Source organism: Streptomyces sp. NPDC079167, from assembly GCF_040686735.1.
In the GTDB taxonomy this organism is placed as follows: Bacteria; Actinomycetota; Actinomycetes; order Streptomycetales; family Streptomycetaceae; genus Streptomyces.
Map to the genome: position 1 here is coordinate 55623 of NZ_JBFBLO010000001.1, position 56793 is coordinate 112415.

At 71.6% G+C, this 56793-nt stretch carries 51 protein-coding genes (1 of these 51 cut by a window edge); 31 read left to right on the plus strand and 20 right to left on the minus strand.

Going from position 1 to position 56793, the window contains the following annotated elements:
* Together ctaD and coxB are read right to left on the minus strand one after the other, a co-directional pair.
* On the minus strand, positions 1-1097 hold the 5' portion of the coding sequence (gene ctaD / locus AB0P41_RS00280; RefSeq protein WP_362930553.1) for a cytochrome c oxidase subunit I. It extends 640 nt beyond the left edge of the window; the window shows 1097 of its 1737 coding nt (coding positions 1-1097); its start codon is at positions 1095-1097; the stop codon falls past the left edge of the window.
* A complete protein-coding gene (coxB, locus tag AB0P41_RS00285; RefSeq protein ID WP_356707335.1) occupies positions 1094-2062 on the minus strand; it encodes a cytochrome c oxidase subunit II in 969 nt (322 codons plus the stop codon). Before coxB ends, ctaD begins: the two co-directional genes overlap by 4 nt.
* 272 nt (positions 2063-2334) lie before the next feature.
* Between coxB and AB0P41_RS00290 the strand changes: the two genes are divergently transcribed.
* Positions 2335-3717 carry an aminotransferase class V-fold PLP-dependent enzyme gene (locus AB0P41_RS00290; protein ID WP_365929156.1) on the plus strand — a complete coding sequence of 461 codons (1383 nt, stop codon included), beginning with the start codon at positions 2335-2337 and terminating at the stop codon, positions 3715-3717.
* A gap of 44 nt (positions 3718-3761) precedes the next feature.
* On the opposite strand, the gene AB0P41_RS00295 is transcribed toward AB0P41_RS00290, so the two are convergent.
* Positions 3762-4736, minus strand: a complete 975-nt coding sequence (locus tag AB0P41_RS00295) for a carbohydrate kinase family protein (protein WP_356707337.1) — start codon at positions 4734-4736, stop codon at positions 3762-3764.
* Positions 4737-4894: 158 nt separating this feature from the next.
* On the opposite strand from AB0P41_RS00295, the gene AB0P41_RS00300 reads away from it, so the two are divergent.
* A complete protein-coding gene (locus AB0P41_RS00300) occupies positions 4895-5107 on the plus strand; it encodes a hypothetical protein (protein WP_356707338.1) in 213 nt (70 codons plus the stop codon).
* Between the two features lie 120 nt (positions 5108-5227).
* Positions 5228-6670, plus strand: coding sequence for a hypothetical protein (locus tag AB0P41_RS00305; RefSeq protein ID WP_365929159.1), 1443 nt, complete (start codon positions 5228-5230; stop codon positions 6668-6670).
* A gap of 76 nt (positions 6671-6746) precedes the next feature.
* Here AB0P41_RS00305 and AB0P41_RS00310 read toward each other — a convergent pair whose 3' ends face one another.
* On the minus strand, positions 6747-7103 hold the full coding sequence (locus AB0P41_RS00310) for an iron-sulfur cluster assembly accessory protein (protein WP_056784314.1): 357 nt from the start codon (positions 7101-7103) through the stop codon (positions 6747-6749).
* 221 nt (positions 7104-7324) lie between these two features.
* Here AB0P41_RS00310 and nadA point away from each other — a divergent pair, with 221 nt between their 5' ends.
* A complete protein-coding gene (gene nadA, locus AB0P41_RS00315) occupies positions 7325-8512 on the plus strand; it encodes a quinolinate synthase NadA (protein ID WP_356707340.1) in 1188 nt (395 codons plus the stop codon).
* 87 nt (positions 8513-8599) lie between these two features.
* Here nadA and AB0P41_RS00320 read toward each other — a convergent pair whose 3' ends face one another.
* The 5 genes from AB0P41_RS00320 to AB0P41_RS00340 form a co-directional block, all read right to left on the minus strand.
* Positions 8600-11755, minus strand: coding sequence for an efflux RND transporter permease subunit (locus AB0P41_RS00320; RefSeq protein ID WP_356707341.1), 3156 nt, complete (start codon positions 11753-11755; stop codon positions 8600-8602).
* A 185-nt stretch (positions 11756-11940) separates the two neighbouring features.
* Positions 11941-12627: a response regulator transcription factor gene (locus AB0P41_RS00325; protein WP_356707342.1), complete on the minus strand. Its 687-nt coding sequence runs from the start codon at positions 12625-12627 to the stop codon at positions 11941-11943.
* The gene (locus tag AB0P41_RS00330; protein WP_365929161.1) at positions 12624-13889 is read right to left on the minus strand and encodes a sensor histidine kinase; all 1266 of its coding nucleotides are present in this window, start codon (positions 13887-13889) and stop codon (positions 12624-12626) included. Before AB0P41_RS00330 ends, AB0P41_RS00325 begins: the two co-directional genes overlap by 4 nt.
* Before the next feature lie 131 nt (positions 13890-14020).
* A complete protein-coding gene (locus AB0P41_RS00335; protein WP_356707344.1) occupies positions 14021-14299 on the minus strand; it encodes a hypothetical protein in 279 nt (92 codons plus the stop codon).
* Positions 14300-14309: 10 nt separating this feature from the next.
* The gene (locus tag AB0P41_RS00340) at positions 14310-15092 is read right to left on the minus strand and encodes a PspA/IM30 family protein (RefSeq protein ID WP_262346702.1); all 783 of its coding nucleotides are present in this window, start codon (positions 15090-15092) and stop codon (positions 14310-14312) included.
* 296 nt (positions 15093-15388) lie between these two features.
* On the opposite strand from AB0P41_RS00340, the gene AB0P41_RS00345 reads away from it, so the two are divergent.
* The 3 genes from AB0P41_RS00345 to AB0P41_RS00355 all read left to right on the plus strand — a co-directional run bounded on the left by AB0P41_RS00345 (position 15389) and on the right by AB0P41_RS00355 (position 17966).
* Positions 15389-15988, plus strand: coding sequence for a DUF3043 domain-containing protein (locus AB0P41_RS00345; RefSeq protein ID WP_356707345.1), 600 nt, complete (start codon positions 15389-15391; stop codon positions 15986-15988).
* Positions 15989-16047: 59 nt separating this feature from the next.
* Positions 16048-16782 (plus strand): methyltransferase domain-containing protein, encoded by a 735-nt coding sequence (locus AB0P41_RS00350; RefSeq protein WP_356707689.1) that lies wholly within the window; start codon positions 16048-16050, stop codon positions 16780-16782.
* Between the two features lie 110 nt (positions 16783-16892).
* Positions 16893-17966 carry a trypsin-like peptidase domain-containing protein gene (locus tag AB0P41_RS00355; RefSeq protein WP_365929163.1) on the plus strand — a complete coding sequence of 358 codons (1074 nt, stop codon included), beginning with the start codon at positions 16893-16895 and terminating at the stop codon, positions 17964-17966.
* Between the two features lie 71 nt (positions 17967-18037).
* On the opposite strand, the gene AB0P41_RS00360 is transcribed toward AB0P41_RS00355, so the two are convergent.
* Positions 18038-18241, minus strand: a complete 204-nt coding sequence (locus tag AB0P41_RS00360) for a hypothetical protein (RefSeq protein WP_099176312.1) — start codon at positions 18239-18241, stop codon at positions 18038-18040.
* Between the two features lie 86 nt (positions 18242-18327).
* On the opposite strand from AB0P41_RS00360, the gene AB0P41_RS00365 reads away from it, so the two are divergent.
* Positions 18328-19530, plus strand: a complete 1203-nt coding sequence (locus tag AB0P41_RS00365; protein ID WP_356707347.1) for a bifunctional adenosylcobinamide kinase/adenosylcobinamide-phosphate guanylyltransferase — start codon at positions 18328-18330, stop codon at positions 19528-19530.
* Positions 19531-19643: 113 nt separating this feature from the next.
* The gene (cobT, locus tag AB0P41_RS00370; protein WP_365929164.1) at positions 19644-20810 is read left to right on the plus strand and encodes a nicotinate-nucleotide--dimethylbenzimidazole phosphoribosyltransferase; all 1167 of its coding nucleotides are present in this window, start codon (positions 19644-19646) and stop codon (positions 20808-20810) included.
* 36 nt (positions 20811-20846) lie between these two features.
* On the opposite strand, the gene AB0P41_RS00375 is transcribed toward cobT, so the two are convergent.
* Positions 20847-21620, minus strand: coding sequence for a hypothetical protein (locus AB0P41_RS00375; protein WP_356707349.1), 774 nt, complete (start codon positions 21618-21620; stop codon positions 20847-20849).
* Positions 21621-21710: 90 nt separating this feature from the next.
* On the opposite strand from AB0P41_RS00375, the gene AB0P41_RS00380 reads away from it, so the two are divergent.
* From AB0P41_RS00380 to AB0P41_RS00420, 9 genes are all read left to right on the plus strand, one after another.
* Complete coding sequence (locus AB0P41_RS00380; protein WP_365929166.1) at positions 21711-22499, plus strand: adenosylcobinamide-GDP ribazoletransferase; 789 nt, start codon at positions 21711-21713, stop codon at positions 22497-22499.
* A gap of 192 nt (positions 22500-22691) precedes the next feature.
* The gene (locus tag AB0P41_RS00385) at positions 22692-24230 is read left to right on the plus strand and encodes a leucyl aminopeptidase (RefSeq protein ID WP_356707351.1); all 1539 of its coding nucleotides are present in this window, start codon (positions 22692-22694) and stop codon (positions 24228-24230) included.
* Between the two features lie 344 nt (positions 24231-24574).
* Positions 24575-25963, plus strand: coding sequence for a dihydrolipoyl dehydrogenase (gene lpdA / locus AB0P41_RS00390; RefSeq protein ID WP_356707352.1), 1389 nt, complete (start codon positions 24575-24577; stop codon positions 25961-25963).
* A gap of 55 nt (positions 25964-26018) precedes the next feature.
* Positions 26019-27836 (plus strand): 2-oxoglutarate dehydrogenase, E2 component, dihydrolipoamide succinyltransferase, encoded by a 1818-nt coding sequence (sucB, locus tag AB0P41_RS00395; protein WP_356707353.1) that lies wholly within the window; start codon positions 26019-26021, stop codon positions 27834-27836.
* Positions 27837-27985: 149 nt separating this feature from the next.
* Positions 27986-28609 carry a GntR family transcriptional regulator gene (locus AB0P41_RS00400; RefSeq protein WP_356707354.1) on the plus strand — a complete coding sequence of 208 codons (624 nt, stop codon included), beginning with the start codon at positions 27986-27988 and terminating at the stop codon, positions 28607-28609.
* A gap of 271 nt (positions 28610-28880) precedes the next feature.
* Positions 28881-31550: a pyruvate dehydrogenase (acetyl-transferring), homodimeric type gene (aceE, locus tag AB0P41_RS00405; protein ID WP_356707355.1), complete on the plus strand. Its 2670-nt coding sequence runs from the start codon at positions 28881-28883 to the stop codon at positions 31548-31550.
* A gap of 375 nt (positions 31551-31925) precedes the next feature.
* The gene (locus AB0P41_RS00410) at positions 31926-33584 is read left to right on the plus strand and encodes a glycosyltransferase family A protein (RefSeq protein ID WP_365929168.1); all 1659 of its coding nucleotides are present in this window, start codon (positions 31926-31928) and stop codon (positions 33582-33584) included.
* 74 nt (positions 33585-33658) lie between these two features.
* Entirely contained in the window at positions 33659-34624 is a 966-nt protein-coding gene (locus tag AB0P41_RS00415; protein ID WP_365929170.1) for a YafY family protein, read from the plus strand.
* Positions 34625-34707: 83 nt separating this feature from the next.
* Entirely contained in the window at positions 34708-35229 is a 522-nt protein-coding gene (locus AB0P41_RS00420; protein ID WP_356707690.1) for a DUF4240 domain-containing protein, read from the plus strand.
* 22 nt (positions 35230-35251) lie between these two features.
* Here AB0P41_RS00420 and AB0P41_RS00425 read toward each other — a convergent pair whose 3' ends face one another.
* On the minus strand, positions 35252-35779 hold the full coding sequence (locus tag AB0P41_RS00425) for a GNAT family N-acetyltransferase (protein ID WP_365929172.1): 528 nt from the start codon (positions 35777-35779) through the stop codon (positions 35252-35254).
* Between the two features lie 76 nt (positions 35780-35855).
* Here AB0P41_RS00425 and AB0P41_RS00430 point away from each other — a divergent pair, with 76 nt between their 5' ends.
* Both AB0P41_RS00430 and AB0P41_RS00435 read left to right on the plus strand, forming a co-directional pair.
* Entirely contained in the window at positions 35856-36755 is a 900-nt protein-coding gene (locus tag AB0P41_RS00430; RefSeq protein ID WP_356707359.1) for a TIGR01777 family oxidoreductase, read from the plus strand.
* Between the two features lie 184 nt (positions 36756-36939).
* A complete protein-coding gene (locus AB0P41_RS00435) occupies positions 36940-38238 on the plus strand; it encodes an NAD(P)/FAD-dependent oxidoreductase (RefSeq protein ID WP_365929173.1) in 1299 nt (432 codons plus the stop codon).
* Between the two features lie 8 nt (positions 38239-38246).
* Here AB0P41_RS00435 and AB0P41_RS00440 read toward each other — a convergent pair whose 3' ends face one another.
* Positions 38247-39869, minus strand: a complete 1623-nt coding sequence (locus AB0P41_RS00440; protein ID WP_365929175.1) for a regulator — start codon at positions 39867-39869, stop codon at positions 38247-38249.
* Positions 39870-40180: 311 nt separating this feature from the next.
* On the opposite strand from AB0P41_RS00440, the gene lipB reads away from it, so the two are divergent.
* The 4 genes from lipB (at position 40181) to AB0P41_RS00460 (ending at position 43278) form a co-directional block, all read left to right on the plus strand.
* Entirely contained in the window at positions 40181-40990 is an 810-nt protein-coding gene (lipB, locus tag AB0P41_RS00445; RefSeq protein ID WP_356707362.1) for a lipoyl(octanoyl) transferase LipB, read from the plus strand.
* Between the two features lie 111 nt (positions 40991-41101).
* Positions 41102-42070 carry a lipoyl synthase gene (lipA, locus tag AB0P41_RS00450; protein ID WP_365929177.1) on the plus strand — a complete coding sequence of 323 codons (969 nt, stop codon included), beginning with the start codon at positions 41102-41104 and terminating at the stop codon, positions 42068-42070.
* A 269-nt stretch (positions 42071-42339) separates the two neighbouring features.
* A complete protein-coding gene (locus AB0P41_RS00455; protein WP_356707364.1) occupies positions 42340-42540 on the plus strand; it encodes a hypothetical protein in 201 nt (66 codons plus the stop codon).
* A gap of 30 nt (positions 42541-42570) precedes the next feature.
* Positions 42571-43278 (plus strand): DUF4191 domain-containing protein, encoded by a 708-nt coding sequence (locus AB0P41_RS00460; RefSeq protein ID WP_356707365.1) that lies wholly within the window; start codon positions 42571-42573, stop codon positions 43276-43278.
* Between the two features lie 66 nt (positions 43279-43344).
* Here the strand turns inward: AB0P41_RS00460 and AB0P41_RS00465 are convergent, their stop codons facing one another.
* Entirely contained in the window at positions 43345-43812 is a 468-nt protein-coding gene (locus AB0P41_RS00465; RefSeq protein ID WP_356707366.1) for an RDD family protein, read from the minus strand.
* Positions 43813-44034: 222 nt separating this feature from the next.
* On the opposite strand from AB0P41_RS00465, the gene glnA reads away from it, so the two are divergent.
* Entirely contained in the window at positions 44035-45444 is a 1410-nt protein-coding gene (gene glnA / locus AB0P41_RS00470; protein WP_356707367.1) for a type I glutamate--ammonia ligase, read from the plus strand.
* Between the two features lie 114 nt (positions 45445-45558).
* Here glnA and AB0P41_RS00475 read toward each other — a convergent pair whose 3' ends face one another.
* From AB0P41_RS00475 to AB0P41_RS00490, 4 genes are all read right to left on the minus strand, one after another.
* The gene (locus AB0P41_RS00475) at positions 45559-47307 is read right to left on the minus strand and encodes a choline/carnitine O-acyltransferase (RefSeq protein WP_365929180.1); all 1749 of its coding nucleotides are present in this window, start codon (positions 47305-47307) and stop codon (positions 45559-45561) included.
* 100 nt (positions 47308-47407) lie between these two features.
* The gene (locus AB0P41_RS00480; protein ID WP_356707369.1) at positions 47408-48214 is read right to left on the minus strand and encodes a class I SAM-dependent methyltransferase; all 807 of its coding nucleotides are present in this window, start codon (positions 48212-48214) and stop codon (positions 47408-47410) included.
* Positions 48215-48265: 51 nt separating this feature from the next.
* Positions 48266-49129, minus strand: a complete 864-nt coding sequence (locus AB0P41_RS00485) for an arpA protein (RefSeq protein ID WP_356707370.1) — start codon at positions 49127-49129, stop codon at positions 48266-48268.
* Between the two features lie 225 nt (positions 49130-49354).
* Entirely contained in the window at positions 49355-49624 is a 270-nt protein-coding gene (locus tag AB0P41_RS00490; protein ID WP_356707371.1) for a hypothetical protein, read from the minus strand.
* Positions 49625-49742: 118 nt separating this feature from the next.
* Here AB0P41_RS00490 and AB0P41_RS00495 point away from each other — a divergent pair, with 118 nt between their 5' ends.
* Positions 49743-50102: an arsenate reductase family protein gene (locus tag AB0P41_RS00495; protein WP_356707372.1), complete on the plus strand. Its 360-nt coding sequence runs from the start codon at positions 49743-49745 to the stop codon at positions 50100-50102.
* On the opposite strand, the gene AB0P41_RS00500 is transcribed toward AB0P41_RS00495, so the two are convergent.
* Entirely contained in the window at positions 50032-50958 is a 927-nt protein-coding gene (locus AB0P41_RS00500) for an alpha/beta hydrolase (protein WP_365929182.1), read from the minus strand. The two genes, AB0P41_RS00495 and AB0P41_RS00500, sit on opposite strands and share 71 nt — an antisense overlap.
* A gap of 52 nt (positions 50959-51010) precedes the next feature.
* Here AB0P41_RS00500 and AB0P41_RS00505 point away from each other — a divergent pair, with 52 nt between their 5' ends.
* The gene (locus AB0P41_RS00505) at positions 51011-51463 is read left to right on the plus strand and encodes a MarR family transcriptional regulator (RefSeq protein ID WP_365929184.1); all 453 of its coding nucleotides are present in this window, start codon (positions 51011-51013) and stop codon (positions 51461-51463) included.
* Positions 51464-51547: 84 nt separating this feature from the next.
* On the opposite strand, the gene AB0P41_RS00510 is transcribed toward AB0P41_RS00505, so the two are convergent.
* Positions 51548-52471, minus strand: a complete 924-nt coding sequence (locus tag AB0P41_RS00510; RefSeq protein ID WP_356707375.1) for a Gfo/Idh/MocA family oxidoreductase — start codon at positions 52469-52471, stop codon at positions 51548-51550.
* A gap of 205 nt (positions 52472-52676) precedes the next feature.
* Here AB0P41_RS00510 and glnII point away from each other — a divergent pair, with 205 nt between their 5' ends.
* From glnII to AB0P41_RS00530, 4 genes are all read left to right on the plus strand, one after another.
* The gene (glnII, locus tag AB0P41_RS00515; protein ID WP_356707376.1) at positions 52677-53711 is read left to right on the plus strand and encodes a glutamine synthetase; all 1035 of its coding nucleotides are present in this window, start codon (positions 52677-52679) and stop codon (positions 53709-53711) included.
* Positions 53712-54068: 357 nt separating this feature from the next.
* Positions 54069-54692, plus strand: a complete 624-nt coding sequence (locus AB0P41_RS00520; protein WP_365929186.1) for a winged helix-turn-helix domain-containing protein — start codon at positions 54069-54071, stop codon at positions 54690-54692.
* Between the two features lie 182 nt (positions 54693-54874).
* On the plus strand, positions 54875-56140 hold the full coding sequence (locus AB0P41_RS00525) for a sensor domain-containing protein (protein ID WP_356707378.1): 1266 nt from the start codon (positions 54875-54877) through the stop codon (positions 56138-56140).
* The gene (locus AB0P41_RS00530; RefSeq protein WP_356707379.1) at positions 56125-56772 is read left to right on the plus strand and encodes a response regulator transcription factor; all 648 of its coding nucleotides are present in this window, start codon (positions 56125-56127) and stop codon (positions 56770-56772) included. The genes AB0P41_RS00525 and AB0P41_RS00530 overlap by 16 nt, the downstream gene beginning before the upstream one ends.
* Positions 56773-56793 lie beyond the last annotated feature (21 nt).

Genomic DNA, 56793 nt, shown 5'->3' on the forward strand with positions numbered 1-56793 from the left:
GACCAGAGCATCGGTGTCTCGAAGGACAACGACCCCTTCCACATCGTGCCGATCCAGTTGAAGAACTTCACACCGGTCGGCACCGCGATGAGGAATGTCATGAAGGAGAAGAACGGCAAGAGCACGCCGCCCGTCACATACATGTGGTGCGCCCACACCGTCACCGAAAGACCGGCGATGGCGATCGTCGCGCTGATCAGACCGACATAGCCGAACATCGGCTTGCGGCTGAACACCGGAATGATTTCGGAAATGATTCCGAAGAATGGCAGCGCGATGATGTACACCTCTGGATGGCCGAAGAACCAGAAGAGGTGTTGCCAGAGCAATGCGCCGCCGTTGGCCGCATCGAAGATATGTGCGCCGAATTTACGGTCGACCTCCAGCGCGAAGAGCGCGGCGGCCAGGACCGGGAAGGCCAGCAGGACCAGGACACCGGTCAGCAGGACGTTCCAGGTGAAGATCGGCATGCGGAACATCGTCATGCCGGGGGCGCGCATGCAGATGATCGTGGTGATGAAGTTGACCGAACCGAGGATCGTGCCGAAGCCGGAGAAGGCCAGACCCATGATCCACATGTCGGCACCGACGCCCGGCGAGCGGACCGCGTCCGACAGCGGGGAGTAGGCGAACCAGCCGAAGTCGGCGGCACCCTGCGGGGTGAGGAAGCCGGCCACGGCGATCAGCGAGCCGAAGAGGTACAGCCAGTACGCGAACATGTTCAGCCGCGGGAACGCCACGTCGGGCGCGCCGATCTGCAGCGGCATGATCCAGTTCGCGAACCCAGCGAACAGCGGCGTCGCGAACATCAGCAGCATGATCGTGCCGTGCATCGTGAACGCCTGGTTGAACTGCTCGTTCGACATGATCTGCGTACCCGGACGGGCCAGCTCGGCGCGCATGAAGAGCGCCAGGAGGCCACCGATGCAGAAGAACGCGAACGATGTGACCAGGTACATCGTGCCGATCGTCTTGTGGTCAGTGGTGGTCAGCCACTTGACGACGACACTCCCCGGCTGCTTGCGCCGCACCGGCAGCTCGTCCTCGAACGAGTCGTCTGCTGCCGCGGCACCCTGGGATTCATTGAGGATGCTCACAGTTTGTTCGTCTCCGCATTCCTGGCCGGGTCCGTCTGCTCGATGCCTGACGGCACGTAGCCCGTCTGACCCTTCTCCGCCAGCTCCTTGAGGTGCTGCTGGTAACGCTCCGGAGAAACGATCTTGACGTTGAAGAGCATCCGGGAGTGGTCGACGCCGCAGAGCTCGGCGCACTTACCCATGTAGGTGCCCTCCTTCTTCGGCGTGACCTCGAAGGAGTTCGTGTGGCCCGGAATGACGTCCTGCTTCATGAGGAACGGCACCACCCAGAAGGAGTGGATGACGTCACGCGAAGTCAGGATGAAACGGACCTTCTCGCCCTTCGGCAGCCACAGGGTCGGACCCGGGTTGCCGTTCTGCGGGTTACGCGTGCCAGGGACACCCACGTCGTAGACGCCGTTGGCGTTCGCGGGGAAGTCCTTCTGGAACTTGTCGGGGATGGCGGCGAGCTCCTTGGAGACCTTGCCGCCGGTGGAGGGCTCGCCCTCCACGTTCTCGATGTAGTTGAAGCCCCAGCTCCACTGGTAGCCGACCACGTTGATCGTGTGGGCCGGCTTCGGGCTGAGCTCGAGGAGCTTCGATTCATCGCGCGCGGTGAAGTAGAAGAACACCGAGACGATGATGAGGGGGACCACTGTGTACAGCGCCTCGATAGGCATGTTGTACCTGGTCTGCTGAGGTACCTCCACCTTGGTCCTGCTTCGCCGGTGGAAGATGACGCTCCACAGGATCAGCCCCCAGACAAGGACGCCCGTGGCGAGCGCTGCCGCCCACGAGCCCTGCCAGAGGGAGAGGATCCGAGGGGCCTCTTCCGTTACCGGGGTGGGCATACCGAGGCGGGGGAAATCCTCCCAGTTGTATGAACAACCGGAGGCCGTCGCCAGGACCAGGCCCGCAGTCAGCACCTGCGGCAGCTTCCGCCGCATCGGGCGCCGCGACGAGCGGTCGGAGCCGTTGGGACTCACGTAGCGCCTTCCCGAGAGTCTCGCCCGCACGGTCGGCGCGGCCGTCTCACTTGGTCGGTCGCCGGCCCTGACGCGGGCAGGGGTTTGGATGTTTATGCGGACCAAACCCTACTGGACGCTATTTGGGGTCGCGCGGGGAGGGTGCCCAACGCGCCGCACGACACCCCGAAGGGATGGAATGCGAGCCTCCGGCCGCCATCTGACGCTCCCTCTCCCTGCCGCGGAGGTGGCCGGTCACCTGGTCACGCACCTGCGCGGGCTAGCGTGAGGGTGTGCCCTACTTCGACGCGGCTTCCTCCGCCCCCCTGCACCCGGTCGCCCGCCAGGCGCTGCACGCCTCGCTGGACGAGGGATGGGCCGATCCCGCCCGTCTCTACCGCGAGGGGCGACGGGCCGCGATGCTGCTGGACGCGGCCAGGGAGACGGCGGCGGAGGCGGTCGGCTGCCGTCCGGACGAGCTCGTCTTCACCTCCTCCGGCACCCGGGCGGTGCACTCGGCGGTCGCCGGAGCGCTTTCCGGGCGTCGGCGTGTCGGCCGCCATCTGGTGCTCTCCGCCGTCGAACACTCCTCGGTACTCCACTCGGCCGCGGCCCTCGAGGCAGCGGGGGGATCCTTCACCGAGGTTCCGGTGGACCGGAGCGGCTCGGTGGATCCGTCGGCGTACGCCCGGGCCCTCCGCCCGGACACCGCGCTGGCCTGTCTGCAGTCCGCCAACCACGAGGTGGGGACCGAACAGCCGGTGGCCGAGACCGCCGAGCTCTGTGCCGACGCGGGCGTGCCGTTGCTGGTGGACGCCGCGCAGTCGCTCGGCTGGGGGCCGGTGCCCGGCCGCTGGTCGCTGCTGGCCGCGAGCGCCCACAAGTGGGGCGGGCCGGCCGGGGTCGGACTGCTGGCCGTGCGCAAGGGGGTCAGGTTCGCGCCCCGAGGACCGGTCGACGAACGGGAGTCGGGCCGGGCCGCCGGCTTCGAGAACATCCCCGCGATCGTGGCGGCAGCGGCCTCGCTGCGGGCGGTGCGCGCGGAGGCCGAGGCGGAGGGCGCGCGGCTGCGCGCCCTCGTGGACCGGATCCGGGCCTCGGTGGCGGACCTGGTGCCCGATGTGGAGGTGGTCGGCGATCCGGTGCGGCGGCTGCCGCATCTGGTCACCTTCTCCTGTCTCTATGTCGACGGGGAGACACTGCTCCATGAGCTGGACCGGGCCGGTTTCTCCGTTTCATCCGGATCGTCCTGCACGAGCAGCACCCTGACGCCCAGCCATGTCCTCAAGGCGATGGGGGTGCTCACCGAGGGGAACGTCCGGGTGTCGCTGCCGCCCGGGACGACGGAGGAAGAGGTCGGCGGCTTCCTCGGCGTACTGCCCGGGGTGGTGGCCGAGGTGCGGGAGAGGCTCGGAGCGCCCGTCCCGGCGGCCCCCTCCCCTGCGCCGCGGGCCTCGCTCGTGGTCGACGCGCTGGGCCGGCGCTGCCCCGTTCCGGTGATCGAACTCGCAAAGGTGATCGGAGAGGTACCCGTGGGCGGCACGGTGACGGTGCTCTCGGACGACGAGGCCGCCCGCCTGGACATCCCGGCCTGGTGCGCGATGCGTGAACAGGAGTACGTGGGCGAGGCGCCGGCGGACCACGGCTCGGCCTATGTGGTCCGCCGGCTCCTGTGAGCCTCGTACCGCTCTCGTCGGGCCTGCGGTCCTGACGAAAGACCCTAGGAGAGGTGCTTGCGGACCTCGGAGGCCGCCTCGTCCCCGTACGCCTTGGTGAAGCGGTCCATGAAGTTGGTGCGGCGCAGGGTGTACTCCTGGGTGCCGACCGTCTCGATGACCAGGGTCGCGAGCATGCAGCCGACCTGGGCGGCGCGCTCCAGGCCGACGCCCCAGGCGAGACCGGAGAGGAAACCGGCCCGGAAGGCGTCGCCCACGCCGGTCGGGTCCGCCTTGCGCTCCTCCTCGGCGCAGCCGACCTCGACGGGGTCCTGGCCGGCCTGCTCGATGCGGACGCCACGGGCGCCGAGGGTGGTGACGCGGTGGCCGACCTTGGACAGGATCTCCTCGTCGCTCCAGCCGGTCTTGGACTCGATGAGCCCCTTCTCGTACTCGTTGGAGAAGAGGTACGTCGCGCCGTCGAGGAGGATGCGGATCTCCTCGCCGTCCATCCGGGCGATCTGCTGCGAGAAGTCCGCGGCGAACGGAATGCCCCGCGAGCGGCACTCCTCCGTGTGGCGGAGCATCGCCTCGGGGTCGTCGGCGCCGATCGAGACGAGGTCGAGGCCGCCGACGCGGTCGGCGACGCTCTTGAGCTCGATCAGCCGGGCCTCGCTCATGGCCCCCGTGTAGAAGGAGCCGATCTGGTTGTGGTCGGCGTCCGTGGTGCAGACGAAGCGCGCGGTGTGCAGCACCTCGGAGACACGGACGGAACCGGTGTCGACGCCGTGCCGGTCGAGCCAGGCGCGGTAGTCGTCGAAGTCCGACCCCACGGCGCCGACGAGGATGGGCTGCGTGCCGAGAACGCCCATGCCGAAGGCGATGTTGGCGCCGACCCCGCCGCGTCGCACGTCGAGATTGTCGACGAGGAAGGAGAGCGAGACCGTGTGCAGCTGATCCGCGACCAGTTGGTCGGCGAATCGGCCGGGGAAGGTCATGAGGTGGTCTGTGGCGATGGAGCCGGTGACTGCGATGCGCACGGAGGCTGCTCCTGCGGAAGGCGGAGGGAACGCGTGAACGCGCCCTCCGGGACGGCGTGACAGTTCACGCTACCCGGTGACGCCTCCGTGCCCGAAGGGGCAGAACTACCCGATAGTAGGTCTTTCTACGTGGGTACTCCTGTGCGTACGGTGCGGATATGTCGAACACCATGGTTCCGCGTGAGTCCGTTCCGCGTGAGTCCGAGATGAGCCTGGCCGAGCTGCGCGGTGACTGCGCGCGGATGGCGCCTCACTGGGTCGCGCCCACGAGGGCAGCCAAGGAGCCGGTGGAGCCGTCCCGCATCCACGGGGTCACGGTGCCTCCCTCCTCCGCCCGCCTGGTCGACTCCATGTCCGACTACGGGGACTGACCGGAGGCTCCCCCGCGCACGCGGTGGAACCGCGCGCTCCCGTGGCCCGTCCCACCGGTGTCCCCGCCCCGGGGACGGATGATGGGCCCATAACGGCCAGGCAGCCGAAGGAGCGATCCGGTGAGCACCGAGCAACCCGAGAATGACGTGACCGGCCCCCGGCGGCGGTCGCCGCTCGTCGTGACCTCGGTGGCGGCAGCCGTGCTGCTGGCCGGGGGCGGCGGTGCGTACTGGGCCTCCCACACCCCGGGCGAGACCGGGCCGGGCCTGCGCCCCGATCCCGGGACCGGCGCAGCCCCTCTGCTGTCGCTCGACGCCCCGTCGGACAGCGGGGGCACGTCGGCACCCGCGGGCATCGCGCCGGGTGAGCCGGACCCCCACGGCGGCGGAACCGTCTACCGCGCCTCGGGCGAGCTGCCCGGAGGACCGGACGCGGCGGCCGTCCACCGCGCGACGGGCACGGTGACCCCGGCCGAGGTGGCACGCCTCGCGAAGGCGCTCGGGGTCGGCGGAACACCCCGTACGGAGGGCGCGGCCTGGAAGGTGGGCAGTGACGGGGACGGCTCCGGACCCCTTCTGCGGGTGGCCAAGCAGGCTCCGGGCACCTGGACCTTCGCACGGTACGGCCAGGGTGGCGCGGACGCGTGCGAGTCGCCCGCGGTCTGCTCGAAGGACCCCGCACCGGACAGCGGCACCGGCTCCCCGGTGGGCGAGAAGGCCGCCAAGGCCGCGGCGGTACCGGTCCTGAAGGCGGTGGGGCAGGACGACGCCTCGCTCGACGCGGCCCAGCTGATGGGTTCCGTACGCGTGGTGAACGCCGACCCCGTGGTGGACGGACTGCCGACCTACGGGTGGTCGACCGGGATCCAGGTGGGTGCCGGGGGCGAGATCGTCGGCGGCAGCGGGCATCTGAAGTCCCTGGGGAAGGGCGACAGCTATCCGGTGACCGGAGCGGACGACGCACTCAGGCTGCTGAACGCGGAGAGCCGGCGGGGAGCGAAGTCGTCCGGCACCGGCGGCTGCGCCACACCGGTGCCGCTGGAGGGCGATACGGGATCACCGAAGGCCGACTGCGCCGAAGCCCCGCCGGCCGCCACCGCGACGGTCGAGAAGGCCGAGTTCGGGCTCGCGGCGCGGTACTCGGACGGCGAGCCGGTCCTCGTGCCCTCGTGGATCTTCTCCGTACGGCCCGAAGGGGGCGGCCCCACCAGCACGGTGGTCCAGGTCGCGGTGGATCCGGACCGCCTGGCGCCGGAGAGCACCGGGCCGGCCCCGGAGCCCACGAAGGACCCGCAGGGCGAGGGAGCGCCTCTCATCGCCTACAGCGCGGACGGCCGGACGCTGGAGGTGACGTTCTGGGGCGGCGTGTGCAGCACCTACACGGCCCGTGCCACGGAGGACGCGACGACGGTGCGGGTCAAGGTCTCCGAGTCGAAGCCGGACCCCGGAAAGGCCTGCATCATGATCGCCAAGGAGCTGACCCGGACGGTGACGCTGGACGCGCCGCTGGACGGCCGGAAGGTGGTCGACGCGGGGTCGGGCGAGGCGGTACCGCGCGGCTGAGAACTCCGCACCGGCACACGACGGCGGCGGCGCTCCCGGGTCCGGGAGCGCCGCCGCCGTCGTACGACTCGGAGGTTCAGCTGAAGGAGTCACCGCAGGCGCAGGAGCCCGTGGCGTTCGGGTTGTCGATCGTGAAGCCCTGCTTCTCGATGGTGTCCACGAAGTCGACGGAGGCGCCGCCCAGGTACGGGGCGCTCATCCGGTCCGTGACGACCTTGACGCCGCCGAAGTCCTTCACGACGTCGCCGTCGAGCGAGCGCTCGTCGAAGAAGAGCTGGTAGCGCAGGCCCGAGCAGCCGCCGGGCTGTACGGCGACGCGCAGCGCGAGGTCGTCACGGCCTTCCTGCTCCAGCAGGGTCCTGACCTTGTCTGCGGCGGCGTCGGACAGGAGGATGCCGTCGCTCACGGTGGTGGTCTCGTCCGATACGGACATCTGCTTCTCTCCCGGGGTTGTACGGACTGCTTGCCGACGGTCCAACCATCGGGGCCGCGGATTCATTCCGGGCCAGGCGCGTGTCTGTTCCCTTCATGCTCGCACACCGCGCGTGCGAGGGGATGCGTCACATCGACGCTATGGACATCGTCAAGCTGACGCAAAGCGGTTATGATAGATAGCGTCAATTAGACGAAAAGGCTTTTCGCAGAGAAGAAAGGGTGCGTGTCGTGACCACCGCCCAGCCCCTGGATGTCCAGCCGACACCCCTCGCCCTTCTGCTGCTCGGCCGCGAGGCCGACCCGCGGAGCGAGCGCGGGGTCGAATGCCCCGGCGACCTGCCCTCCCCGTCCGACCCGGACCTGGTGGAGCGGGCTCGCGCCGCCAAGGAGAAGCTCGGGGACAAGGTCTTCGTGCTCGGGCACCACTACCAGCGCGACGAGGTCATCCAGTTCGCGGACGTCACCGGCGACTCCTTCAAGCTCGCCCGCGACGCGGCGGCACGGCCCGAGGCGGAGTACATCGTCTTCTGCGGTGTGCACTTCATGGCCGAGTCCGCGGACATCCTGACGGGCGACGACCAGAAGGTCGTCCTGCCTGACCTGGCCGCCGGCTGCTCGATGGCCGACATGGCCACCGCGGAGCAGGTCGCCGAGTGCTGGGACGTGCTGACGGAGGCGGGAGTCGCCGAGCAGGTCGTGCCCGTCTCGTACATGAACTCCTCCGCCGACATCAAGGCCTTCACCGGCAAGCACGGCGGCACCATCTGCACCTCGTCCAACGCGAAGCGGGCGCTGGAATGGGCCTTCGAGCAGGGCGAGAAGGTCCTCTTCCTGCCGGACCAGCACCTCGGCCGCAACACGGCCGTGCGGGACATGGGGATGACCCTGGAGGACTGCGTCCTCTACAACCCGCACAAGCCGAACGGCGGCCTGACCGCCGAGCAGCTGCGCGACGCGAAGATGATCCTGTGGCGCGGGCACTGCTCGGTGCACGGGCGCTTCTCGGTGGAGTCCGTCGAGGACGTACGGGCGCGGATCCCGGGCGTCAACGTGCTGGTGCACCCGGAGTGCAAGCACGAGGTCGTGGCGGCCGCGGACCACGTGGGCTCGACGGAGTACATCATCAAGGCCCTGGAGGCGGCCCCGGCCGGCTCGAAGTGGGCCATCGGCACGGAGCTGAACCTGGTCCGCCGACTGGCGAACCGTTTCGCCGACGAGGACAAGGAGATCGTCTTCCTCGACAAGACGGTGTGCTTCTGCTCCACCATGAACCGGATCGACCTGCCGCACCTGGTGTGGACCCTGGAGTCCCTGGCCGAGGGGAACCTGGTCAACCGGATCCAGGTCGACGCGGAGACGGAGAAGTTCGCCAAGCTGGCGCTGGAGCGGATGCTGGCGCTGCCGTAGCCCCCGGCGGCTCCCTCGGCGCAGAGGAAGGCCCCCGACGCCGTACGACGGCATCGGGGGCCTTCCGCGCTGTTACCGCAGGCTGTCTCAGGCCTTCGCGGGCTCCGGCTCCGCGGAGGCGGCTTCCTCCGGGGCGCCGGACGACGCCTCGCCGGACTTCGCCTCGCGCTTGGCCGCCTTCTTCTTCGCGCGGCGCTCCTTGCGGAGCTCGACCATCGCGTAGAGCGTCGGCACCAGGAGCAGGGTCAGCAGCGTGGAGGTGATCAGACCGCCGATCACCACGACCGCCAGCGGCTGGGAGATGAAGCCGCCCTCACCCGTGACGCCGAGCGCCATCGGGAGGAGGGCGAAGATCGTCGCCAGTGCCGTCATCAGGATCGGGCGCAGACGGTGGCGACCGCCCTCGACGACGGCTTCGACGACGCCCATGCCCTGCGCCCTGTACTGGTTGATCAGGTCGATCAGCACGATCGCGTTGGTCACCACGATGCCGATGAGCATCAGCATCCCGATCATCGCCGCGATGCCCATCGGGGTGCCGGTGACGACGAGGAGGCCGATGGCGCCCGTCGCCGCGAACGGGATGGAGACCAGCAGGATCAGCGGCTGGACGAGCGAGCGGAAGGTGGCCACCAGCAGCATGAAGATGATCGCGATGGCCGCCAGCATGGCCAGCATCAGCTTCGTGGTGGCGTCGTCCTGTTCCTGGGTGACACCGGCGATGGTGGCGGTGGCGCCCTCCGGGAGGTCCAGGGCGTCGAGCTTCTTCTGGAGCTCCATGCTGACCGCGCCGGTGTCGTCGGCGGTGGGCTTGGCGGTGATCGTCGCCGCGCGCTGACCGTCGATCCGGGTCATCGAGACCGGGCCGGGGACCAGCTTCACGTCGGCGATGTCGCCGAGCTTCACGGGGCCGAGCGGCAGCGCCTTCAGCTCGGCCATGGTGGTGGCCGGCTTCGCCGCCTTCACCAGGACGTCACGCTCGGTGTCGTCCATGATCGCCGTGCCGGACGGGGTGCCGCGCACCGCACCGGCGACCGCCGCGCCGAGAGTGGTCTGGTTGAACCCGGCGTCGGCCGCCTTGTCGTTGGCCTTGACCGAGATGCGCGGGACGCTCTGTGCCAGGTCGCTCTGGACGTCGGTGACGTCCTTGAGGCCGGCGACCTCGCCCCGTACCGCTTCGGATGCCTTCTTCAGGACGTCCGCGTCGGCCGCCTTGACGATGACGCTGAGGTCCTGCGAGCCGAAGCCGCCGTCGGCGACGATCGTCGTGTCGCCGATGCCGTCGAGCTTGCCGAGTGCCTCGTCGATCCGTTCCTGCGCGGCCTCGTAGTCCCCCGCGTCCTTGAGGGTGAGCTGGTAGGAGGCCTGGTTGGCGCCCGTACCGCCGCCGAAGGCGGCCATGAAGCCCGAGGAGCCCACGGTGACCTGGTAGTCCTCGACGCCCTTGTCGGCGGCGAGGACCTTCTCGACCTTCTGCGCGGCCTCGTCCGCCGCGGCCAGGCTGGTGCCGGGGGTCAGCTCCTGCTTGATGGAGAGGACCTCCTGCTCTCCCTGCTCGAAGAGGGTCGTCTTCAACAGGGGCGCCATGCCGAAGGTGCCGAACAGGACCACCAGGGCGATCACGATGCTGGTGGCACGGCGCCGGGTCGCGAAGCGCAGCACCGGGACGTAGATCCGCTGGAGCCGGCTGGCGGCTTCCTTCTCCTCTGCCTCGCGGCGCGCCTCGTCCGGGTTCACGGCGGTGCCCTTGGGAGCCCGCAGGAACCAGTACGAGAGGACCGGGACCACGGTCAGCGAGACCAGCAGGGAGGCCAGCAGCGCGGCCGTGACGGTGAGGGAGAAGGAGCCGAAGAGCTGGCCGACCATGCCGCCGACCAGACCGATGGGCAGGAAGACCGCGACGGTGGTGAGCGTGGACGAGGTGACCGCGCCGGCCACCTCCTTGACCGCGGTGATGATCGCCGACCGGCGCTCCTCGCCGTAGCCGAGGTGCCGCTTGATGTTCTCCAGGACCACGATCGAGTCGTCGACGACGCGCCCGATCGCGATCGTGAGCGCGCCGAGCGTGAGCATGTTCAGCGAGAGGCCGCGGGTCCAGAGCACGATCAGCGCCAGGACCACGGAGAGCGGGATGGAGACCGCGGTGACCAGCGTCGAACGGATCGACGCGAGGAACACCAGGATCACGACGACCGCGAAGAGCAGGCCGAGCGCGCCTTCGGTGGTGAGACCGGAGATCGCCTTGGAGACGGCGGGCCCCTGGTCGGAGACGACGGTCAGCTCGGCGTCGGCGCCGAGGTCCTTGCGCAGGTCCGGGAGCTTGTCCTGAACCGCGTCCGAGATGGCGACGGCGCTGCCGTCCTTGTCCATCGTCGCCATGACGGCGAGGCTCGGCTTGCCGTTCGTACGGGTGATGGAGACCGCGGTGGCGGGCTCCTGCTTCACCGTGGCGACGTCGCCGACGCGGACCGGCTTTCCGGCCTTGCCCGTCGCCGGGTCCGCCGCGGAGACCTTCAGGTCCTCGATCTGCCGCAGCGAGGTGAAGGAGCCGCCCACCTGGATGGTGCGGCTCTTGCCCGACTCGGAGAAGGAGCCGGCCGGGACGGTGGCTCCGCCGGCCTGGAGCGCCTGGGCCAGCGAGGCGGCGTTCATACCCGCCGCGGCGAGCTTCCTGTCGTCGGGGACGACGGAGACCTGGAGTTCCTGGACACCGTCGACCGTGACCTGGCCGACGCCCTCGACGCCCTCGAGCGCCGGGACGACCGTGCGCTCCAGCTTGTCGGCGAGCGCCTGCTGGTCCTCGTCGGAGGTGACGGCGAGGACGACGGTCGGGATGTCGTCCGTGGAGCCCGCGATGACCTGCGGGTCCACCTCGTCGGGCAGTTGGACGCGGGCGCGGTTCACGGCCTGCTGGATGTCGGCGACGAGCTGCTTCGTGCCTTCGTCACCGAAGTCGAAGCTCGCCATGATGACGGCGTTGCCCTCGCCGGCGGTCGAGGTGATGCCCTCGACTCCGTCGACGGCCTTGATGGCGTCCTCGAGGGGTTCGACGACCTGCTTTTCGACCACGTCGGGGGACGCACCCTGGTAGGGCGCCAGCACCGACACCATCGGGAGTTCGATGGTGGGCAGCAGCTGCTGCTTGAGCTGCGGGATCGCTATCGCTCCGAAAACGAGCGCGACGATCGAGATCAGCCCGATCAGGGCCCGTTGCGCGAGGCTGAATCTGGACAGCCAGGACATGGGTGGGTCTCTCTTCTGTGGCGTACGCGGCAGGTGGGGGGCCGTTCGGCGCTCACTCCGGTGAGCAGCAGGGGACACAGCCCGCCCATCCATACGATCGCCGTTCCCCTGGCCGAAATCGTCCGCCCTCGGGTTGCTTTCTCGTCCCGCGCATACCGCAGCTGGAGTATCCGCCTCTCCACCCGTCACTCCACCCGGGGACGGACCAGACCCGATTCGTAGGCAATGACGACCAATTGCGCACGGTCCCGCGCACCCAGTTTCGCCATGGCCCGGTTCACATGGGTCTTCACGGTGAGGGGGCTGACGACGAGCCGGTCGGCGATCTGGTCGTTGGAGTGACCGCCCGCGACCTGGACGAGCACCTCGCGCTCGCGCCCGGTGAGCGCGGCGAGGCGCTCGGTGTACCGAGTGCCGTCCGGGTCCTCCGTGCCGCCGCCCTGGGCCAGGAAGCTGGCGATGAGGCCCTTGGTCGCGACCGGGGAGAGCAGTGCCTCCCCGGCCGCGGCGACCCGGATGGCGTTGAGCAGCTCGTCCGGTTCCGCACCCTTGCCCAGGAAGCCGGACGCGCCGGCCCGCAGGGACTGCACCACGTACTCGTCCACCTCGAAGGTGGTGAGCATGACGATCCGTACGCCCGCCAGGTCCGGGTCCGCGCTGATCATCCGGGTGGCGGCGAGACCGTCGGTGCCCGGCATCCGGATGTCCATCAGCACGACGTCGGCGAGGGTCGAGCGGGCCAGTTCCACGGCCTCCGCACCGTCGGCGGCCTCGCCCACGACCCGCATGTCGGGCTCGGAGTCGACCAGCACCCGGAAGGCGCTGCGCAGCAGCGCCTGGTCATCGGCGAGCAGCACCTTGATGGGCGTCATGCGCGTCCCCCCGTCGTCCCAGCCGTGTCCGGCCCTTCCGGAGCGCGCGTCCGGGACGTGACGGGCAGGATCGCATGGACCCTGAACCCGCCTCCGTAACGGGGCCCCGCCGTGAGGGTGCCCCCCAGGGCGGTGACGCGCTCGCGCATGCCGATCAGACCGTGTCTGCCGCCGTCGTCCGGCGCGGGGCGCGGGTCCGCTCCCGTGCCGTTGTCCAGCACGGTGATCTCGGCGGTCCCCCCGACCCTGACGACGCTCACCTCGGCCTTCGCGTCGGCGCCCGCGTGTTTGCGTACGTTGGTCAGCGCCTCCTGGACGATCCGGTAGGCCGCGAGGTCGACCGCCGCAGGCAGCGGGCTCTCCGGGTCGGTGCGGGCGACCTCGACGGGAAGCCCGGCGTTGCGGAAGGTGGCGACCAGGGTGTCGAGGACGGCGAGCCCCGGGGCGGGTTCGGTGGGCGCCTCCGGGTCGCCGGACTGGCGCAGCAGCCCGACGGTGGTCCGCAGTTCGTTGAGGGCGGAGCGGCTCGCTTCCCTCACGTGGGCGAGCGCCTCCTTCGCCTGGTCGGGGCGCTTGTCCATGACGTGGGCCGCGACGCCGGCCTGGACGTTGACCAGGGCGATGTGGTGGGCGACGACGTCGTGGAGGTCCCTGGCGATCCGCAGCCGCTCCTCGGCGACCCTGCGGCCGGCCTCCTCCTCGCGGGTGCGCTCAGCGCGTTCGGCCCGTTCCCTGATCGCGTCGATGAACGCGCGTCTGCTGCGCACGGCGTCGCCCGCGGCGCCGGCGAGGCCCGTCCAGGCGAGGACACCGAGGTTCTCCTGGCTGTACCAGGGCGTCGTGCCGACCACCATCGCGGAGGCGGTCAGCGCCCCCATGGTCAGCAGGCCGACCCGCCAGGTGGTGGGGCGGTCGGTGCCGGCCGCGACGGAGAAGAGCGCGACGACCGCGCTCATCACGACGGGTGCGGGCGGGTCCATGAAGACGAACTCGACGACGGAGAGCAGCGCGGTCACCGCCAGCACCGGTACGGGCCGGCGCCGGCGCAGTACGAGCGCCGCGGCGGCGAGCACCATCAGCAGGACGCTGGGCGCTCCGGGCGTCCTGGCTCCGAAGACGGGCCCGTGGCCCGGGTCCGGCTCGGCGAACGACGCGCAGACCATGCAGGTGAGCACGGCCAGGGCGAGGCCACCGTCGAAGGCGAGGGGATGGCCGCGCAGCCAGCGGCGGGCGCGCGCGAGCCCGGGTCCGAGGGTGGTCACATCGGGCTACGGTACGGCGTGCCGCCGGCGGTCCGGTCCGGACGGCGGCACGGGACGGTGCGCACGGCGCGATGCCCCGCACCGGCCGGGCCGGTGCGGGGCATCGTGGGAGTGCGGAGCGGGCGGGCCGGTCAGCCGGGGATCAGCCCGTCGTCGCGGAGCATGGAGCGCACCTCTTCGAGGGTGGCGTCGGGTGCCGGCAGGATCAGTTCGGACGGCTCCAGGGAGTCGTCCGGGAGCGGCGAGCCGAGCTCGCGCACCTTGTCCAGAAGAGCGTGGAGCGTGGTGCGGAAGCCCGGTCCGTCACCGCTCTCCATCTCCGCGAGGAGTATGTCGTCGAGCTTGTTCAGCTCGGCGACATGACTTTCGGCCAGTACGACCTGGCCCTCCCCCATGATCCGTACGATCATGACGCCGCCCTCACTGCTTGTCGAACTTGTGCGGGGACTGCTGCGCCTGCGGTGCCGCGTCCTCGGCGCCGCCCTCGATGGCCTGCTGCTGTCCGGCGGAACCGCCGGCCAGCTCGGCCTTCATGCGCTGCAGCTCCAGTTCTACATCCGTACCACCGGAGATCCGGTCCAGCTCGGCGGCGATGTCGTCCTTCGCCGTGCCGGACGGGTCGTCGAGGGCGCCGGAGGCCAGCAGCTCGTCGATGGCACCGGCACGCGCCTGGAGCTGCTGGGTCTTGTCCTCGGCCCGCTGGATCGCCAGGCCGACGTCGCCCATCTCCTCGGAGATGCCGGAGAAGGCCTCTCCGATCCGCGTCTGGGCCTGCGCGGCGGTGTAGGTGGCCTTGATGGTCTCCTTCTTCGTCCGGAAGGCGTCGACCTTGGCCTGCAGACGCTGGGCCGCGAGGGTGAGCTTCTCCTCCTCGCCCTGCAGCGTCTGGTGCTGCGTCTCCAGGTCGGTGACCTGCTGCTGGAGGGCGGCGCGCCTGGACAGCGCCTCGCGGGCCAGGTCCTCACGGCCGAGCGCGAGGGCCTTGCGGCCCTGGTCCTCCAGCTTGGACGACTGTCCCTGCAGCTGGTTCAGCTGCAGCTCCAGCCGCTTGCGCGAGGTCGCCACATCGGCGACACCGCGGCGCACCTTCTGAAGCAGTTCGAGCTGCTTCTGGTACGAGTAATCGAGGGTCTCGCGCGGATCCTCGGCCCGGTCAAGGGCCTTGTTTGCCTTCGCGCGGAAGATCATTCCCATACGCTTCATGACACCGCTCATGGGCTTCGCGCGCCCCCTTCTGACGGACTGAGCTCCAGCACTCCAACAGAACCCACAGTACGGGCCCTGTCTCCATTACCGCACTGTTCGAGCACGGATGTGCTCCTCCGCAAGGACGACTGCCGCCGGTGATCACTCCCGCGCAGGGAGTAGAAGACCATCAGGGAGGGCGTCGGCAACGTCCGTTCTGCCCCTGTCGGGACACTTTTCGGGACGCGGGCCGTTGCCGGATCGTTCCCGGCCGGTCCCCGGTAGTACCGGACGACCCCGTACCCTTGGGTTTTGTGTTCCGTAGCCGTTCCAAGGAAGAGAAGGCCCCCACCGGCAAGGTGACGGCGGACCTCTCCAAGCAGCCCCGCGACCCCCAGGCTCCCAAGGGTCGCCCCACCCCCAAGCGCAGCGATGCCCAGACGCAGCGCCGACGTGCCTCCAGCGGTGCGCCGACCGACCGCAAGGAGGCCGCCAAGCGCCAGCGCGAAGCACGCCGGGCCGACATGGCCCGTCAGCGGGAGGCTCTCGCGTCCGGTGACGAGCGCTATCTGCCGGTGCGCGACAAGGGGCCCGTGCGGCGCTTCGTCCGTGACTTCGTGGACTCGCGCTTCTGCATCGCGGAGTATTTCCTTCCGCTCGCGGTGATCATCCTGATCCTCAGCGTGATCCAGGTGCAGAACATCCAGAACATCTCGCTGCTGCTCTGGCTCGGCGTGATCGTGCTGATCGTCGTCGACTCCGTCGGCCTCGGGTTCCGGCTCAAGAAGCAGCTGGCCCAGCGCTTCCCGGACACCCCGAAGCGCGGCGCGGTGGCCTACGGCCTGATGCGTACGCTCCAGATGCGCCGGCTGCGTCTGCCCAAGCCTCAGGTCAAGCGGGGAGAGCGGCCCTGAGCACGGAGACCTCCGGCTTCACGGGGGTGTCCTCCCAGTGGCTGGGCGGGCTCGGCGGGCTGCGCAACACGGTCCGCCAGGAGCTCGTCGCCCGGCAGCTCGACGAGCAGATAGCCGCGCGCTATCCCGTGGGGCAGCGGCTGCGGGTGCTCGACGTCGGCATGGGCCAGGGCACGCAGGCGCTGCGCCTGGCCCGGGCCGGCCACTCCGTGACGGGCCTCGAGTCCGACGGTGAGATGCTGCGGTCGGCCCGTGAGTCCCTGGCGGCCGAGCCCGAGGGCATCCGGGAGCGGGTGCGGCTCATCGAGGGTGACGGCCGCGACACCGGGGTGCACTTCCTGCCCGGCAGCTTCGACGTGGTGCTCTGCCACGGGGTGCTGATGTATGTCCCCGAGCCGGATCCGCTGCTGGCCGGCCTGGCCAGGATGCTGGCGCCCGGGGGGCTGCTGTCCCTGCTCGTACGGAACGCCGACGCGCTCGCGATGCGCCCGGGAGCGGCCGGCGACTTCGGCGCGGCCCTCGCCGCGTTCGACACGGACACGTACACGAACAGGCTCGGTCTCGACGTCCGGGCCGACCGGCTCGAGGTCCTGCGGGCCACCCTCGCCGGGATCGCCGCCCCGCTGCACACCTGGTACGGCGTGCGGGTCTTCACGGACAACGTGAGCAACGAGGCGGAACTCCCCGGCCCCGAGGAGCTGGCGCGGGTGTTCGCGGCCGAGGACCGCGCGGGACGGACCGATCCGTACCGCGGGGTGGCGGCGCTGCTGCACCTCTGCGGCGTACGCGGCTGACACGGCCCGACCGGCCTGATACGCCTGATACGCCTGATACGCCGCCGCCGTACGCCTGATCGGCCCACCAGCGCAGGCCGTGGACCACGGACCCTGGCGATACTCCGGGCATGGACGCAACCCCTACCCGCAGCCGGGTACGCCGCTCCCCCCTGCCCCTGGCCGCCGGTGCCTGCGCCATCGCCCTGGCGGTCGGCTGCGCCGGTCCTGGCCCCGCCCCGTCCGCCGCTCCGGCCCAGCAGGCGGTGGTGTCCCGGACCACGGGCGATCTGGAGGAGCAGTACCAGACCGTCATCAAGGACGTACTGCCCTCCGTCGTGCAGATCGGCGCCGGGGACGCGCTCGGCTCGGGCATCGTCTACGACGACAAGGGCCACATCGTCACGAACGCCCATGTCGTGGGCCGCGAGAAGACGTTCGACGTCAGCGTCGCCACCGGCGAGAAGGTGCTCAAGGCGTCCCTGGTCTCCTCCTACCCGGAGCAGGACCTGGCCGTCATCAAGCTGGACAGCGTCCCCGGCGGACTGCGGGCCGCCCGGTTCGGCACCACGGACGAGGTCGAGGTGGGGCAGATCGTCCTGGCGATGGGCTCACCGCTCGGCCTCTCCAGCAGCGTCACCCAGGGCATCGTCTCGGCGGTGGGCCGGACGGTCAGCGAGGGCCGCTCGGGCGGTGGCACCGGGGCGACGCTCGCCGACATGGTGCAGACCTCGGCGGCCATCAACCCGGGCAACAGCGGCGGCGCCCTGGTGAACCTCGACAGCGAGATCATCGGCATCCCGACCCTCGCGGCGACGGACAGCGAGCAGGGCGGCAGCGCGGCGCCGGGGATCGGGTTCGCCATCCCCGTCTCGATGGTGCGGACGGTCGCGGACCAGATCATCCGGTCGGGGAAGGTCACCGACTCGGGGCGGGCCGCTCTGGACATCATGGGCCGCACCGTCGTCGACGACGACTACCGGCCCGCCGGTGTCGCGATCGTCAGCGTCGAGGAGGACGGCGCGGCGGCGGAGGCCGGCCTGCGCGTCGGGGACGTCATCGTCCGGATCGGCGACACCCCGGTCACGACGATCACCTCCCTCTCGGAGGCCCTGGCGGGCGAGAAGCCGGGCCGGAAGATCCGGGTGACCTACACGCGGGGGGACTCGAGGAAGACGGCCGAGGTCACCCTCGGCGAGATCTGAGGGCCGGCCGGGTGAGGGGCCGGGGGACGAGGTCCCGCCCGGGCCCCGGGGCCCGGGCGGTCGCGGGGGCCTCAGTCGGCCTGGAGGCTCATCGGGCCGTAGATCTTCGTCGCGTCCTCGAAGAGCGTCACCTGGTCCGCGCCGCCTTCGAGGAGCTCCTTCCAGAACTCACCGATCCAGGACTCCGCGTCCCCCTGGGTCGTGAACTCCTCCGGCTGCAGCGCCGGCTCCGTCTCCGTACCGTCGGACTTCTCGAACCGCCACGTCCACGCCATGTCCGCCTCCTGGGTCACGTTGCTCCCCGAAGACTAGTGGGTGTCCCGGGCGCGCAGGTGGTTCATGGACACGGGAGGATCGACACGTGGAACTGACACTGCTCGGCACCGGAGCCCCCGACGGGCTGCCGCGGCCCGACTGCCCCTGCGCCGTCTGCGCGTCCTCCCGCGGCGCCGGGGCGCGTGCCGCGACCGCGCTGCTCGTGGACGACGCGCTGCTGCTGGACCTCACCCCGGGCGCCGTGTTCGCCGCCGCCCGCGCGGGACACTCGCTCGCCGGCGTACGGCAGGTGCTGCTGACCCACCCTCATGACGGGCCCGCCGTGGAGCTGCCCGCCTCTCTCCCGCCCGCGGGGCGCGTCCCGGACGGCCAGGAGCTGACGCTGATCAGCGGGCACCGGATCCGGGCCCTGGCGATGGACGCCCCGGGCACCGGTTACGAGGTGGCGGCGCCGGAGGGCGAGCGCCTGCTCTATCTGCCGCCCGGGGCCTCCCCCGCCGGTCTCGCCGATCCGGTGGCGGAGCCGTACGACATGGTCGTGTGCGATGTGACCGGGCGGCCTGACGCGGTGGCCAGGCTGCGGGCCGTGGGGGCCGTGGGGCCCACCACCGAGGTGATCGCCGTCCATCTGGACCACGACGCGCCGCCCGGCCCCGCGCTGGACCGCAGACTCGCGGCGGGCGGGGCGCGGGCCGTGCCGGACGGGACGACGCTGCCGGTGGGCGCCTACCACGCCGTGCCCGAGGTGCCCCGGCGGACGCTGGTCACGGGCGGGGCCCGGTCGGGGAAGTCGGTGGAGGCCGAACAGCGGCTGGAGACCTTCCCCGAGGTGGTGTACGTCGCGACGGGCGGACGGCGCGCGGGGGACACGGAGTGGGAGGCGCGGATCGGTCTGCACCGTGAGCGCAGGCCGGCCGCGTGGCGCACCGAGGAGACCTGCGAGCTCGCCGGTCTGCTGGAGGAGGACGGCCCGCCGCTGCTGATCGACTGTCTGTCGCTGTGGCTGACGGACGCGATGGACCGGGTCGGCGCGTGGGACGACCACCGGTGGGCGGGCGGCGGGGAGGAGAAGCTGCGCGGACGGGTCGCCGAGCTGGTCCGCGCGGTGCGCGGGACCCGTCGTACGGTCGTCGCCGTGACCAACGAGACCGGCTCGGGTGTCGTCCCGGCGACGGCGTCCGGGCGGCGCTTCCGGGACGAACTGGGCCGTCTGAACGCCGCGTTCGCGACCGAGTGCGAGCAGGTTCTGCTGGTGGTCGCGGGACAGGCGCTGGTGCTCCGGGGCTGAGCCGCCGGCGGGTGCGGGGCCGTGGTGCGGGCAGGGGCTCCGGGTACTGTTCCGGGCAGGAGCCCCCCGGCGGGTTCCGTCCCACCTAGCGCCGACCCGCGAGGCAGACCCCCGTGAATCTGGACGACTTCTCCGACCTGATCGAACGCCCCGACGGGGGCGTACGGCGTGATGCCGAGGAACGCCGGGAGCGGCTCGCCGTTCCCGTCGGTGCGCTCGGCCGCCTCGACGAGCTGGGTGAATGGCTGTCGGCCGCCCAGCAGTCGGTGCCCGTCAAGCCGGTCGGGCAGCCGCGTGTCGTGCTGTTCGCCGGTGATCACGGGGTGGCGGAGCTGGAGGTCTCCGGGCGGGCCGCGGGAACCGCGTACGACCTCGTCCGCGCGGTACTGGACGGCGCGAGCCCCGTCGCCGTCCTGGCCCGGTGCTTCTCCGTCCCCGTACGGATCGTGGACGCCGGCCTGGACTGCGATCCGGAGCTGCTGCCCGAAGCCGTCGTACGCCACCGGGTGCGGCGCGGCAGCGGCCGGATCGACGTCGAGGACGCGCTGACGGCCGAGGAGGCGGAGCAGGCCGTACGCCTCGGGATGCGGATCGCCGACGAGGAGGCGGACTCCGGCACGGATCTGGTGGTGCTGGGCGATCTGAGCGTCGGCGGTACGACGGCCGCCTCGACGCTGATCGCCGCCCTGTGCGGTACGGACGCCTCGGTGGTGACCGGGCGCGGCGGCGCGGGTATCGACGACCTGGCGTGGATGCGTAAGTGCGCCGCGATCAGGGACGCGCTGCGGCGGGCCCGGCCGGTCCTCGGTGACCAGCTGGAGCTGCTGGCGGCCGTGGGCGGTGCGGACCTGGCGGCCATGACGGGGTTCCTGCTGCAGAGCGCGGTGCGCCGGATGCCCGTGGTGCTGGACGGGGTGGTCTCGGCGGCCTGCGCCCTGGTGGCCCAGCGGGCGGCCTTCCGGGCGCCGGACTGGTGGCTGGCGGGGCAGCTCAGCGGGGAGCCGGCCCAGCTGAAGGCGCTGGACCGGATGGCGCTGACCCCGTTGCTGGACCACGGGGTGACGGTGGGCGAGGGAAGCGGGGCGCTGCTGGCGCTGCCGCTCGTCCAGGCCGCGGCGGCACTGGCGGCGGAGCTGCCGGAGCGCGCCCCGGAGCCCTCCGCGGAGCCCGCGGAGTCCCCGGAGTCCCCGGAGTCCTCTGCGGCCGCCTCGGAGCCCGCGTCGCTGGAGAAGGAAGCAGCGGCCGAGGAGCCGTCGAAGGCCGCGGACACGACCGCCTGATCACCGCGCGCCCCCGGGCGGCCCGGGGGCGCGGCCTCAGGTTCCGCCGCCGGGAGGGGGGCCAGGCAGCGGGGCCCTGTCCGGCGCCCCTCCGATCAGGTCCTGGAAGCGGCGCCGGGGTCCCGCCCAGCGGACGTCGTGGTGATACGCCCTCAGCAGCGCCCTGGCGCGGGCCCGGTGGCGCCGGCGGTAGAAGCGTTTCGCCCACAGCGAGGCGGGCCGGGCCAGGCGGAGCGCCGCGACAAGCGCGATGAACGGGACGAGGGTGCCGAGGACCGCCATCCTGGCCTTGCCCTTGAACAGGGCGATCAGGACGAAGCCGAAGTTGACGACGTAGGTCAGGACGACGCCCAGCCTGTTCTGCTGCTGCTCACCGCTCAGTTCGTCCACGCCGAGCGGTGAGAAGCCGGCGAGCACGAGCAGGACGAGCGAGGCGGTGAGGACGACGACCTCCACGCTCTGGCGGCCCTCCTCGGACCAGTACACGTCGTCGAGGTGCAGGATCAGGGCGAACTCGTCGAGGACCAGGCCGGCCCCCGTGCCGAAGACCACCGCGAGGATCGCGGCTGCGACACCGTGCTGACCGCTCGCGACGGCTCCGAAGCCGCCGATCACCGTGAGCACGACGCCGGGCACCACGTGGTGGACGTGCACACCGCCGGGCGTGACGTTGCGGAACGGGCCCTTGCCGGCCCTGATCATCCGGGTGACCATCCGGGTGACGGCGAAGGTCAGCACGAACGCGCTCAGGGCGAGCAGCAGCGGGAGCTTGCCCGGCTCGACGATGTTCTGCTGGAACCAGTGACCCATGCCACCTCCGCCGTCCGGACACCCGCATGTGCGGCCTATGTGCCACTCTGTCCGATCCGGCATGCCGCCGCACCGGCTAGCCTGCGCGCGGTGACCTCCCTGAACAGCCACGGCCCGCGCTTCGCCTTCGGCACCCTGACCGCGCTCCCCGTCCGCGTCTCCCGCTGGGACCGCGGCACCGCCCGCGCCGGCATGCTGTGCGCCCCGCTCGCCGGACTCGTCGTGGGAGTGCTCGCGGCGGTCCCCGGGGCCCTGTTCCTGTGGGGCGGGTCGGGGCCCCTGGTGGCGGCGGTCGCCTCCGCCGCGCTCCCCGCCGCACTGACCCGTGGGCTGCACCTGGACGGACTCGCGGACACCGCGGACGGGCTGGGCAGCGGCAAGCCGGCCGAAGACGCGCTGCGGATCATGAAGCAGTCGGACATCGGCCCGTTCGGTGTGGTCACGCTGCTGTTCGTGCTGCTGGCGCAGGTCGCCGCGCTCCACGCGCTGTACGGCCGCGGCTGGGCGGACGGCGCGCTGGGCACCGTCACCGCCGCCGTCGCCGCACGGCTCGCGCTCACCCTGGCCTCGCGCCGCGGCGTCCCGTCCGCCCGTCCGGAGGGCCTCGGCGCGGCGGTGGCCGGCACCGTCCCGGCCCGCGCCGCGGCGGCCGTGGCCTGCGCGGTGGTCGTCTGCTGCGCGGCGGCCGGTGCCCTCCTGGGCGGATACGGAACCGGCCTGCACCACGCCCTCGCCGCCCTGGCGGGCCTGGGCGCCGCGCAGCTGATGCTGCGTCACTGCGTGCGCCGCTTCGGCGGGGTGACCGGTGACGTGTTCGGCGCGCTGGAGGAGACGGCGGCCACGGTGACGCTGCTGGCGCTGTCCCTCGGCCTCTCCTGACGGAGCCCCGAATGCGCCGCACGGCCGGGCCGGCCCCCGTACGGCCCCGCCCCCGTGAGCCTGCCGCAGGGGCGCGCGTAGGCTCGTTCCCGGCGCGTCACGGCGGGATCTGCGATGCGCTGGGCACGGTCGGCCACCCTCTCGACCGACACAGACCGGCACACAACTCAACGGAAGCGAGATTTCACCACCGTGACTGCTCTCACTCTCAGCACCTCAGGTGCGGCGACGCTGCGCGCCGACGCACTCGTCGTCGGCGTCGCCAAGGGAGCCAAGGGGCCGGTCCTCGCACCGGGCGCCGAGGCCGTGGACAAGGCGTTCGACGGAAAGCTCGCCACCGTCCTGGAGACCCTGGGCGCCTCCGGTGCCGAGGGCGAAGTGACCAAGCTCCCCGCCCCGTCAGGCGTCAAGGCCCCGGTCGTCATCGCGGTCGGGCTCGGTCCGGTCCCGGCGAAGGACGAGGGGTACGAGGCCGAGGCGCTGCGCCGGGCCGCGGGCTCCGCGGCGCGTGCGCTGAAGGGGTCGAAGAAGGCCGGGTTCGCGCTGCCCGCCGAGACCGCCGAGGACGCCGGGGCCGTCGCGGAGGGCGCCCTGCTGGGCGCGTACGCGTTCACCGCCTACCAGGGCGGCGAGAACAAGCTCGCCCCCAAGGGGGCCAGGTCCGAGGCGAAGCTGCCGCTCGCCGAGGTCGCCCTGCTCGGCGCCAAGCCGCGTGACAAGGCCTTCAAGGCCGCCGCCGAGCGCGCCGTCGCGGTCACCGAGGAGATCAACCGGGCCCGCGACCTGATCAACACCCCGCCGAACGACCTGTACCCCGAGTCCTTCGCCGCCGTGGCCACCGCCGCCGGCAAGGAGCACGGCATCAAGGTGCAGGTCCTCGACGAGAAGGCGCTCGTCAAGGGCGGCTACGGCGGCCTGCTCGGCGTCGGCCAGGGCTCCACGCACGGCCCGCGCCTGGTCAAGCTCGCCTACACCCACCCGAAGGCGGAGAAGACGCTCGCCCTGGTCGGCAAGGGCATCACCTACGACTCGGGCGGCATCTCGCTCAAGCCGGCGGGCCACAACGAGACGATGAAGTGCGACATGAGCGGCGCCGCCGCCGTGTTCGCCGCCGTCGTCGCGGCCTCCCGCCTCGGCCTCCAGGTCAACGTCACCGGCTGGCTGGCGCTCGCCGAGAACATGCCGTCCGGCAACGCCACCCGCCCGGGTGACGTGCTGCACATGTACAGCGGCAAGACCGTCGAGGTCCTCAACACCGACGCCGAGGGCCGGCTCGTCCTCGCCGACGCGCTGACCCGCGCCTCGGAGGAGAAGCCGGACGCGATCGTCGACGTGGCGACCCTGACCGGTGCGATGGTCCTGGCGCTGGGCAACCGCACCTTCGGTGTGATGGCCAACGACGACGCGTTCCGTACGTCGCTCCACGAGATCGCCGAGGAGGTCGGCGAGGCCTCCTGGCCGATGCCGCTCCCCGCCGACCTGCGCAAGGGCATGGACTCCCCGACCGCCGACATCGCCAACATGGGCGAGCGGATGGGCGGCGGCCTGGTGGCCGGCCTGTTCCTGAAGGAGTTCGTGGGCGAGGGCATCGCCTGGGCGCACCTGGACATCGCGGGCCCGGCCTTCCACGAGGGCGCGCCGTACGGCTACACGCCCAAGGGCGGCACCGGGTCCGCCGTCCGCACCCTGGTGCGGCTGGCGGAGCGCACCGCGGCCGGCGACCTCGGCTGAGTCCGGAGCCGGCACCGCGCGTGTGATCCCGCGCGCAAGGTTCGCTTCCGGCGCAGACGGCCCCGGGCATACGTCCGGGGCCGTCGGTGTTCCTCACGATGGATCCGACCGGCATATTTCCGGAAATATGTACGTATCGGCAACCATCCGGTCCGGATCTTCGTCCGGCCCGGAGCAGGGGCCCGCGTCCCGTCCGGACTCAACAAGTGCGAAGATGGGTTCTCGGCAGGACAGGGCCCCCACCACAGGGCCGAAAAACGCAAGCGGCCGAACACCAGCCGACCGGCCGGTCACACCCCAGCGACGGGGCCCGGCGTACGGCGCACATGCATGGAGGACGTGACGTGGCGAACGACGCCAGCACCGTTTTCGACCTAGTGATCCTCGGCGGTGGTAGCGGCGGTTACGCCGCGGCCCTGCGCGGAGCTCAGCTGGGCCTGGACGTCGCACTGATCGAGAAGGGCAAGGTCGGCGGCACCTGCCTGCACAACGGCTGCATCCCCACGAAGGCGCTGCTGCACGCCGGCGAGATCGCCGACCAGGCCCGCGAGGCCGAGCAGTTCGGTGTGAAGGCCACCTTCGAGGGCATCGACATGGAGGCCGTCCACAAGTACAAGGACGACGTGATCTCGGGCCTGTACAAGGGCCTGCAGGGTCTCATCGCCTCGCGCAAGGTGCACTACATCGAGGGTGAGGGCCGTCTCTCGTCGCCCACCTCGGTGGATGTCAACGGTCAGCGCGTCCAGGGCCGTCATGTGCTGCTGGCGACCGGCTCCGTGCCGAAGTCGCTGCCCGGCCTGGAGATCGACGGCAACCGCGTCATCTCCTCGGACCACGCCCTGAAGCTGGACCGGGTGCCGAAGTCCGCGATCGTCCTGGGCGGCGGCGTCATCGGCGTCGAGTTCGCCTCGGCGTGGAAGTCCTTCGGCTCCGACATCACCATCGTCGAGGGTCTGAAGCACCTGGTCCCGGTCGAGGACGAGAACAGCTCCAAGCTTCTTGAGCGCGCGTTCCGCAAGCGCGGCATCAAGTTCAACCTCGGCACCTTCTTCGACAAGGCCGAGTACACCGAGGACGGCGTCCGGGTGACCCTCGCCGACGGCAAGACCTTCGAGGCGGAGGTGCTGCTGGTCGCGATCGGCCGCGGCCCGGTCTCGCAGGGTCTGGGCTACGAGGAGGCGGGTGTCGCGATGGACCGCGGCTACGTCCTCGTCGACGAGTACATGCAGACCAACGTCCCGACGGTCTCGGCCGTCGGCGACCTGGTCCCGACCCTCCAGCTCGCGCACGTCGGCTTCGCCGAGGGCATCCTGGTGGCGGAGCGCCTGGCCGGTCTCAAGACCGTGCCGGTCGACTACGACGGCGTGCCGAAGGTGACGTACTGCCACCCCGAGGTCGCCTCCGTCGGCATCACCGAGGCCAAGGCCAAGGAGATCTACGGTGCGGACAAGGTCGTCGCCCTCAAGTACAACCTGGCGGGCAACGGCAAGAGCAAGATCCTGAAGACCGCGGGCGAGATCAAGCTCGTCCAGGTCAAGGACGGTGCCGTGGTCGGCGTCCACATGGTCGGTGACCGTATGGGCGAGCAGGTCGGCGAAGCCCAGCTGATCTACAACTGGGAGGCGCTGCCGGCCGAGGTCGCGCAGCTCATCCACGCCCACCCGACGCAGAACGAGGCGATGGGCGAGGCCCACCTGGCCCTGGCCGGCAAGCCTCTCCACTCCCACGACTGATCCAGTCCCGGGGACGACCGACCACTTCACACTTTCGTAAGGAGCAACTGAAACCATGTCGGTTTCCGTAACCCTTCCGGCGCTCGGCGAGAGCGTCACCGAGGGCACCGTCACCCGCTGGCTGAAGGCCGAGGGCGAGCACGTCGAGGCCGACGAGCCGCTGCTCGAGGTCTCGACCGACAAGGTCGACACCGAGATCCCCGCGCCCGCCTCGGGCACCCTCGCGTCCATCAAGGTCGCCGAGGACGAGACCGTCGAGGTCGGCGCCGAGCTGGCCGTCATCGACGACGGTTCGGGCGCGCCTGCCGCCGAGTCGGCTCCGGCCGCCGAGCCGGAGGCCGCTCCGGCCCCGGCCGAGGCTCCGGCGCCCGCCGCCGAGGCCCCCGCCGCGCAGGCCCCTGCCGCCGAGGCACCCGCCGCCGCTCCGGCCGGTGGCGCCTCCGGTACCGACGTCACCCTCCCGGCGCTCGGCGAGAGCGTCACCGAGGGCACCGTCACCCGCTGGCTGAAGGAGGTCGGCGAGGAGGTCGCGGAGGACGAGCCCCTGCTCGAGGTCTCCACGGACAAGGTCGACACCGAGATCCCCGCCCCGGTCGCCGGTGTGCTGCTGGAGATCGTCGTCGGCGAGGACGAGACCGCCGAGGTGGGCGCCAAGCTCGCCGTCATCGGCGCTCCGGGTGCCGCACCGGCCGCCGCTCCGGCAGAGGCCGCCCCGGCCCCCGCCGCCGCTCCGGCACCGGCTCCCGCAGCCCCCGCCGCTCCGGCAGAGGCCGCTCCGGCAGAGGCCGCTCCGGCTCCCGCAGCCGCCCCGGCTCCCGCAGCCCCGGCCGCCCCTGCTCCGGCACCGGCCCAGGCCGCGCCCGCCGCTCCGGCACCGGCTCCGGCCGCTCCGGCGCAGCCCGCCGCTCCGGCTCCGGCCGCCCCGGCCGCGCCTTCCGGTGACGACGGCGCGTACGTCACGCCGCTGGTCCGCAAGCTCGCCGCCGAGAACGGCGTCGACCTGGGCTCGGTCAAGGGCACCGGCGTCGGTGGCCGCATCCGCAAGCAGGACGTCGTCTCCGCCGCGGAGGCCGCCAAGGCCGCCGCTGCCGCTCCGGCTCCGGCCGCCGCCGCTCCGGCGGCCAAGGCCGCGCCGAAGCTCGAGGCGTCCCCGCTGCGCGGTCAGACGGTCAAGATGACCCGCATGCGCAAGGTCATCGGCGAGAACATGATGAAGGCGCTGCACTCGCAGGCCCAGCTGACCTCGGTTCTCGAGGTCGACATCACGAAGCTGATGAAGCTGCGCAACCAGGCGAAGGAGTCCTTCGCGGCCCGTGAGGGCGTCAAGCTGTCCCCGATGCCGTTCTTCGTGAAGGCGGCGGCCCAGGCGCTGAAGGCCCACCCGGTCGTCAACGCCCGGATCAACGAGGGCGAAGGCACCATCACGTACTTCGACTCGGAGAACATCGGCATCGCCGTGGACGCCGAGAAGGGTCTGATGACCCCGGTCATCAAGGGTGCGGGCGACCTGAACATCGCCGGTATCGCGAAGAAGACCGCCGAGCTGGCCGGCAAGGCCCGCGGTGGCGGCCTCACCCCGGACGACATGTCGGGCGCGACCTTCACCGTCAGCAACACCGGCTCGCGCGGCGCGCTGTTCGACACGGTCATCGTGCCGCCGAACCAGGCGGCCATCCTGGGCATCGGTGCCACGGTCAAGCGTCCGGCAGTCATCGAGACCGCCGAGGGCACCGTCATCGGCGTCCGCGACATGACCTACCTCTCGCTCTCCTACGACCACCGTCTGGTGGACGGCGCGGACGCCGCCCGTTACCTGACCACGGTCAAGGCGATCCTCGAGGCGGGCGAGTTCGAGGTCGAGCTCGGCCTCTGAGCCGTACAGCTGTAACCAGCCTCACCAGCGGCGCCCCCGTCCGGAACACTTCCGGGCGGGGGCGCCGCCGTATTGTCTAGACACCACCGGTCGTCCCCGGCCACCGCATCGGTGAGCAGCACCGGTTTGTTCGCCCGAAGGAGCCCGTCATGACCCCGCCCGTCGTCCACTCGCTGCGCGAGCAGATCCGCGAGCACATCGTGGAGGGGATAGTCAGCGGGCGCTGGAAGCCGGGTGAACGGATCGTGGAGCGTCGCATCGCCACCGAGCTGGAGGTCAGCCAGACGCCCGTGCGGGAGGCCCTGCGGGAGCTGGAGACGCTGCGGCTGATCGAGTCGGCGCCCAACAAGGGGGTCCGGGTGCGCAATCTGACCGCGGCCGACCTGGAGGAGAGCTATCCCGTACGGGCCGGTCTCGAGCAGATCGCGGCGGAGCTGGCGGCCCCTTCGCTCGGCGAGGACTGCTCGGCGCTCGCCCCGCACGTGGCGGCGCTGTACGAGGCGGACCGGCTGGCCGACGGCGAGGCGCAGGTGCGGCACACGGTGGCCTTCCACCGGGAGATGGTGCGCGCCGCGGGGAACGCCGTGCTGCTGCACACCTGGGAGGGGCTGGGCATCGAGGTGTTCACGGCCCTGTCGATCCGCTGGCTGGGCACCGTGCAGAAGTCGTACGCGGAGGAGCACGAGGCGCTCATCGAGGCGTTCCTGCGCCGGGACCCGCAGATCGCCGTGATGGTGAAGGAGCACGTCCTAGGGTGCGCGCCGCGCGCGTGAGCTCCGGCGCCGGAGGGTCGCGCACATCTGGGTCGCAGCCCGCTCGGCCGTGCAGGTCAGCGCCCGTTTCGCCCCCTTGATCCCGTCACTCCGTGCCCCGTTTCGCGGCACCGCATGCCACTTTTCTTCATATCGAGAAGTTTTGCCCTTCACCCTTTGATCGATCATCGATCGGAGACTTACAGTTCAGTCGCGGGCCCACCCGGCCCCATCGCCCTGTCCTGCCAGCCAGGGACTTCTCCACCCCCTCCCACTCCGGAAGGCGGCGATCATGACCGACCCCGTAGCAACGCTTCCGAGCGAGCTCGACCAGCTCCCGGACCGCGACCCCGAGGAGACCGCCGAATGGGCGGCCTCCCTCGACGCCGTCACCAAGGCCGCGGGCCCGCACCGCGCCGCGTACCTGATGCGGCGTTCGCTCCAGCACGCTGAGGGCGCCGGCATCGCGCTGCCCAAGCTGCTGGAGAGCGATTACGTCAACACCATCCCCACCTCCGCCGAGCCCGCGTTCGACGGCGACCTGGAGATGGAATCGAAGATCACCGCGTGGAACCGCTGGAACGCGGCCGCGATGGTCACCCGTGGCGCCCGGTACGGCGTCGGAGGCCACATCGCCACGTTCGCCTCGGCGGCCTGGCTCTACGAGACCGGCTTCAACCACTTCTTCCGCGGCAAGGAAGGTGACGGCTCCGGCGACCAGCTCTACATCCAGGGCCACGCCTCGCCCGGCATCTACGCCCGCGCCTTCCTCGACGGCCGCCTCGGTGAGCAGCAGCTCGACAACTTCCGCCAGGAGTCGGGTGGCGACGGTCTGCCGTCCTACCCCCACCCGCGGCGGCTGCCCTGGCTGTGGGAGTTCCCCACCGTCTCGATGGGCCTCGGCCCGCTCTCGGCGATCTACCAGGCGCGCTTCAACCGCTATCTGGCCAACCGCAAGATCAAGGACACGTCGAACTCGCACGTCTGGGCCTTCCTGGGCGACGGCGAGATGGACGAGCCCGAGTCGACCGCCGCCCTCGCCCTCGCGGCCCGTGAGCAGCTCGACAACCTGACCTTCGTCATCAACTGCAACCTGCAGCGTCTCGACGGTCCGGTCCGCGCCAACTTCCGCGTGGTCCAGGAGCTGGAGGGCGCCTTCCGCGGGGCCGGCTGGAACGTCATCAAGACGCTCTGGGGCAACGCCTGGGACGAGCTGTTCCAGCTCGACACCACGGGCGCGCTGATCCGCCGCCTCCGCGAGGTCCCGGACGCGCAGTTCCAGACGTACGCGACGCGCGACGTGGCCTACATCCGCGAGCACTTCTTCGGCACCGAGCCCGCACTCGCCGAGCTGGCGAAACTCCTGAGCGACGCGAAGATCGCCGAGTGTTTCTACAGCTCCCGCGGCGGCCACGAGGCCCGCAAGGTGTACGCGGCCTACCGCGCCGCCCTGGAGCACAAGGGCGCTCCGACCGTGATCCTGGCCCAGACGGTCAAGGGCTACACGCTCGGCAAGGGCTTCGAGTCCAAGAACGCCAACCACCAGATGAAGAAGCTGTCGATCGACGAGTTCAAGAGCATGCGCGAGCTGCTCGGCCTCCCGATCCCGGACAGCGCCTTCGAGGACGGGCTGGTCCCCTACGGCCACCCGGGCGCCGACTCCCCCGAGGTCCGCTACCTCCAGGAGCGCCGTGCCGCCCTCGGCGGTCCGGCCCCCGCCCGCCGGGTGCACGCCGCCGCGCTGCCCCAGCCGGAGGAGCGCGCGTTCAAGGCCCTGTACAAGGGGTCCGGCAAGCAGGAGATGGCCACCACCATGGCGTTCGTCCGCCTGGTGAAGGATTTGATGCGGGACAAGGAGACCGGTAAGCGCTGGGTCCCGATCGTCCCGGACGAGGCCCGTACCTTCGGGATGGAGTCGCTGTTCCCCTCGGCCGGCATCTACTCGCCGATGGGTCAGACGTACGACCCGGTCGACCGCGACCAGCTGATGTACTACAAGGAGGCCAAGGACGGCCAGATCCTCAACGAGGGGATCACCGAGGCCGGGGCCATGGCCGACTTCATCGCCGCCTCCACGTCGTACGCGACGCACGGCGAGACGATGATCCCGTTCTACATCTTCTACTCGATGTTCGGCTGGCAGCGGACCGGCGACCAGATGTGGCAGCTCGCCGACCAGCTCGGCAAGGGCTTCATCGTCGGCGCCACGGCGGGCCGTACGACGCTCACGGGTGAGGGCCTCCAGCACGCGGACGGCCACTCGCACCTGATCGCGTCCACGAACCCGGCGTCGCTGAACTACGACCCTGCGTTCGCGTACGAGATCGCGGTGATCGTCAAGGACGGTCTGCGCAGGATGTACGGCCCCGAGGCCGAGAACGTCTTCTACTACCTGACGGTCTACAACGAGCCGAAGCAGCAGCCCGCGATGCCGGAGGGCGTCGAGGAGGGCATCGTCAAGGGCCTGTACCGCTTCAAGGAGGGCACGCCCGCCTCGGCGGACGCGCCGCGCCTCCAGCTGCTGGGCTCCGGTACGGCGATCCACTGGGCCCTGAAGGCCCAGGAGCTGCTGGCCGCCGACTGGGGTGTCACGGCCGACGTCTGGTCCGCCACTTCGTGGGGCGAGCTGCGCCGCGACGCGCTGGAGTGCGACGAGGCCCTGCTCCGCGGCGAGGAGCGCGTGCCGTACGTGACCCAGGCGCTCTCCGGTGCGCCGGGCCCGGTCCTCGCGGTCAGCGACTGGATGCGCGCGGTTCCGGACTCCATCAGCCAGTGGGTGGAGCAGGACTGGTCCTCGCTGGGCACGGACGGCTTCGGCCTCTCCGACACCCGCGAGGGCGCCCGGCGCCACTTCGGTGTCGACGCCGAGTCCGTCGCGGTCGCCGCGCTGGCCCAGCTGGCCCGCCGTGGCGAGATCCCGGCCTCCAAGGTCAAGGAGGCCCGGGAGAAGTACGGTCTCTGAGAGGCCGGGAGCCGGAAGGCTGTCTCCCTTCACACCGCAGGGCGGGCTCACTTCGAGCCCGCCCTGCGGGCGTTCACGCACCCCGTCCGTACGGCGGTCGCACGTCCTCTTCATGAACTCCGGCGCAACGAATCAATAACTTCATGGGATGAATCCGAGCCTCCGCGCAACGCAATGCGGTGTTCGGCGGTCTAGGAGGGCGAGTCCTACGCCTCTCGGGCGACGGGTCGGTTTCCGGGGGGAACCGGACGGCACAGATCCGTTCCTTGAGCGGCGATTTATGGGCTCATACGGGTATATCTACCGAATACCGTTTCGTGCGATTGGACCGGGTATCCCCCACTACCCCCCGGCACGGCCTTGAGGGGACGCAGGATGACCACTGCCGAAAAGCTCGCACCGCACACGCTGCGGGCCACGATCGTCGTACCGATCTACAACGCCTCGCATTACATCGAGTCGTGCGCCCCGTCCCTGCTCCGGCAGAGCATCGGGCCCGACCGGTACGAGGTCCTCTACGTCAACGACGGATCGACCGACGACTCCGGGGACCGCCTGGACCGGCTGGCCGCCGCCCACCCGCACGTCCGCGTCATCCACCAGGAGAACTCGGGCTGGCCGGGCAAGCCCCGCAATGTGGGGGTGGCGAGCAGCAGGGGCGAGTTCATCCAGTTCGTGGACCAGGACGACGAGCTGGACGAGGAGGCCCTGGAGCGGCTGTGCGCCCTGGGCACGAAGAACGGGTCCGACATCGTGCTGGGCAAGGTCGTGGGGACCATGCAGCCGCCCAGCACCGTGTTCGCCCGGACCATCGACCGCTGCTCGGTGCGCGACCACTCACTGATGGATTCGCTCACCCCGCACAAGATGTTCCGGCGGTCCTTCCTCCTGGAGAACGGCATCACGTTCCCCGAGGGCAGATGCCGGCTGGAGGACCAGCTGTTCATGGCCCGCGCCTACGTCGCCACCGAGCGGGTCTCCGTGCTGGGCGACCACCCCTGCTACTACTGGATGCGCCGCGAGGACAGGGGCAACAACAGCAGTGCCCCGATCGACGTCAAGGGCTACTTCGGCAATCTCCGCCAGGTCGTCCAGGCCCTGAAGGACGGCACGGAACCGGGCCCGGAGCGCGACGCGCTGCTGCGCCGCACCTACCGCGTGGAGATCCTCCACCAGGTGAGCGAGCCCCGGGTGCTCAGCTCCACCCTGGACGTGCGGTCCCGGTTCGAGACGGTCCGGCAGCTCGTCGCGGACGAGTTCTCCCCCGGCGTACGGGAAGGGCTCCCGGCCGTGCAGCGGCTGCGCGCGACGCTTCTGGAGGACGGCCGCCTCGACGGTCTGCGCGCCCTGGCCGAACGCACCCGCACCCTGCGGGCACGGGCCGATGTGGGCCGGCTGCGCTGGCGGGACGGCAGGCTGACCGCCCCTCTCCGGATGGAGATGACGCATGCGGACGGCACACCGGTGGTGATGGTGGAGCGTGACGGACGCCTGCTGCTCGACCCCCGGCTGCTGGAGGGGAACCCGGCCGTCACGGAGTGGGAGATCGGCGACCCCTCGCGCGCGGCGTCCGCCCACGTGCTCCTGAAGGACCGCAAGCGCCCCATGGGCTGGTTCCCCGCCTGCGACCTCAGGGCGGCCGTCGTCCCGGCAGGCCCCGGGCGCAGCCGGCTGGTCGTCCGGGGCGAGCTGGAGATCGACCCGCTCACGGCGGCCGGCGGCGGCCCGCTGCAGCGCGGGGTCTACGACGTGCGGGGCTCGCTGCAGCTGCTCGGCGTGGGCAGGAGCGTGCGGATCGAAGGCGACCGGCGCAGTGAGCTCACCGCTGCCGGAGCCACCCGGGTCGGGCCCGGCGCCGTCGGCGTCGTTCCCTACTGGACCGCCGGGCGCACGCTCGCCGTCGACGTGGACGAGTTCTACCACCGCATGGACGCCCTCCCGCCGCGCAGATGGACCGTGCACATCCCGGCACCGGCGCGCCGCCCGCTCGGCCGGACCTGGCGCGGCCTGCGCGCGATGGCTGCCCGGCGCTGAGCCCGCGCCCCGCGCCGCGCCTCCACGGACCGGGCTCCCTGTGGAGGTGAGGCGCAGGCCCGCACAATGGCCCCATGCGTGCTGCCCGCCTGATCAAGATGGTGCTGCTCCTGCAGTCCCGGCCCTCCATGACCGCCGCCCAGCTGGCCGAGGAGCTGGAGGTCTCGGAGCGCACCGTCACACGGGACGCCCAGGCGCTCTCGGAGGCGGGCGTGCCCGTGTACGCCGACCGCGGCCGGGCGGGCGGCTACCGGCTCGTGGGCGGCTACCGGACACGGCTCACCGGGCTGGCCCGTCATGAGGCCGAGGCGCTCTTCCTGTCCGGGCTGCCCTCCGCCCTGCGCGAGATGGGGCTCGACGACGCCGCCTCGGCCGCCCGGCTGAAGGTCTCGGCGGCCCTGCTCCCCTCGCTCCGGGACGCCTCGCGCACGGTCGCCCAGCGCTTCCACCTGGACGCCCCCGGCTGGTACCACGAACCGGCCGCCCCCGAGCTGCTGCCCGCCGTCGCGGAGGCCGTCTGGGACGACCGGCTGGTCCGGGCGCGCTACAGCCGCCCCTCGGGCGAGGTGGAGCGGGAGCTGGCGCCGTACGGGCTCGTCCTGAAGGCCGGGGTCTGGTACCTGTGCGCCCGGGCCGGGGAGGACTTCCGGGTCTACCGGATCGACCGGTTCGCCGCCGTCGCCGTCTCGGAGACCCGTTTCGTACGGGACGAGGACTTCGACCTGCCGCGCTTCTGGGAGGACCGGGCCGCGCAGTTCGCGCGGTCGATCCTGCGTACCGAGGTGACCGTGCGGCTGTCGGAGGCGGGTGTACGACGGCTGCCGCACGCCATGGACCGGGCGGCCGTGGACGAGGCGCTGGCCGGGGCCGCCGCGCCGGACGCGGAGGGCCGGCGCACGGTGGTCCTGCCGGTGGAGTCCGCCGAGGTGGCGTACGGCCAGCTGCTGTCCCTCGGGCCCGAGGTGGAGGTCCTGGCACCCGCCGCCCTGCGCGAACGCTTTGCCGATACCGCCGAACGACTGCGCGACCTCTATCGCTGAAGTGGCCCGGAAGTGACGTCGAAGGCTTCAATTCGGTGTCTGGGCGTGCGTCGCCTGCCGCCGGGGCAGATGCTGGACCCGTGATGGACGAGACGGAGTTCTGGGAGATCATCGACAGCACCCGCGAGGCCGCCGAGGGCGACCCCGAGGACCACGCCGACCTGCTCGTCGAACGGCTGGTGCGGCTCGATCCCGACTCCGTGCTGGACTTCGCCAGGCACTTCGAGGCCCGCTACAACCGCGCGTACCGCTGGGACCTGTGGGGCGCGGCGGCCGTGCTGCTCGGCGGGGCGAGCGACGACGCCTTCGACTACTTCCGCTGCTGGCTGATCGCGCAGGGCCGTGAGGTCTTCGAGGGGGCGGTGCACGACCCGGACAGTCTGGCCGAGCTGCTGGACGACTTCGACGAGGAGCTCGACGGGGACGGCGAGGAGCTCGGTTACGCCGCCGACGAGGCGTACGAACAGCTCACCGGTGTCGTCGCCCCCGACCTGGGGCTGCCGCCGCAGGCGGGCGAACCGGCGGGCACGCCCTTCGGCTTCGACGACGACACGGCGCTGGCTGAGCGCTACCCGGCCCTCTGGGAACGCTTCGGCCCGGTCTGAGCGGCGGACGGGCGTCCGGGGTTCACGCCGTCAGCGAGCGGCCCATCAGGACGTCGTCGACGTACCGCCCGCCCAGGAAGAACTCGCCGGCGAGGACGCCCTCGACGGCGAAGCCCTCGGAGGCGTAGAGCGCCTGCGCGGCCGTGTTGTGGCCGAGCACCCGCAGCGTGAGCCGTCCGGCGCCCTGCCGCCGCGCCTCGGCGTACGCGGCGTGCAGCAGCGCACGTGCGACGCCCCGGCGCCGTGCCCAGTCGGCGACGGCGAGGCCCTGTATCTGGCGGACGTGAGCGTTGCAGACGAGCGGGGTCGGGCGGGCCAGCCGGACGTAGCCGGCCATGATCACCTCGTCCGTGCCGGTGACCGCCTCCACGACGAGGTAGTCGCCGGGCAGGTGACGCTCGTCGAAGAAGGGCTCGTACGGCGGCTGCGGCCTCGGCTGCACGGCGTGGAGGGTCGACCAGGTGGCCCGGTCGAGCTCGCCGAGGGCGGTCTCGTCCTCGGGTACGGCGGGACGGACGGGGGCGAGGGACCGGAATCGTGACACGGACATGCGCGCAACTGTGCCATGCGCGTCCGGCCCTTCCGACTCCCGCGTGACCGGGTGCGCATGGGGCAGGATGGACGGCATGCCGCTTTCCCGAATCGCCGTCACCGGATCGACCGGACTCATCGGAGCGGCGCTCGTGCGCTCGCTGCGTGCCGACGGGCACGAGGTGGTGCGCATGGTGCGCCGCCCGGCCGCGACGGGCGACGAGGTGGAGTGGGACCCGAAGCGCCAGTACGTCGATGTGGCGGGCCTGGCCGGCTGCGACGCGGTCGTCCACCTCGCGGGGGCGGGGGTGGGCGACCACCGGTGGACGGAGGCGTACAAGCGGGAGATCCGTGACAGCCGGGTGCTGGGCACGGCGGCCGTCGCCGAGGCGGTGGCCTCGCTGGACACCCCGCCGAAGGTGCTGCTGTCCGGGTCGGCCATCGGCTTCTACGGCGACACCGGCGACCGTGCGGTCGACGAGGGCGCGCCGCCCGGCGAGGGCTTCCTGCCGTCCGTCTGCGTGGAGTGGGAGGAGGCGACGGCTCCCGCCGAGGAGGCGGGCGTGCGCACGGTCCACGCGCGGACCGGTCTGGTCGTCTCCCGGCGGGGCGGGGCCTGGGGGCGTCTCTTCCCGCTGTTCAAGGCCGGACTCGGCGGGCGCATGGGGAACGGCCGGCAGTACTGGAGCTTCATCGCGCTGCACGACCACATCGCGGCGCTGCGGCACATCCTGGACACCGAGACGCTGTCGGGTCCGGTGAATCTGACGGGCCCGTCCCCCGTCACCAACGGCGAGGTGACGGCCGCCATGGGGCGGGTGCTGCGGCGCCCGACCCTGTTCACCGTCCCGGCACCCGCGCTGAAGGCCGCGCTCGGGGAGTTCTCCGGGGACGTCCTGGCCAGCCAGCGGGTGCTGCCCGGCCAACTTCTCGACTCGGGCTTCGCGTTCGCCTTCCCCGGCATCGACGACGCCATCCGGGCCGCACTGCGCTGACCACGGCCCGGCACTCCCCCGGGCCCCGCGACCGGCCGCCGTGCGACCCCGTGCACCGGTGCACGGGGTGCGCGCGACTGCGCCTCTCTCGGCCATACACCTAGCCTCGACCCGAACTCGGGCATTCCGGGGGCCTGTTGGGGGCAATACCTCCCCACAGTCGCACCGACTCGGGGAGGGGCACGTGATCGGGGCACACACAGCGGACCACGCGGATGTGGTCATCATCGGGGCCGGGATCGCCGGCCTGTCGGCGGCCCACCAGCTGATCGGCGCGGGAGTGGGCGTCAGCGTCCTGGAGGCCGCCCCACGGGTGGGCGGCCGGATGGCCACCCATGACGTGGACGGGTTCCGGCTCGACCATCTGGGCCCGTTGCTCAGTTCCGCGTATCCGGAGCTGAGCACCGCCCCGGGGCTCGAAGGCCTGGTGTTGCGGGACTTCGCCCCGGGGGTGCTCGTCCACAGCGGGGGGCGGCGGTACCGCGCCGGGGACGTACGGAGCGCGAGGGGCGCACTCCGTGCGGCGCGCTCCCGGTCGAGCGCCCCTCACGCACCCCTGGGCGGGGCGATCGAGCAGGCCAGGCTCGGCGCCTGGCTGGCCCGGCTGGCCACCGCTCCGGAGTCCCGGATCCTCGCCAGGCCCGACAGGGCCGTGTCCGAGGCACTGTCCGGCCTCCCGCCCCGCACGGTCGTCGGTTTCCTGCGCCCCCTCCTCTCGGCGCTGCTCGGCGACCCCGGGCTCACCACGTCGAGCCGCATGGCCGACCTCGCTCTCCGGGACTACGCGCGCGGACGGCTCTGTGTGCCCGTGGGCGGCTCCGCCACGCTGCCCGACCTGATGGCGGCCGCCCTGCCGCCCGGGACCGTACGCACGGGAGTGCATGTGACCGCGGCGGACATCACCTCCGTACGCACCAAGGAGCACGGCGAGCTCGGCTGCCGGTCGCTCCTGCTGGCCACCGGCGCGGGGGCCGCCGCCGAACTGCTGCCGGGGCTGCGGACGCCCGCCTTCCACCCGGTGACCGTGCTGCACCACACCACCGGGGAGCCACCGGCGACCGGGGGCCGTCTGCTGCTGGACGCGGACCGCTCGGGCCCGGTCGCGCACACCGCCGTGATGAGCGAGGTCGACCCCTCGCGCGCCCCGCGCGGCCGGGCCCTGATCACCTCCACGGTGCTCGGCCCCCCGCCGCGGGACCTCGACGGCCAGGTGCGCGCGCACCTGGCCACGCTCTACGGCACACCCACCGACGACTGGGAGCTGCTGGCCGCCCACCACGACCCCGAGGCGGTCCCCGCCATGCCTCCGCCGCACGACCCGCGCCGCCCGGTCCGGCTGCTCGCCGGGCTGTACGTCTGCGGCGACCACCGCGACACCAGCACGGTCCAGGGCGCGCTGCGCTCCGGCAGGCGCGCCGCCTCGGCGATCCTCGCGGACCTGGGGGTGCGCCGCCGGGGAACGGCGCTGCCCGCCGCCGCGTAGGCCGTCGGTCAGCCCAGCGCCGCGACCCGGTCGCGGTATCCCCGGACGGCGACGGCGTCGCGGTACGGCTCCAGGCGGCGCTCGAAGTCCCGTACGTACTCCGTCGCGCGCACCGACCGCATCTCCGCAGCCTGCTGGGCCGCCTCGGCGCCCAGCAGGCACGCCTGGTCCAGCTCCCCGAGCCCGAGCCGTGCGGAGGCGAGCACCACCCGGCAGAACAGCCGGCTCCTGGCGTACGCCGGCGCGCGCAGCTGGAGCGACCGCTCGGCGTGCTGGGCGGAGACACGGTACTGCTGCAGATCGCGGTGGCAGTGGCCGAACTCGTCGGCGAGCTGGGCCTCGTCGAAGTAGCGGGCCCAGTGCGGCACGTCGTCCCCGGGCCGGGAGACCCCCAGCGCCCGTTCCGCGCGTACCAGGGCGGCGACGCACTGCCTGTTCTCCCCGAGGACGCCGTGTCCGCGCGCCTCGACCGAGTGCAGCAGGGCCATGACGACGGGCGGCGCGGAGGAGCCGATGCCCTGCTGGGCGACGCGCGCGAGCTGGACGGCTTCCCTGCCGTGCCCCAGGTAGACCGCCTGCCGGCTCATCGTGATCAGGACGTAGGCGCCGTACGCCCGGTCCCCGGCGGCCTGGGCGAGCCGCAGCGCCTGGACGAAGTAGCGCTGGGCGAGGCCGTGCGCCGCGATGTCGTACGAGGTCCATCCCGCGAGCCGGGTCAGATCGGCCGCGGCGGAGAACAGCCGGCGGCCCAGCGTCTCGCCGTAGCTCCCGCGGAGCATGGGCTCGGCCTCGTGCTCCAGGTACCGGACGAGGGCCTGCCTGGCGTGGCCGCCGCCGTAGGCGTTGTCCAGGGTGCGGAAGAGCTCGCCCACCGAGCGCAGGGCGGCGACGTCGCCACTGCCGACCCGCTGGCCGGCGCCGCGGTCGGTCTGCCGCTGGCGCGGGACGCCCAGGAGCGGTGCCACGGCAGCGGGCGGGCGGGAGGGGACGGGGCCCCGGCCGGCGCCCGCCCGGGCTCCGTTGGCTCCCGCCCCGTACGCCGGGCCGGGGACGCCGGGCGCCTGGAGGGCTCCGGGTACCTGCTGGAGCCCGTGCGGGGGCCGGCTCCCCCGGCCTTCGACGGGCGTGCGGGGTGCGGGCAGGCCGGTGGCGCCGCTCGCGCGCTCCTGGGGTTCGCCCCGGCCGACCCATTCGTCGGCCCGCCCGATCAGCCAGTCCCTGCTGGGGACGACCAGCCCCGCGGGGGTGAACGCGATCTTGCGCAGCTCCGCATGGCTGCCCGAGTCCTTGCGCCAGAGCCCGCTGACGATGTCGACGGCCTCGGCGGGCGTGGCCGCGAACTCCAGTCCGGCGTAGACGGGCGCACACGCGTCCAGGCCCAGGTCCTGCGCGGAGAGCCGGCGTCCGAGCCGTCTGGTGAAGACCTCGGCGATCAGCGCGGGGGTGGTGCCCCGGGGCTGCTGGCCGCGGAGCCAGCGGGTCACCGAGGTCTTGTCGTATCGCAGGTCGAGCCCGTGTTCGAGGCCGAGCTGGTCCACCCGGCGGGCCAGGCCCGCATGGGAGAACCCGGCCTCCGCGATGAGGGCAGCGAGCCGCCGGTTCGGGGTGCGCTGCGGAGGTCGTTCCGACATCAGCTGTAAGGTCTCCTGCCTTCGGCGCCGGGCGGGCAGCCCTTACGGGCTCCCCCACGATTGGGAGCGGGCGAGCCCGTTATGGAACGGCGCGAACTTAACTGCCCCGGCGGCGGCACCAACGGCCTTCGCTCCACGTTCATCCGATCGTGTGAGGATTAATGGATCGCTGACGGGAAGCGCCCCGTCCGTAACCTGCCGGACCCGGTGTTCGGGAGCGGTCGTACAGTGGCTCAGGGCGCACACGGATGGTGCCGTGACCCCGGGGACACCCCCCGGCCCTCCGGCACCGCGAGTAGGGAGGCACCCGAGTGAGTGAGCTGCGGTTCGTCCGTCTGGGATTCGGCGAGGAGCGGGTCGACTACCAGGAGGCCTGGCAGAAGCAGCGCGAGGTGCACGCCGCCAGGTTCGAGGACACCGTCCCCGACACCTGCCTGCTCCTCGAGCACCCCTCCGTCTACACGGCGGGGCGGCGCACGACGGAGAGCGAGCGACCGCTCGACGGCACCCCGGTCATCGATGTCGACCGCGGCGGGAAGATCACCTGGCACGGCCCGGGACAGCTCATCGGCTACCCGATCCTCAAGCTCCCCCGCCCGGTGGACGTGGTGGCACACGTCCGCCGCCTGGAGGACGCACTGATCCGCACGGCCGCCGAGTTCGGCGTGGAGACCAGCCGGGTCGAGGGCCGCAGCGGTGTCTGGGTCCTCGGCGACCCGGTCGGGGACCGCCCCTCGCTCGGCGGGCTCTCCCTCGACTTCGACCCCCGCCTGCACGACGAGGAGTTCGACCCCCGGCTGAACGGCCCGGAGTACGCGCCCTCGAACGCCGGGCAGCGCCGCGAGGACCGCAAGCTGGCCGCGATCGGCATCCGGGTCGCCAAGGGCGTCACCATGCACGGCTTCTCCCTGAACGTGAACCCGGACAACACCTCGTTCGACCGGATCGTGCCCTGCGGGATCCGGGACGCGGGCGTGACCTCGCTCTCGTACGAACTCGGCCGTGAGATCACCATCGACGACGTCCTCCCGGTCGCCGAGAGGCACCTGCGGGACGTCCTGGAGAACGCGGAGCTCGCGCCCCGCGTCCTCGCGCCGAAGGAACCGGCCGCCTCGGCGTAGGGAATAGGCCCCGTCGGCCACAGGTTGGCCAGACGCAAGGCCGTTCTAACCACGGGCGTACCCTGGTGTTCGCCGAAGAATCCAATGCAGCGAAAGCAAAGGGGTGCCGGAGTGTCCGGTGTCGCACCCGACGGGCGCAAGATGCTGCGCCTGGAGGTCCGAAACAGCCAGACCCCCATCGAGCGCAAGCCCGAGTGGATCAAAACCCGGGCGAAGATGGGCCCCGAGTACACGAAGATGCAGGCGCTCGTGAAGGGCGAGGGTCTGCACACGGTGTGCCAGGAGGCCGGCTGTCCGAACATCTACGAGTGCTGGGAGGACCGCGAGGCGACGTTCCTCATCGGCGGCGACCAGTGCACCCGGCGCTGCGACTTCTGCCAGATCGACACGGGCAAGCCGCAGGCGCTGGACCGTGACGAGCCCCGCCGTGTGGGCGAGTCCGTCGTGACGATGGACCTGAACTACGCCACGATCACCGGCGTCGCACGCGACGACCTGGACGACGGCGGCGCGTGGCTGTACGCGGAGACCGTGCGCCAGATCCACGCGCAGACCGCGGGGCGGGAGAGCGGCGCCACGAAGGTGGAGCTGCTCATCCCCGACTTCAACGCGGAGCCCGCGCAGCTCGCCGAGGTCTTCTCCTCGCGCCCGCAGGTGCTCGCGCACAACGTCGAGACGGTGCCGCGGATCTTCAAGCGGATCCGCCCCGGCTTCCGTTACGAGCGCTCCCTGGAGGTCATCACGCGGGCCCGCGAGGCCGGCCTGGTGACGAAGTCCAACCTGATCCTCGGCATGGGCGAGACCCGCGAGGAAGTCAGCGAGGCGCTCCAGGACCTGTACGACGCGGGTTGCGAGCTCATCACGATTACGCAGTACCTCCGGCCCTCCGCGCGGCACCATCCGGTCGAGCGCTGGGTGAAGCCGCACGAGTTCGTGGAGCTGAAGGACGAGGCCGACGCGATCGGTTACTCGGGCGTCATGTCCGGGCCGCTGGTGCGGTCCTCGTACCGCGCGGGCCGCCTCTTCCAGCAGGCGATGGAGCGGCGCGGCGCGACCGCCGCGACCGCGCCGGCCGTGTGAATCGGCGCACAAGAAGATACTGAACAGTAATACCCGCGACGACGCGGTCCGTACGTCCCCCGCAGGTGAGGGGCCCGTATGGGCCGCGTCGGCGTGCGCGCCGCCGAAATCAGAGTTTCATTGGTGTTTGACCGACCGGTCATGCACTGGTAACACCGAGCAGTGACCCTAGGTACATACGCGGTGGCTCCGCAGCCGCCGTCGTCATTGCTTCCCGCTACTCAGTGCGCGCCGGGCGCGCGCATCCGCTCCGAGGGGGAACACCCACGATGCACGCCGCACCGGTACGAGCCAACGCCATCCCGACCGTCACCACCGCACTCCGCGCCGTCGAGTCCCTGCTGATGAGCGGCGGCCAGCGCACGGCCCGCCGCAACGCCTGGACGGCCGTCCTGGAGGACCGCCGCAGGGCGCAGGACCGGGTCGAGGCGGAGCATGTGCTGAAGGCTGTGGCCGACCACCGTTCCTAGGTCACTCCCGCGCCACGTAAACTTCCGTACATGGCGAGGAAGGCAAACACTGACGGCGCGGACAGCGCCGAGAACGCGGGGCGGCTCAAGCAGATCGCCCTGACCTACAAGATGACCAGGCGGTCGGACCCCAAGGTGGGTCTTGTCGTCGCGGGTGTGGGAATCGTCACCTTCGGTGTCATCCTCGCCATCGGTTTCCTGATCGGTCACCCGGTCTACGCGGGCATCCTGGGCTTCGTACTGGCCTTCCTCGCGATGGCGATCATCTTCGGACGGCGTGCCGAGCGTGCGGCCTTCGGTCAGATGGAGGGACAGCCCGGCGCGGCGGCGGCGGTGCTCGACCGGGTCGGCCGTGGCTGGACCACGACCCCGGCCGTCGCGATGAACCGCAGCCAGGACGTCGTCCACCGGGCGGTCGGCAAGGCCGGCATCGTCCTGGTGGCGGAGGGCAACCCGAACCGGGTGAAGAGCCTGCTGGCGGCCGAGAAGAAGCGGATGGCCCGCATCGTCGTGGACGTGCCGGTGCACGACATCATCGTCGGCGACGGCGAGGGCCAGGTGCCGCTGAAGAAGGTGCGCACCACGATGCTGAAGCTCCCGCGGGTCCTGACCGGCCCGCAGGTGACCGCCGCCAACGACCGGCTCCGGGCGATGGGCGACCTGATGAGCAACATGCCGCTGCCCAAGGGTCCGATGCCGAAGGGCATGCGGATGCCGCGCGGCGGAAAGATGCGCTGACCGAGCACGTACGAAGAGAGCGGCCCCGGACGAGCGCATCGTCCGGGGCCGCTCTCTTCGTACGTCTCAGATGCGGACCTGGACGGCGCGGGCGAGCCGGTCGTGGAGGCCGCGGCTGTCGCGGTCCCAGACGACGGCCGGGATCACCAGGAGGAGCAGCACGCTCCGCACGACGACCCGTACGGCGCCGAGCCGCCCGCCGTCCTCGGCGATGACCCGCAGGCCCAGAATCCGCTTGCCCGGGGTGGAACCCACGGTTCCGACCGTCAGGAAGCTCATGACGAGGAAGACGCCGAGCGCCCAGTTCCCGGCCGACTGCTGGTCACCACGAGCGAGCAGGCCGTATGCGATCACCATGCACACGGCCCAGTCGATGAAGAGGGCCCCGAAGCGTCGGCCCAGCGGGGCGACGGACCCCGGGCCTTCCTGGGGCAGACCGAGGCGCTCGCCCCGGTAACCGAAGTCGGCGCCCATCTCCTCGGCCGCCGCGCGCGGCCCCGAGAGCCACGATCCGATTGCTTGCCTGTTGTCCACCCGACCACGGTACTGCGCCGGCCACCGCAGCCGACCGGGCGGGGCACGGAACACGTCGTTGAGGCGCCGCCCACAGCCCGCCTGGTTAACTTGTGCGAAACAATTGGGTCATGCTGGAGAAATCCTGTCTGCCTATGGTCGGGTCCAGCGTGTGCCACCGCACTGGCCACACAGACGAGCTGCAACCCCGCCCTTTCCCGGGTCGGGAGTAGGAGGAGTTGGATGTTCCAGAACGCCGACGAAGTCCAGAAGTACATCGCCGACAACGACGTCAAGTTCATCGACGTCCGGTTCTGCGACCTGCCGGGTGTGATGCAGCACTTCACGATTCCGGCGGCGACCTTCGACCCGGCCGAGGAACTGGCTTTCGACGGCTCGTCGATCCGCGGCTTCCAGGCCATCCACGAGTCGGACATGGCGCTCCGTGCGGACCTGTCCACGGCCCGTGTCGACCCGTTCCGCCGCGACAAGACGGTGAACGTCAACTTCTTCATCCACGACCCGATCACCGGCGAGCAGTACAGCCGTGACCCGCGGAACGTGGCCAAGAAGGCCGAGGCCTACCTCGCCTCGACCGGCATCGCCGACACGGCGTACTTCGGCCCCGAGGCGGAGTTCTACGTCTTCGACAACGTCCGCTTCCAGACGTCGGCGAACGAGAGCTTCTACCACATCGACTCCGAGGCCGGCGCCTGGAACACCGGTGCGGTCGAGAACAACCGCGGTTACAAGGTCCGCTACAAGGGCGGCTACTTCCCGACGCCGCCGGTCGACCACTTCGCCGACCTGCGCGCCGAGATCTCCATGGAGCTGGACAAGAACGGCCTCCAGGTCGAGCGCCAGCACCACGAGGTCGGCACCGCCGGCCAGGCCGAGATCAACTACAAGTTCAACACGCTGCTCGCCGCGGCCGACGACCTGATGCTCTTCAAGTACATCGTGAAGAACGTCGCCTGGCGCAACGGCAAGACCGCGACCTTCATGCCGAAGCCGATCTTCGGTGACAACGGCTCGGGCATGCACGTCCACCAGTCCCTGTGGTCCGGCGGCTCCCCACTGTTCTACGACGAGCAGGGCTACGCGGGCCTCTCGGACATGGCGCGCTACTACATCGGCGGCATCCTGAAGCACGCCCCGTCGCTGCTGGCCTTCACCAACCCGACGGTGAACTCCTACCACCGCCTGGTCCCGGGCTTCGAGGCGCCGGTCAACATGGTGTACTCGCAGCGCAACCGCTCCGCCGCGATGCGCATCCCGATCACGGGCTCCAACCCGAAGGCGAAGCGCGTCGAGTTCCGCGCCCCCGACCCGTCCTCGAACCCGTACCTGGCGTTCTCGGCCCTGCTGATGGCCGGCCTGGACGGCGTGAAGAACAAGATCGAGCCGCCGGAGCCGATCGACAAGGACCTCTACGAGCTGGCGCCCGAGGAGCACGCGAGCGTGCAGCAGGTCCCGACCTCGCTCCCGGCGGTCCTCGACGCGCTCGAGGCCGACCACGAGTACCTCCAGGCCGGCGGCGTCTTCACGCCCGACCTGATCGAGACGTGGATCGACTACAAGCGCACCCACGAGATCGCCCCGATCCAGCTGCGTCCGCACCCGCACGAGTTCGAGCTGTACTTCGACCTCTAGGCACACCGCGGTTCGCGGGAACATGAGCGAGGGCCGCTGCTCCCCGGTCGGGGGTGGCGGCCCTCGCTCGTGCGTCATGCCGGAGGTGTTCCGGCGGCCGGTGCGCCTCCCGGGTCAGTCCGCCAGCAGTTCCCGCAGTCCGGTGACCGCCTCGCGGAGGTGGTCCGCGAAGGCGTGCATCTGGCCGGCCACCGCCCGCGGGGTGCTCAGGTAGAGGTTGAAGCGGTCCGGCAGCAGGACGTACGCGACACCGATGCAGCGGCTGCTCGTGGAGCCGAAGCCGAAGTACTGGATGTTCTCGGAGGGCGCCGAGCTCGTGCTCAGGTAGTCGTCCCGCATGGTGAGCCAGCCCGGGGAGCGGTAGAGGGCGGGCTGCTCGCGCACCCCCAGTTCGTCGCCGCGGCGGCGCTGGATCAGTTCGAGCTCCCAGAGGTGCTGCTCGGGGGCCTCGCCCGCCTGGCACTCCTTCGCCCGCGCCACATGGGCCCCGGCGGCGGCCCGGAACGCGGCGCGGCGGGTGTCGCGGCCGGCCGTCGGGTCGTCCATCGCCGCGACGAAGGCGGACATCTCGGGGGTGACCACGCGCATCGCCTCGGTGCGGCCGTGGCGGTACTGCCGGGTGGCGATGGACTCGTACGTGGCTCCCAGGTGGCCCTTGGCGCGCTGGTGGGCCAGCTGGTACGCGACCTGGACGAAGGCGTCCGGGGACACCCCGAGCGCTTTGGCCGCCGTACTGCCGAAGTCCTCGAACGACACGGTGCGGGTGGCGGTGGCGTCGCCGTACGCGGCGAACTCCTCGGCCGCGGCGCGCACCCGCGCCCGCTGGGACGCGTCCAGTTCGAAGGCCAGGGGGCGCGGGACCGGCTCGCCCTGGGGGCGCGCCCCGGAGAGGCGGGAGTGCTCGTCCGGCGGGGTGCCGAGCAGGGCGTCGGTGAAGCTGAGGATGGTCGTCCCGTCCAGCTCGCAGTGCTCGACGTTGATGCCGGCCCGGCCGTCCGCGTGGACGACGAAGGAGACGGCCTTGTCGAACCAGCGGTTGCCCCGGTCCCCGTGGAGCAGTTCGTCGCAGGCGGCCTGGGTGTCCTCGGGTGCGAAGTCCTCCAGGCAGACGCAGAAGAGCGCGGTCTCGATGTCGTCCAGCGTGCGGGCGTTGCCGGGGTGGCCGTCGACGAGGGACGCCCGGGTGGCCGCCCACTCCGCCCGCGCCATGGTGGTGAGGTGGCCGGCCCGCTCCTCCTCGGGCGTGTGGACGTCGGCCTTGGTGACGGCGCGCAGCCCGGCCTCGATCTCGTCGAGGGTGTGGGGCACGCCGTCGGGGCCGAGCACGTCCAGCCGGAACATGGTGCCCCGGAAGAACACGACGATGTGCCGGGCCGTGGACGGCCCGGGTGCCTGTTCGCTGTACGGCGCGCGCACCGTGTCCAGCGGCACCCCGGGGATGCGGGTGGTGGAGAAGAGGTACGCGTTCTGCACCATCGACTGGGGAACGCCGCGCTGCTCCAGCGGCGCGATCAGCCCCTCGTCGAGCCGCCGCTTGTAGTGCAGCGCGCCCGCGACGAGCCCGGCCGCCCGGTCGAGCTGCCCCTGCCCGGTGTCCTGGAACAGGAAGAAGAAGTTGGCGTTGAGCGCGATCCGGTCCCGGCGGCCGAGGTAGCGGTACGGCCAGAAGGTGTCGAGCCAGCTGTGCACACCCTCCGTGGCGTCGTACTCCTCCAGCGCCGCGTGCAGCGTCCGGCCGGGGCCGCCGGGCCGCAGGAAGGCGGCGACCTCGGCCTCCGTCGCGGCCCGCTCCTCGGCGGTCAGCAGTGGGGCGCACCAGGCGAGGAACCTCTCGCAGCTCGCCTCGAGCGAGGGCAGCGGCACGCGCGGAAGGCTTCCTTCACGGGCGAAGGTCGCGCCGGCTGCTGCTTCCTGACTGACGTTCAATGCGGCTCTCTTCTCGGTGAGTGGGGATGGTCGGGGTCTACCGGTGCTGCGGCCTGGAGAGATGGAGCTGAGCGTAGAGCCAGCCTTCCTCCTCCAGCCCGCTCGCGTCCACACCGGCCTCGGCGAGACTGTCCAGGACGCCCTGCCGCTCCTGCGGGCCCGCGAAACGCCGCTGCCTGAAGACCCCGTCGACCCGGGTCGTGCGGTAACCCAGCTCCTCCAGCGCCTTCTCGACGGGGTCGAAGGGGAACATCCGCAGCACGAAGTGCGCCATCCAGGGGAGGCGGCCGTCCTGCGCCTCGACGACACGGGTGAGGGTGCGCTCGGTGACGTAGCCGATGCAGCCCGTCGAGATCACCAGGTCCGTCCCGGCGAGCAGGTCGCGCTGCGCGGGGGTGGGGTCGTCCGCCTCCAGGTCGGCGTTGACGGTGGCGTCGAGGAAGCCGGCTTCGTGGGCGTAGGCCAGTGCGCCGGCGGAGGCGTCCAGGCCGGTGAAGCGCAGCGCCCGCGCGGGGCTGCGGGAACGGGAGAGGTCGCGGTCCCGCTCCAGCAGTCCGGCGCGGGTGGCGGGGCCGCTGCCGTCGTAGCGCGCGTACAGCTCGTCCATCGTGGCGTCGTACTTGAGCAGGGCGGCGTTGATCCCGTACGAGCAGCCGATGTCCAGCACGCGGGGGACGGTGACCTGTTCCGTCTCCCGGTACTCCTTGACGAGCTTGTCGAACCAGGGCTTGGCCAGTTGGGGCACGCAGTAGCCGAGCGGGCGGAGCACCTGGAAGTAGGTGCGGGGGTCGGGCGCGGTGTAGATGTGGTCCAGCGAGACTTTTCCGGACGCGTCGAGACGCAAGGGGTTCTCCTCGGTGGGGCGCGTGGCAGTGCCTGAACCGTTCGCCGTGCCCTAGTCCAGGAGCTGGTCACCCCGTACGGCCCGGCCTTCCGCCGCCAGGTGTTCGGGCAGTACGCGGCCGAAGAGCTGCCGGGTGCGCGACACGCTGCCGATGACGCCGGGGCGCTCGCTGTAGGCGAAGATCGCACTGTGGCGCGCGAGGCCGCCACGGACGGGACTGACCCGGTGCAACGAGTAGCGGCCCTTGAAGAGTTGGAGGTCGCCGGGGCGCAGGGGCAGGCGCTCCGGGGCGCCCTTGCCGTCCAGGACGTCCCGGACGTCGTCGAAGCGCTCGTCGTCGGCGGACCTGATGTTCGGGCAGTACTCGAACGACCCGCCCTCCTGCGCCTCCTGGGTCAGCATGCTGACCGTGTACTCGTTGGTGTCGAAGTGCCAGGGGTGCTCCATGCCCGGCCGTACGACGTTGAGCACCAGCCCGGAGAGCGGGTCGGCGAGTTCGTGGAGGCCGGGGAGTCCGAAACAGTCGGCGACGAAGCGCTGGAACGCCTCGTGGGCGTAGAGCCGGCTGATGAGGGAGTCCCCGGGGATGTGGTCGCGGGCGACGAACGCGTTGCCGCGCTCGAAGGTGCGGCGGCCGGGGTGGTGTTCGGGCAGGTCCTCGTCCACGTCGATGTTGTAGACGTTGACCGTCTCGACGTCGAAGTACGCGTGCGGGGCGAGGGCGGCGCACTCCTGTCGCAGGACCTCCTGGAGCGGAGGGCGGACGAAGTCCGGGAGTACGGTGCAGCCGGCCTCGGCCAGTTCGCGCCGCGCCCGCGCCACCACGGCGCGGGCCTGTGGGCTCCCGGGTTCCGACAAGGGGTAGTGGTCCGTGTCGACCACCTGGTCGAGCGTGATGGCTTGCAGAGTGCTCATTACGACCCTCTCACGCGTGGACGCCGGTAACTCAACTGACGAGTAACAGAGTTGAAGTTCCCACAGCCCTGCTGTGGTTGTCTGTGACACGTCACACTTCCGGAGAGCGCCCGCGGTGGCCAGAGGCCCTTTCCGGCCGCGACCGGCGGTCCCGCACCCGTCCCGGACGGGTGTCGGAACCGGCGCCTGTGCCCCCGGGCTCCCGGGGGCACAGGCGGGCAGGGGTCAGCGGCCGTAGCGGATCAGGGCGCGGACCATGCGGCAGGTGGTGTCGGACGGCGGGTGGATGGCGAGACGGTCCGCGGTGGCGCGGATGCGGGCGTTGTCGGCGCTCGACGGCTGGTACACCCCGGTGTCGAGCAGGGCTATCGCCAGGCGCATGGCCTTCAGGCGGCGGTTGTGGGAGACATACCACTCACGGGGCCGGCCCGCGGGGAGCGGCTTCTTCCGCAGCGGCTTGTGGAGCGGCTCGGTCGTGACTGTGGCGACGGCCATCGGCAACCTCCTGGCACGGTGGTGGAACCCTCACGAACTCCCCCTATTCTACTGCCGCCCACTGACAATCAGCCCTGGCCAGAGGGGTTTTCGGGGCCCCTCCCGTACCCTGGGCCCCATGGAGATCTGGATCAATCCCGCCTGTTCCAAATGCCGCAGCGCGATCAGCCTGCTCGACGCGGAGGGCGCCGATTACACGGTCCGCCGCTATCTGGAGGACGTGCCCTCACCCGAGGAGATCCGGGCCGTGCTCGACCGTCTCGGACTGGAGCCGTGGGACATCACCCGGACCCAGGAGGCGGAGGCCAAGGAGCTCGGGGTCGGGGAGTGGCCGAGGGACGCCGGTTCGCGCGAGCGGTGGATCGCGGCGCTGGCCGGACACCCGAAGCTGATCCAGCGTCCGATCATCACCGCGCAGGACGGTTCGGCCGTGGTGGCGCGGACGGACGAGGCGGTACGGGACGCGCTGGGGCGCTGAGGAATGCCTCGATGTGGCGGCTGATCGCGGCCGCCCCGGGGGCGCCCAGCGGCATGGAGTGGTGGGTGGCTCCCCCGACCGTCACCGTCCGGGCGTGCGGGAGCAGCCGGCCGGCCGAGGCAGCGACGCGTCCCGCGTCGTGGGCGCGGCTGTCCTCGGCGAGCACGACGAGCGTCTCCACGTCCAGGCTCCGCAGCTCCTCGGGCGAGGGCCTCGGCCCGGTGACCGGGCGGGCGGAGGGGAAGGCCACCGCCTCGTCCCGCAGCCGCGTCCAGGCGGAGCTCAGGGGTGCGCCTCCCGTCTCCCAGGCCAGGAACGCGCGGGTGCGGCGGACCGTGGGGCGCAGCAGCATCGGCAGGGCGTGCAGCAGATAGCCGGGCCGGAAGCCGGCGAAGCACCCGGTCGGGTCCACCAGGACGAGCCGGCTCACGCGCCGGGGCGCGTGCAGGGCGTACCGCAGGGCGATCCAGCCGCCGTACGAGTGGCCGCAGAGCGCGGCGGATTCCGCGCCCAGGCCGTCCAGCAGGGCGTCGAGCCACGCCGTCAGCCCGGCCGCCGAGCGGAGCGGGCGCTCCCCCGGTGTGCTGCGGCCCGGCTCGCCGACGAGATCCACCGCGTGGACGCGGTGGGCGCGTCCCAGGTGGGCCGCCTGGGACGACCACACGGTGGAGGTGGCGCCGCCGCCGGGCAGCAGGACCAGGGGCGGTGCGCCCTCGGGCCCGCAGCTGTTGACGTGCGTCGCGCCGTACGGGGTCGGGATCAGGGACGAGGACGTCCCGGCGGGCCAGTCGGCGGCCAGGACTTCGTCGTACGCGGCGAGGAAGCCCGGTGGGACGGGGCGGGATGCGTGCGTCATGGATACCTCCTGCGTTCTTATTTTATCTCGCTCAGCGAGATAAAATAGGGGAATGACCGATGAAGACGGGCCGGAGATGGCCACAGTCCATCTGCTGCGCCGGGTTTCGGTCGAATTCAGCCTGCGACAGGCGGAGTTCGCCACCCGGAACGGGATGCACCCCACCGACGTACGCGCCTTGATCTGCCTGCTCGACGCAGCCCGTTCGGGGACGCCGGTGACCGCGGGCCGGCTCGGGGCCCAGCTGGGGCTCAACTCCGCGGGGACCACCGCGCTCATCGACCGGCTGGAGCGCCTCGGCCACCTCACCCGCACCCGGGACGCCCGCGACCGCCGCCGGGTGCTGCTCGCGGTCGACGCGCGGGCGGTCGAGCGGGGGCAGGAGTTCTTCGGGGCTCCTCTGGCCCGCATGGCCGACCTGCTGCGTACCTTCGACGACCGGGAAGCCGCGGCCGTCCGGCGCTTCCTCCAGGAGGCGCACACGGCACTGGCCGAGCGGCCTTAGGGTTCCGGCGCCCGGCCCCGCATGGTCCGGACGCCGGCACCACAACCGGCCGTCCAGACCTGCTCCTGGGACATGACGAGCGGATCAGGCCCGCCCCACCGCTTCCTCCGCCTGCGCGAGCACCTCGGTGAGCCGCAGCCCGAACCGTACGTCGCAGGGGTGCGCCACTCCCGTACGCGCCGCGTCGGCCAGCGCGTCCACGGCCGCACCGAACGCGCCGAGCGCGTCGCCGCCTCCCGTCGGCAGGGCGGACACGCCCCGCTCGCCCCGGAATTCGACCTCGGTGCCGGCCGCGCGTTCCGGTGCGCCCAGGGCGAGCGTCACCGTGCTCGACGCGCCGGAGGTGTGGCGCAGCAGCAGATGGGTGGCGTCGGCCGGGCCACGGGCCGCGACCACCTCCGTCACATCGCCCAGGACCGGGATCAGGACCGAGAGCGCGTGCGGGCCCACGTCCCAGAGGCCGCCCTTCTCGCGGCGCCAGGGCGAGGCGCCGAACTCGCTGCTCGCGCCCGGGGCGAACAGCGCGCCCATCCACAGGGCGCGTGCCGTGAACCAGCCGCCTGCCGCGGCCTGTTCGGCGATCCACCCGGCCGTGCCCTCGGCGAACCTCAGGGTGCAGAAGACCACGGAGGCGACCCGTGCCCGCTCGGCGGCGTCGGCGACCGCGCGTGCACCCGCCACGGTGGTGGCGACCGGCTTGTCCAGCAGGAGGTGGCAGCCGGCCTCGGCGGCGCGCGCGGCCAGGGTCGCCTGGACGTCCGGCGGCACGGCGAACGCCACCGCGTCGCTCGCGGCCAGGAGCGCGTCGATGCCCGCCTCGCCGGTGTACGCCTCGGCTCCGTGGGCGGCGGCGAGCGCGTCCGCCGCTTCGGGGCGGCGCCCCCATACGCCGCTCAGCACGGCGGCGGGGTGGGCGGCGAGGGCGGGGGCGTGGGTGAGGCGCGCCCAGGGGCCCGCACCGACGAGGCCGACCCGCAGCGGCGCGGCGGAATCCTGGTGAGTGGTCATACCGCCAGTCTGCCCGGGGCGGGCCGCCGGCGCGGAACGTATCCAGTACGCCGCTGGGTGAGACGGCACCGGGCGGCGGGGACCTGGCGTCGGGTGTCTTCGCGAAACCTCGGTAACACGGGGTTCACATTCGGGCAACGGTCGGGAAATCGCGCCTTGCGAAGCTGCGCACCATAGACCGCAGCACCCGCAAAGGATGGCGTCCGTGACGTTCAAGGCTGAGTACATCTGGATCGACGGCACCGAGCCGACCGCCAAGCTTCGTTCCAAGACGAAGATCATGGCCGGGAGCCCTTCGAAGGCCGTGGCGGACCTGCCCATCTGGGGCTTCGACGGTTCGAGCACCAACCAGGCCGAGGGCCACGCCTCCGACCGGGTCCTGAAGCCGGTCTTCGCGTGTCCGGACCCGATCCGCGGCGGTGACGACATCCTCGTCCTGTGCGAGGTCTTCCACATCGACATGACTCCGCACGAGTCCAACACCCGTGCCTCGCTGCGTCCGGTCGCCGAGCAGTTCGCGGGCCAGGAGCCCATCTTCGGCATCGAGCAGGAGTACACCTTCTTCGACGGACACCGTCCGCTCGGCTTCCCCGAGGGCGGCTTCCCGGCCGCGCAGGGCGGCTACTACTGCGGTGTGGGCTCCGACGAGATCTTCGGCCGCGAGATCGTCGAGAAGCACCTCGACAACTGCCTGAAGGCGGGCCTCGCGATCTCCGGCATCAACGCCGAGGTCATGCCCGGCCAGTGGGAGTTCCAGGTCGGTCCGGTCTCGCCGCTGGAGGTCTCCGACCACCTGTGGATCGCCCGCTGGCTGCTCTACCGCACCGCCGAGGACTTCGACGTCTCCGCGACCCTGGACCCGAAGCCGGTCAAGGGCGACTGGAACGGCGCGGGCGCGCACACCAACTTCTCCACGAAGGCGATGCGCGAGGGCTACGAGGCGATCATCACCGCGGCGGAGTCGCTCGGTGAGGGATCGAAGCCGATGGACCACGTCAAGAACTACGGCGCGGGCATCGACGACCGTCTCACCGGCCTGCACGAGACCGCCCCGTGGAACGAGTACAGCTACGGCGTCTCCGACCGCGGCGCCTCGGTCCGCATCCCGTGGCAGGTCGAGCAGGACCAGAAAGGCTACATCGAGGACCGTCGCCCCAACGCCAACGTCGACCCGTACGTGGTCACGCGGCTGATCGTCGACACCTGCTGCACCGCGCTGGAGAAGGCCGGCCAGGTCTGATCCGTCACCGGTCCGGCACGAAGGGGCGTCCGCTCGCGGGCGCCCCTTCGGCGTGCCCGGCCGGTGCGGGAGGGGAGCGTGAGGAAGCCGACACGGCGGCCCGTACCGACGGGTGGGAGGACTCTCCTGCGCGGCCGCAATCTCTGCTTCAATGGGGACATGGCCAGCTTCCAGCACACCGCGTCGGGTCGCAGCGACCTCGAGCCGTTCTGGCCCTCCCGTCAGCACCATGACTTCGACCGGGTGTGTTGCCGCGCGTGGAACGCGCAGGCCCTCTAAAGCCGCATCACCCCGGCCTTCGGCCCGCGCGCACGACGTACGTCCTGGACGACTCCTCGCGCGAAAGAGCTGACCCTCATGGCGAACACCCGTACCTTCTCCACCGCTTCCGCCGTCACCGCGGCGTCCGCTGCGGCCACCACCGACGCCCGTAACACCCTCTCCCCCGGCCGACACCGGCTGCGTGCCGTCGACCGTGACGAGGTCGTCGAGCTCTCGGACCTCGCCGGCTTCCTGCCGCCGGGCGCCACCTGGCTGCCCGCGCCCCAGCACACGCTGCCGGCCCTGCCGGGCCGGCCTCCGATGGTCGGTTACCTGGTGCTCGTGCCCGCCGACCAGCAGCCCGTTGCGGCCGGGGCCATGGCCTCCGCCCGGAACGGGGCGTTCGTTCCGGAGCCGGCGGTGACCGACGCCCCGGCCGACGGCCCCGTGCGGATCGACTCGACGCGGCGCACCGCCGCCGTGGACGGCGTCGCCCTCGATCTCACCTACCTGGAGTTCGAGCTGCTGGCACACCTGGTGGCGCAGCCGCACCGGGTGCACACCCGGGACCAGCTGGTGACGACGGTCTGGGGTTACGGGCACGTGGGCGACGGGCGCACCGTCGACGTCCACGTGGCCCGGCTGCGCCGCAAGCTGGGCGCCGAGCACCGCCGGTCGATCCAGACCGTGCGGCGCGTGGGCTACAAGTACACGCCCTGATCGCACACCGCTCGTCCAGGAGGCCCCGGGTTCTCCCCTCCCCGGGGCCTTCCGCCGTTCCGACGGTGGTGCCAGGTACACCCCCGGCCGGGTGTCGGAACGGCTGACGGCGCCCCTTGCGCACAGGCGAGACTGGGTGCCGAACGGGATCCGATGTGGACCCGGCGAGGGGAGACACCACCATGAAGTCGGCACAGAGGCGGGTACGGACCGCGATGCTCGCCCAAGGGAGGGCATTCGTCCTCTCCTTCGCGAGCATCGTGGGCTCGGTCATCCTCTTCGTCCTGTCGGTCCTCTCGATCACCCTCGTCGTGATCGGGCTGGGGCTGGTCACCACTCCGTGGGTCATGGCAGCCGTGCGCAAGCACGCCAACCAGCGCCGGCTGCTCGCGGCGAGCTGGTCGGACATCCGCATCCCGGTGCCCTACCGGCCGTTCCCGAAGGACGTGCGCTCCGGGTTCACCGGCCAGGTCGAGCGCACCACCCTGCTGCTGAAGGACCCCGCCACCTGGCGGGATCTCCGGTGGCTGCTGATCGACATGACGGCGGGGTTCGTCCTGCTGGTCCTCGCCTACGCCCTGCTGGTCTACCCGCTGGAGGGGCTCGCACTGGCGGCGGGACTGTGGCGGGCCTTCGACGACGGCACGTACTGGTACGGATTCGTGCCGGTCAGCGGTCAGATGTCGGCCCTGGCCGCGGCGGCGCTCGGCGTCGCGATCTTCCATGTCGGGCTGTTCGCGAGCAAGCCCCTGCTGCGCCTGCACTTCGTGCTCGCCCGGTCGGCGCTCTCGCCCACCCCGGAGGAGCTCGCGCAGCGCATCGACCGGCTCACCGAGACCCGGCACGAGGCCGTGGACACGGCGGCGTCCGAACTGCGGCGCATCGAGCGGGACCTGCACGACGGGGCGCAGGCCCGGCTGGTCGCCATGGGCATGAACCTCGGCACCATCGAGGCGCTCGTCGAGAAGGATCCGGCGGAGGCGAAGAAGCTGCTGGCGATGGCCCGCACGTCCTCCGCGGAGGCCCTGACCGAGCTGCGTGACCTCGTACGGGGCATCCACCCGCCGGTGCTCGCCGAACGCGGGCTCGGGGACGCCGTGAAGGCGCTGGCCCTGCGGCTGCCGATCCCGTCGGAGGTCACCGTGGAGCTAGGCGGCCGGGCGGAGGCGCCGGTCGAGTCGGCGGCGTACTTCGCGGTGAGCGAGATCCTGACGAACGCGGTGAAGCACTCCGGCGCCGACCGCGTCTGGGTGGACATGCACCACTCCGATGGCATGCTGCGGATCTCCGTCACGGACAACGGCAAGGGCGGGGCGACCGTCGGAACGGGCTCGGGACTGAGCGGAGTCGAACGCCGGCTGGGTACATTCGACGGCGTCCTGGCCGTCAGCAGTCCTGCGGGCGGCCCCACCATGGTGACCATGGAGATCCCTTGCGCGTTGTCCTAGCCGAAGATCTCTTCCTGCTCCGCGACGGCCTCGTGCGCATGCTGGAAGCCTACGATTTCGAGATCGCGGCGGCGGTCGAGTCCGGGCCCGAACTGACCCGGGCCCTGGCCGAGCTGGAGCCGGACGTCGCCGTCGTCGACGTCCGGCTCCCGCCGTCCCACACGGACGAGGGCCTCCAGTGCGCGCTGGCCGCCCGCCGCCACAGACCCGGGCTGCCGGTCCTCGTCCTGTCGCAGCACGTGGAACAGCTGTACGCCCGGGAGCTCCTGGCCGACGGCAACGGCGGCATCGGCTATCTGCTGAAGGACCGGGTGTTCGACGCCGACCAGTTCATCGACGCCGTGCGGCGGGTCGCCGCGGGGGGTACGGCGATGGATCCTCAGGTCATCTCGCAGCTGCTGTCGCGGCGTTCGGCGGACGAGCCGATGGGCGGCCTGACGCCCCGTGAGCGCGAGGTGATGGAGCTGATGGCGCAGGGCCGTTCGAACGTGGCGATCGCGTCGCAACTGGTGGTCACGGAGCGGGCGGTGGCCAAGCACACCTCGAACATCTTCGGCAAGCTCGGCCTGCCCGTCTCGGACGACGACAACCGGCGCGTGCTCGCGGTCCTGGCCTACCTCGACCGGGGCTGACCGCACGGCCGGCGGGCAGGG

What these genes read in the sequence shown, in the direction of transcription:
- AB0P41_RS00300 (WP_356707338.1), top strand. Translation starts at nt 4,895, where the DNA reads ATGTCGAACACCATGGTTCCGCGTGAGTCCGTTCCGCGTGAGTCCGAG.
- AB0P41_RS00310 (WP_056784314.1), bottom strand. Translation starts at nt 7,103, where the DNA reads ATGTCCGTATCGGACGAGACCACCACCGTGAGCGACGGCATCCTCCTG.
- AB0P41_RS00320 (WP_356707341.1), bottom strand. Translation starts at nt 11,755, where the DNA reads ATGTCCTGGCTGTCCAGATTCAGCCTCGCGCAACGGGCCCTGATCGGG.
- AB0P41_RS00325 (WP_356707342.1), bottom strand. Translation starts at nt 12,627, where the DNA reads ATGACGCCCATCAAGGTGCTGCTCGCCGATGACCAGGCGCTGCTGCGC.
- AB0P41_RS00335 (WP_356707344.1), bottom strand. Translation starts at nt 14,299, where the DNA reads ATGATCGTACGGATCATGGGGGAGGGCCAGGTCGTACTGGCCGAAAGT.
- AB0P41_RS00340 (WP_262346702.1), bottom strand. Translation starts at nt 15,092, where the DNA reads ATGAAGCGTATGGGAATGATCTTCCGCGCGAAGGCAAACAAGGCCCTT.
- AB0P41_RS00355 (WP_365929163.1), top strand. Translation starts at nt 16,893, where the DNA reads ATGGACGCAACCCCTACCCGCAGCCGGGTACGCCGCTCCCCCCTGCCC.
- AB0P41_RS00360 (WP_099176312.1), bottom strand. Translation starts at nt 18,241, where the DNA reads ATGGCGTGGACGTGGCGGTTCGAGAAGTCCGACGGTACGGAGACGGAG.
- AB0P41_RS00375 (WP_356707349.1), bottom strand. Translation starts at nt 21,620, where the DNA reads ATGGGTCACTGGTTCCAGCAGAACATCGTCGAGCCGGGCAAGCTCCCG.
- sucB (WP_356707353.1), top strand. Translation starts at nt 26,019, where the DNA reads ATGTCGGTTTCCGTAACCCTTCCGGCGCTCGGCGAGAGCGTCACCGAG.
- AB0P41_RS00400 (WP_356707354.1), top strand. Translation starts at nt 27,986, where the DNA reads ATGACCCCGCCCGTCGTCCACTCGCTGCGCGAGCAGATCCGCGAGCAC.
- aceE (WP_356707355.1), top strand. Translation starts at nt 28,881, where the DNA reads ATGACCGACCCCGTAGCAACGCTTCCGAGCGAGCTCGACCAGCTCCCG.
- AB0P41_RS00410 (WP_365929168.1), top strand. Translation starts at nt 31,926, where the DNA reads ATGACCACTGCCGAAAAGCTCGCACCGCACACGCTGCGGGCCACGATC.
- AB0P41_RS00415 (WP_365929170.1), top strand. Translation starts at nt 33,659, where the DNA reads ATGCGTGCTGCCCGCCTGATCAAGATGGTGCTGCTCCTGCAGTCCCGG.
- AB0P41_RS00420 (WP_356707690.1), top strand. Translation starts at nt 34,708, where the DNA reads ATGGACGAGACGGAGTTCTGGGAGATCATCGACAGCACCCGCGAGGCC.
- AB0P41_RS00425 (WP_365929172.1), bottom strand. Translation starts at nt 35,779, where the DNA reads ATGTCCGTGTCACGATTCCGGTCCCTCGCCCCCGTCCGTCCCGCCGTA.
- AB0P41_RS00430 (WP_356707359.1), top strand. Translation starts at nt 35,856, where the DNA reads ATGCCGCTTTCCCGAATCGCCGTCACCGGATCGACCGGACTCATCGGA.
- AB0P41_RS00440 (WP_365929175.1), bottom strand. Translation starts at nt 39,869, where the DNA reads ATGTCGGAACGACCTCCGCAGCGCACCCCGAACCGGCGGCTCGCTGCC.
- AB0P41_RS00455 (WP_356707364.1), top strand. Translation starts at nt 42,340, where the DNA reads ATGCACGCCGCACCGGTACGAGCCAACGCCATCCCGACCGTCACCACC.
- AB0P41_RS00460 (WP_356707365.1), top strand. Translation starts at nt 42,571, where the DNA reads ATGGCGAGGAAGGCAAACACTGACGGCGCGGACAGCGCCGAGAACGCG.
- glnA (WP_356707367.1), top strand. Translation starts at nt 44,035, where the DNA reads ATGTTCCAGAACGCCGACGAAGTCCAGAAGTACATCGCCGACAACGAC.
- AB0P41_RS00485 (WP_356707370.1), bottom strand. Translation starts at nt 49,129, where the DNA reads ATGAGCACTCTGCAAGCCATCACGCTCGACCAGGTGGTCGACACGGAC.
- AB0P41_RS00490 (WP_356707371.1), bottom strand. Translation starts at nt 49,624, where the DNA reads ATGGCCGTCGCCACAGTCACGACCGAGCCGCTCCACAAGCCGCTGCGG.
- AB0P41_RS00495 (WP_356707372.1), top strand. Translation starts at nt 49,743, where the DNA reads ATGGAGATCTGGATCAATCCCGCCTGTTCCAAATGCCGCAGCGCGATC.
- AB0P41_RS00500 (WP_365929182.1), bottom strand. Translation starts at nt 50,958, where the DNA reads ATGACGCACGCATCCCGCCCCGTCCCACCGGGCTTCCTCGCCGCGTAC.
- AB0P41_RS00505 (WP_365929184.1), top strand. Translation starts at nt 51,011, where the DNA reads ATGACCGATGAAGACGGGCCGGAGATGGCCACAGTCCATCTGCTGCGC.
- AB0P41_RS00510 (WP_356707375.1), bottom strand. Translation starts at nt 52,471, where the DNA reads ATGACCACTCACCAGGATTCCGCCGCGCCGCTGCGGGTCGGCCTCGTC.
- AB0P41_RS00520 (WP_365929186.1), top strand. Translation starts at nt 54,069, where the DNA reads ATGGCGAACACCCGTACCTTCTCCACCGCTTCCGCCGTCACCGCGGCG.
- AB0P41_RS00525 (WP_356707378.1), top strand. Translation starts at nt 54,875, where the DNA reads ATGAAGTCGGCACAGAGGCGGGTACGGACCGCGATGCTCGCCCAAGGG.